The 57,671-nt window shown below is 38.1% G+C and carries 55 protein-coding genes and 2 riboswitches (1 of these 57 cut by a window edge); of the genes, 34 read left to right on the forward strand and 21 right to left on the reverse strand.

The genetic code is table 11. The features are described from left to right. The 5 genes in view from mdcA to AC1D0Y_RS06505 are tightly spaced (at most 23 nt apart) and all read left to right on the forward strand, a layout consistent with a single transcriptional unit that may run on beyond the window. Positions 1-873, forward strand: partial view of a malonate decarboxylase subunit alpha gene (gene mdcA, locus AC1D0Y_RS06485; RefSeq protein ID WP_050689313.1) — the 3' portion only. The gene continues 780 nt to the left of window position 1, outside the view; 873 of the gene's 1,653 nt are visible here — the last part of the coding sequence; the start codon falls outside the window, past its left edge; the stop codon is at positions 871-873. Between the two features lie 5 nt (positions 874-878). Further along, a complete protein-coding gene (locus tag AC1D0Y_RS06490; protein WP_060744852.1) occupies positions 879-1,745 on the forward strand; it encodes a triphosphoribosyl-dephospho-CoA synthase in 867 nt (288 codons plus the stop codon). 23 nt (positions 1,746-1,768) lie between these two features. Next, entirely contained in the window at positions 1,769-2,071 is a 303-nt protein-coding gene (locus tag AC1D0Y_RS06495) for a malonate decarboxylase subunit delta (protein WP_028407538.1), read from the forward strand. Beyond that, positions 2,058-3,758 carry a biotin-independent malonate decarboxylase subunit beta gene (gene mdcD, locus AC1D0Y_RS06500; protein ID WP_060744853.1) on the forward strand — a complete coding sequence of 567 codons (1,701 nt, stop codon included), beginning with the start codon at positions 2,058-2,060 and terminating at the stop codon, positions 3,756-3,758. Before AC1D0Y_RS06495 ends, mdcD begins: the two co-directional genes overlap by 14 nt. Then, complete coding sequence (locus AC1D0Y_RS06505; RefSeq protein WP_060744854.1) at positions 3,746-4,354, forward strand: malonate decarboxylase holo-ACP synthase; 609 nt, start codon at positions 3,746-3,748, stop codon at positions 4,352-4,354. The genes mdcD and AC1D0Y_RS06505 overlap by 13 nt, the downstream gene beginning before the upstream one ends. Before the next feature lie 39 nt (positions 4,355-4,393). Here the strand turns inward: AC1D0Y_RS06505 and AC1D0Y_RS06510 are convergent, their stop codons facing one another. Both AC1D0Y_RS06510 and AC1D0Y_RS06515 read right to left on the reverse strand, forming a co-directional pair. Next, positions 4,394-5,332, reverse strand: coding sequence for a response regulator (locus AC1D0Y_RS06510; RefSeq protein WP_028407541.1), 939 nt, complete (start codon positions 5,330-5,332; stop codon positions 4,394-4,396). Positions 5,333-5,336: 4 nt separating this feature from the next. Continuing rightward, positions 5,337-6,587, reverse strand: a complete 1,251-nt coding sequence (locus AC1D0Y_RS06515) for an ATP-binding protein (RefSeq protein ID WP_060744928.1) — start codon at positions 6,585-6,587, stop codon at positions 5,337-5,339. A 266-nt stretch (positions 6,588-6,853) separates the two neighbouring features. Here AC1D0Y_RS06515 and AC1D0Y_RS06520 point away from each other — a divergent pair, with 266 nt between their 5' ends. After that, positions 6,854-7,843 (forward strand): glutaminase, encoded by a 990-nt coding sequence (locus AC1D0Y_RS06520; protein ID WP_028407543.1) that lies wholly within the window; start codon positions 6,854-6,856, stop codon positions 7,841-7,843. A gap of 102 nt (positions 7,844-7,945) precedes the next feature. Further along, entirely contained in the window at positions 7,946-9,376 is a 1,431-nt protein-coding gene (locus AC1D0Y_RS06525; RefSeq protein WP_477707387.1) for an alanine/glycine:cation symporter family protein, read from the forward strand. 29 nt (positions 9,377-9,405) lie between these two features. On the opposite strand, the gene AC1D0Y_RS06530 is transcribed toward AC1D0Y_RS06525, so the two are convergent. The 3 genes from AC1D0Y_RS06530 to AC1D0Y_RS06540 form a co-directional block, all read right to left on the reverse strand. Then, the gene (locus AC1D0Y_RS06530) at positions 9,406-10,905 is read right to left on the reverse strand and encodes a sodium:solute symporter family protein (RefSeq protein WP_028407545.1); all 1,500 of its coding nucleotides are present in this window, start codon (positions 10,903-10,905) and stop codon (positions 9,406-9,408) included. Continuing rightward, the gene (locus AC1D0Y_RS06535) at positions 10,905-11,108 is read right to left on the reverse strand and encodes a DUF3311 domain-containing protein (RefSeq protein ID WP_028407546.1); all 204 of its coding nucleotides are present in this window, start codon (positions 11,106-11,108) and stop codon (positions 10,905-10,907) included. Before AC1D0Y_RS06535 ends, AC1D0Y_RS06530 begins: the two co-directional genes overlap by 1 nt. A 377-nt stretch (positions 11,109-11,485) precedes the next feature. Continuing rightward, positions 11,486-12,085 (reverse strand): cupin domain-containing protein, encoded by a 600-nt coding sequence (locus tag AC1D0Y_RS06540; protein ID WP_081085187.1) that lies wholly within the window; start codon positions 12,083-12,085, stop codon positions 11,486-11,488. Positions 12,086-12,470: 385 nt separating this feature from the next. Further along, positions 12,471-12,549: riboswitch (ZMP/ZTP riboswitch) on the forward strand. Positions 12,550-12,604: 55 nt separating this feature from the next. Here AC1D0Y_RS06540 and AC1D0Y_RS06545 point away from each other — a divergent pair. The 6 genes from AC1D0Y_RS06545 (at position 12,605) to AC1D0Y_RS06570 (ending at position 21,380) form a co-directional block, all read left to right on the forward strand. Continuing rightward, positions 12,605-14,200, forward strand: a complete 1,596-nt coding sequence (locus tag AC1D0Y_RS06545; RefSeq protein WP_060744855.1) for an APC family permease — start codon at positions 12,605-12,607, stop codon at positions 14,198-14,200. Between the two features lie 182 nt (positions 14,201-14,382). After that, positions 14,383-15,429, forward strand: a complete 1,047-nt coding sequence (locus AC1D0Y_RS06550) for a DUF5105 domain-containing protein (RefSeq protein WP_235593534.1) — start codon at positions 14,383-14,385, stop codon at positions 15,427-15,429. 151 nt (positions 15,430-15,580) lie between these two features. Beyond that, positions 15,581-16,090, forward strand: coding sequence for an acyl-CoA thioesterase (locus AC1D0Y_RS06555; protein ID WP_013055518.1), 510 nt, complete (start codon positions 15,581-15,583; stop codon positions 16,088-16,090). 460 nt (positions 16,091-16,550) lie between these two features. Next, complete coding sequence (gene ppc, locus AC1D0Y_RS06560; RefSeq protein WP_060744857.1) at positions 16,551-19,319, forward strand: phosphoenolpyruvate carboxylase; 2,769 nt, start codon at positions 16,551-16,553, stop codon at positions 19,317-19,319. Between the two features lie 217 nt (positions 19,320-19,536). Then, entirely contained in the window at positions 19,537-19,980 is a 444-nt protein-coding gene (locus AC1D0Y_RS06565; protein ID WP_050689301.1) for a hypothetical protein, read from the forward strand. Between the two features lie 392 nt (positions 19,981-20,372). Beyond that, positions 20,373-21,380 (forward strand): aromatic ring-hydroxylating dioxygenase subunit alpha, encoded by a 1,008-nt coding sequence (locus AC1D0Y_RS06570; protein ID WP_477707388.1) that lies wholly within the window; start codon positions 20,373-20,375, stop codon positions 21,378-21,380. A 31-nt stretch (positions 21,381-21,411) separates the two neighbouring features. On the opposite strand, the gene AC1D0Y_RS06575 is transcribed toward AC1D0Y_RS06570, so the two are convergent. From AC1D0Y_RS06575 to AC1D0Y_RS06585, 3 genes are all read right to left on the reverse strand, one after another. Continuing rightward, the gene (locus AC1D0Y_RS06575; RefSeq protein ID WP_028407552.1) at positions 21,412-22,167 is read right to left on the reverse strand and encodes an ABC transporter permease; all 756 of its coding nucleotides are present in this window, start codon (positions 22,165-22,167) and stop codon (positions 21,412-21,414) included. Beyond that, positions 22,164-22,901 carry an ABC transporter ATP-binding protein gene (locus AC1D0Y_RS06580; protein ID WP_028407553.1) on the reverse strand — a complete coding sequence of 246 codons (738 nt, stop codon included), beginning with the start codon at positions 22,899-22,901 and terminating at the stop codon, positions 22,164-22,166. Before AC1D0Y_RS06580 ends, AC1D0Y_RS06575 begins: the two co-directional genes overlap by 4 nt. A 97-nt stretch (positions 22,902-22,998) precedes the next feature. Continuing rightward, a complete protein-coding gene (locus AC1D0Y_RS06585; RefSeq protein WP_028407554.1) occupies positions 22,999-24,306 on the reverse strand; it encodes a homocysteine synthase in 1,308 nt (435 codons plus the stop codon). 337 nt (positions 24,307-24,643) lie between these two features. Here AC1D0Y_RS06585 and yknW point away from each other — a divergent pair, with 337 nt between their 5' ends. From yknW to AC1D0Y_RS06605, 4 genes are read left to right on the forward strand one after another with little or no spacing between them, the layout of a single operon-like run. Continuing rightward, positions 24,644-25,330: a YknW family membrane protein gene (gene yknW / locus AC1D0Y_RS06590; protein ID WP_060744859.1), complete on the forward strand. Its 687-nt coding sequence runs from the start codon at positions 24,644-24,646 to the stop codon at positions 25,328-25,330. After that, positions 25,331-26,461: an efflux RND transporter periplasmic adaptor subunit gene (locus AC1D0Y_RS06595; RefSeq protein ID WP_028407556.1), complete on the forward strand. Its 1,131-nt coding sequence runs from the start codon at positions 25,331-25,333 to the stop codon at positions 26,459-26,461. Further along, a complete protein-coding gene (locus AC1D0Y_RS06600) occupies positions 26,458-27,147 on the forward strand; it encodes an ABC transporter ATP-binding protein (RefSeq protein ID WP_028407557.1) in 690 nt (229 codons plus the stop codon). The genes AC1D0Y_RS06595 and AC1D0Y_RS06600 overlap by 4 nt, the downstream gene beginning before the upstream one ends. Continuing rightward, a complete protein-coding gene (locus AC1D0Y_RS06605) occupies positions 27,144-28,340 on the forward strand; it encodes an ABC transporter permease (protein ID WP_060744861.1) in 1,197 nt (398 codons plus the stop codon). The genes AC1D0Y_RS06600 and AC1D0Y_RS06605 overlap by 4 nt, the downstream gene beginning before the upstream one ends. 69 nt (positions 28,341-28,409) lie before the next feature. Here the strand turns inward: AC1D0Y_RS06605 and AC1D0Y_RS06610 are convergent, their stop codons facing one another. Further along, complete coding sequence (locus tag AC1D0Y_RS06610) at positions 28,410-29,396, reverse strand: S8 family peptidase (RefSeq protein WP_080754379.1); 987 nt, start codon at positions 29,394-29,396, stop codon at positions 28,410-28,412. A 353-nt stretch (positions 29,397-29,749) separates the two neighbouring features. On the opposite strand from AC1D0Y_RS06610, the gene folP reads away from it, so the two are divergent. The 3 genes from folP to AC1D0Y_RS06625 all read left to right on the forward strand — a co-directional run bounded on the left by folP (position 29,750) and on the right by AC1D0Y_RS06625 (position 32,286). After that, positions 29,750-30,598: a dihydropteroate synthase gene (folP, locus tag AC1D0Y_RS06615; protein ID WP_081085188.1), complete on the forward strand. Its 849-nt coding sequence runs from the start codon at positions 29,750-29,752 to the stop codon at positions 30,596-30,598. A 118-nt stretch (positions 30,599-30,716) separates the two neighbouring features. Then, on the forward strand, positions 30,717-31,850 hold the full coding sequence (locus AC1D0Y_RS06620) for a zinc-dependent alcohol dehydrogenase (protein WP_098333808.1): 1,134 nt from the start codon (positions 30,717-30,719) through the stop codon (positions 31,848-31,850). A 241-nt stretch (positions 31,851-32,091) separates the two neighbouring features. Further along, positions 32,092-32,286, forward strand: coding sequence for a hypothetical protein (locus AC1D0Y_RS06625; RefSeq protein WP_013055532.1), 195 nt, complete (start codon positions 32,092-32,094; stop codon positions 32,284-32,286). A 26-nt stretch (positions 32,287-32,312) separates the two neighbouring features. Here AC1D0Y_RS06625 and liaG read toward each other — a convergent pair whose 3' ends face one another. Beyond that, the gene (liaG, locus tag AC1D0Y_RS06630; protein WP_060744863.1) at positions 32,313-33,182 is read right to left on the reverse strand and encodes a LiaG family protein; all 870 of its coding nucleotides are present in this window, start codon (positions 33,180-33,182) and stop codon (positions 32,313-32,315) included. A 387-nt stretch (positions 33,183-33,569) separates the two neighbouring features. Continuing rightward, positions 33,570-33,671: riboswitch (purine riboswitch) on the forward strand. A 138-nt stretch (positions 33,672-33,809) separates the two neighbouring features. Here liaG and AC1D0Y_RS06635 point away from each other — a divergent pair. The 5 genes from AC1D0Y_RS06635 to bioA all read left to right on the forward strand — a co-directional run bounded on the left by AC1D0Y_RS06635 (position 33,810) and on the right by bioA (position 39,562). After that, positions 33,810-35,003, forward strand: coding sequence for a NupC/NupG family nucleoside CNT transporter (locus AC1D0Y_RS06635; protein WP_013055534.1), 1,194 nt, complete (start codon positions 33,810-33,812; stop codon positions 35,001-35,003). 317 nt (positions 35,004-35,320) lie between these two features. Beyond that, positions 35,321-36,757, forward strand: a complete 1,437-nt coding sequence (locus AC1D0Y_RS06640) for an amino acid permease (protein ID WP_060744864.1) — start codon at positions 35,321-35,323, stop codon at positions 36,755-36,757. A 132-nt stretch (positions 36,758-36,889) separates the two neighbouring features. Further along, a complete protein-coding gene (locus AC1D0Y_RS06645; RefSeq protein ID WP_060744865.1) occupies positions 36,890-37,453 on the forward strand; it encodes a biotin transporter BioY in 564 nt (187 codons plus the stop codon). A gap of 32 nt (positions 37,454-37,485) precedes the next feature. Next, the gene (gene bioD, locus AC1D0Y_RS06650) at positions 37,486-38,208 is read left to right on the forward strand and encodes a dethiobiotin synthase (RefSeq protein ID WP_060744866.1); all 723 of its coding nucleotides are present in this window, start codon (positions 37,486-37,488) and stop codon (positions 38,206-38,208) included. Continuing rightward, complete coding sequence (gene bioA / locus AC1D0Y_RS06655; protein ID WP_060744867.1) at positions 38,189-39,562, forward strand: adenosylmethionine--8-amino-7-oxononanoate transaminase; 1,374 nt, start codon at positions 38,189-38,191, stop codon at positions 39,560-39,562. Before bioD ends, bioA begins: the two co-directional genes overlap by 20 nt. 110 nt (positions 39,563-39,672) lie before the next feature. Here bioA and AC1D0Y_RS06660 read toward each other — a convergent pair whose 3' ends face one another. Next, positions 39,673-39,855, reverse strand: coding sequence for a YolD-like family protein (locus AC1D0Y_RS06660; RefSeq protein ID WP_013081858.1), 183 nt, complete (start codon positions 39,853-39,855; stop codon positions 39,673-39,675). Positions 39,856-40,232: 377 nt separating this feature from the next. Between AC1D0Y_RS06660 and AC1D0Y_RS06665 the strand changes: the two genes are divergently transcribed. Continuing rightward, on the forward strand, positions 40,233-40,898 hold the full coding sequence (locus tag AC1D0Y_RS06665; RefSeq protein WP_050689286.1) for a TerC family protein: 666 nt from the start codon (positions 40,233-40,235) through the stop codon (positions 40,896-40,898). Between the two features lie 37 nt (positions 40,899-40,935). Here AC1D0Y_RS06665 and AC1D0Y_RS06670 read toward each other — a convergent pair whose 3' ends face one another. Both AC1D0Y_RS06670 and AC1D0Y_RS06675 read right to left on the reverse strand, forming a co-directional pair. Continuing rightward, positions 40,936-42,204, reverse strand: a complete 1,269-nt coding sequence (locus tag AC1D0Y_RS06670) for a dicarboxylate/amino acid:cation symporter (protein ID WP_028407566.1) — start codon at positions 42,202-42,204, stop codon at positions 40,936-40,938. Positions 42,205-42,349: 145 nt separating this feature from the next. After that, positions 42,350-43,408, reverse strand: a complete 1,059-nt coding sequence (locus AC1D0Y_RS06675; RefSeq protein WP_028407567.1) for a DctP family TRAP transporter solute-binding subunit — start codon at positions 43,406-43,408, stop codon at positions 42,350-42,352. A gap of 108 nt (positions 43,409-43,516) precedes the next feature. On the opposite strand from AC1D0Y_RS06675, the gene AC1D0Y_RS06680 reads away from it, so the two are divergent. From AC1D0Y_RS06680 to gdh, 4 genes are all read left to right on the forward strand, one after another. After that, the gene (locus AC1D0Y_RS06680; protein ID WP_060744869.1) at positions 43,517-45,085 is read left to right on the forward strand and encodes an ATP-binding protein; all 1,569 of its coding nucleotides are present in this window, start codon (positions 43,517-43,519) and stop codon (positions 45,083-45,085) included. 12 nt (positions 45,086-45,097) lie between these two features. Continuing rightward, on the forward strand, positions 45,098-45,784 hold the full coding sequence (locus tag AC1D0Y_RS06685; protein WP_028407569.1) for a response regulator: 687 nt from the start codon (positions 45,098-45,100) through the stop codon (positions 45,782-45,784). 219 nt (positions 45,785-46,003) lie between these two features. Continuing rightward, on the forward strand, positions 46,004-46,864 hold the full coding sequence (locus AC1D0Y_RS06690) for a RhaT/GlcU family sugar-proton symporter (protein ID WP_060744870.1): 861 nt from the start codon (positions 46,004-46,006) through the stop codon (positions 46,862-46,864). A gap of 17 nt (positions 46,865-46,881) precedes the next feature. Then, entirely contained in the window at positions 46,882-47,667 is a 786-nt protein-coding gene (gene gdh, locus AC1D0Y_RS06695; protein ID WP_043980290.1) for a glucose 1-dehydrogenase, read from the forward strand. A 32-nt stretch (positions 47,668-47,699) separates the two neighbouring features. On the opposite strand, the gene AC1D0Y_RS06700 is transcribed toward gdh, so the two are convergent. From AC1D0Y_RS06700 to AC1D0Y_RS06725, 6 genes are all read right to left on the reverse strand, one after another. Beyond that, a complete protein-coding gene (locus AC1D0Y_RS06700) occupies positions 47,700-48,278 on the reverse strand; it encodes a ferric reductase-like transmembrane domain-containing protein (protein WP_060744872.1) in 579 nt (192 codons plus the stop codon). After that, positions 48,253-49,176 (reverse strand): FAD:protein FMN transferase, encoded by a 924-nt coding sequence (locus AC1D0Y_RS06705; RefSeq protein ID WP_060744873.1) that lies wholly within the window; start codon positions 49,174-49,176, stop codon positions 48,253-48,255. The genes AC1D0Y_RS06700 and AC1D0Y_RS06705 overlap by 26 nt, the downstream gene beginning before the upstream one ends. 12 nt (positions 49,177-49,188) lie before the next feature. Further along, the gene (locus AC1D0Y_RS06710; RefSeq protein WP_477707389.1) at positions 49,189-49,611 is read right to left on the reverse strand and encodes a hypothetical protein; all 423 of its coding nucleotides are present in this window, start codon (positions 49,609-49,611) and stop codon (positions 49,189-49,191) included. A 215-nt stretch (positions 49,612-49,826) separates the two neighbouring features. Next, positions 49,827-50,297, reverse strand: coding sequence for a DUF2178 domain-containing protein (locus AC1D0Y_RS06715; RefSeq protein WP_013081869.1), 471 nt, complete (start codon positions 50,295-50,297; stop codon positions 49,827-49,829). Beyond that, positions 50,287-50,505 (reverse strand): helix-turn-helix transcriptional regulator, encoded by a 219-nt coding sequence (locus AC1D0Y_RS06720; RefSeq protein WP_013081870.1) that lies wholly within the window; start codon positions 50,503-50,505, stop codon positions 50,287-50,289. The genes AC1D0Y_RS06715 and AC1D0Y_RS06720 overlap by 11 nt, the downstream gene beginning before the upstream one ends. Before the next feature lie 148 nt (positions 50,506-50,653). Beyond that, positions 50,654-50,836 carry a YolD-like family protein gene (locus AC1D0Y_RS06725; protein WP_013081871.1) on the reverse strand — a complete coding sequence of 61 codons (183 nt, stop codon included), beginning with the start codon at positions 50,834-50,836 and terminating at the stop codon, positions 50,654-50,656. 393 nt (positions 50,837-51,229) lie between these two features. Here AC1D0Y_RS06725 and ltaS point away from each other — a divergent pair, with 393 nt between their 5' ends. Continuing rightward, a complete protein-coding gene (gene ltaS / locus AC1D0Y_RS06730; protein ID WP_477707390.1) occupies positions 51,230-53,158 on the forward strand; it encodes a lipoteichoic acid synthase in 1,929 nt (642 codons plus the stop codon). A 76-nt stretch (positions 53,159-53,234) separates the two neighbouring features. Here the strand turns inward: ltaS and AC1D0Y_RS06735 are convergent, their stop codons facing one another. Next, positions 53,235-53,435, reverse strand: coding sequence for a YolD-like family protein (locus tag AC1D0Y_RS06735; protein ID WP_074893948.1), 201 nt, complete (start codon positions 53,433-53,435; stop codon positions 53,235-53,237). A 229-nt stretch (positions 53,436-53,664) separates the two neighbouring features. After that, positions 53,665-54,135: a GNAT family N-acetyltransferase gene (locus AC1D0Y_RS06740; protein ID WP_060744876.1), complete on the reverse strand. Its 471-nt coding sequence runs from the start codon at positions 54,133-54,135 to the stop codon at positions 53,665-53,667. Between the two features lie 111 nt (positions 54,136-54,246). Between AC1D0Y_RS06740 and pdxR the strand changes: the two genes are divergently transcribed. The 3 genes from pdxR (at position 54,247) to AC1D0Y_RS06755 (ending at position 57,643) form a co-directional block, all read left to right on the forward strand. Beyond that, the gene (gene pdxR, locus AC1D0Y_RS06745; RefSeq protein WP_477707391.1) at positions 54,247-55,647 is read left to right on the forward strand and encodes a MocR-like pyridoxine biosynthesis transcription factor PdxR; all 1,401 of its coding nucleotides are present in this window, start codon (positions 54,247-54,249) and stop codon (positions 55,645-55,647) included. A 134-nt stretch (positions 55,648-55,781) separates the two neighbouring features. Beyond that, positions 55,782-56,717 (forward strand): homocysteine S-methyltransferase, encoded by a 936-nt coding sequence (gene mmuM, locus AC1D0Y_RS06750; protein ID WP_028407579.1) that lies wholly within the window; start codon positions 55,782-55,784, stop codon positions 56,715-56,717. Between the two features lie 293 nt (positions 56,718-57,010). Then, a complete protein-coding gene (locus AC1D0Y_RS06755) occupies positions 57,011-57,643 on the forward strand; it encodes a fumarylacetoacetate hydrolase family protein (protein ID WP_028407580.1) in 633 nt (210 codons plus the stop codon). The last annotated feature ends 28 nt before the right edge of the window (positions 57,644-57,671 follow it).

Genomic DNA, 57,671 nt, shown 5'->3' on the forward strand with positions numbered 1-57,671 from the left:
AATACCGCTGCAATTGAGCTTTTGCTGCCTACTTATGGAGAAAAGTTAGGACTGAAAGGTAAAATATGCAAGCATTGGGCTCTGAATCCTCACCCTACGTTAATTCCGGCTATTGAAAGCGGATGGATCGAGAGCGTGCACTGCTTTGGCGGAGAAGTAGGGATGGAACAATACACAGCAGCGCGTCCAGATGTGTTTTTTACAGGACGCGACGGCAGCCTGCGCTCAAACCGTGCGATGTGTCAAGTGGCTGGTCAATATGCGGTAGATGCTTTTGTAGGATCAACTTTGCAAATAGATGGAGAAGGAAATTCTTCTACCGTCACATCTGGACGTTTGTCAGGGTTTGGCGGAGCGCCTAATATGGGACATGACCCTAGAGGCCGCCGACATTCTACCCCTGCTTGGCTAGATATGATAAACGAGCAGCACGAACTAGCAAGAGGCAAAAAGCTAGTTGTTCAAATGGTTGAAACCTTTCAATCAGGAAATGAGCCTGTTTTTGTGGAATCTTTGGATGCGATAAAGGTAGCGAAACAAGCGGGATTAGCTACTGCTCCTGTCATGATTTACGGAGATGATGTGACGCATGTTGTGACGGAAGAAGGAATTGCTTATCTATATAAAGCACAAAGCTTGGACGAAAGAAAAGCAGCGCTTGAAGCAGTAGCAGGGGTAACACCTATAGGCCTGCGACATAACCAAAATAAAGTGGAAAAGATGCGCAGAGATGGCCTAGTGGCTTTTCCCGAAGATTTACAGATTCGCCGTACAGAAGCAAAGCGTTCATTATTGGCAGCAAGAAGTGTCGAAGATTTAGTAGAATGGTCGGATGGCTTGTATAATCCGCCTGCTAAATTTAGGAGCTGGTAAGGAATATGCGTATTCAAAGTATTCAAGAAGAGCCAAGACCAGCTGTGTTTTACTCATGTCTAATAGCTAAAATGGCAGTTACCGCTCTGGTTGATGAAGCGGTGCTTACACCTAAGCCTGGGCTTGTAGATGCAGCAACAACTGGATCTCATCAAGATATGAATATTGAGACGCTGTTAACTTCTGCTTATGCTTTACAACCGACCTTTTTACAGATTGCATTATACAGTCAAGGAAAGCATCCAAGTCAGATGCTGAGGGAAGAAATTGCTCGAATTGGACGCGAGGGCGAACAAATTATGTACGCGGCTACGGATGGTGTTAATACACACAAAGGAGCCATTTGGGCATTAGGTCTACTTGCTTCTGCAATAGCAGTTTGCGGCATTCAAGCATCACCTGCATCCATCACAGAAGCTGCAGGACAAATTGCTCGTTATGCAGATCGTTTTTGTCCTCTGCATTCATCTAATGGACTTCGTGTGAAAAAACAGTATGGCGCAAAAGGAGCGGCTGGAGAGGCGAAGCAGGGGTTTCCCCACGTGATTCATATAGGCTTGCCTGCTTTACATAAAGCTCGCAAGCTAGGCATAGATGAAACATCAGCAAGGATTGATACTTTAGTAACATTAATTGCCAACCTTGATGATACGTGTATTTTGCATCGTGCTGGTCCGGTTGTGTTAGAGGAGGTTAAAATGGCGGCATCCAATGTGTTACAAGCTGGAGGGGTATCTACATCAATGGGAAAACAGCGGCTAGAAGCGTTAGATCATATGCTTCTATCATCTAACGCTTCTCCAGGCGGAAGTGCAGATTTGCTGGCTGCTGTATTATTTTTAGATCGAATATCTCTTTTTAAAGAATCGTAAACGTCTGCAGGGAGGAGTGGCTAATGGAAACGTTAGTGTTTAAATACAAAGCCGATCGAAAGTTAACTCAGCGCGCACATGTAGGCGTTGTTGGTTCAGGGGATTTAGAAATTTTATTGGTTCCTTCGGATGAAGAACATGCTCACGTATCAGTACGAACAGGAAGTGAAGGGTTTAGTGAAACCTGGAAAGCCGTATTAGACCGGTTCTTTAGCGTTCATACCATTCAAGCGAAAATTGTAATTAATGATTTCGGTGCTACGCCTGGTGTAGTCGCCTTGCGTCTTGCACAAGCTTTGGAGGTGAGTGAAAATGGGAGTGAATAGTCAAAGCTTTATTGAGTTAAATGGAAGAGAACGAGCGGAGGCAATCTTAGATCAAGGAACATTCTATGAGCTGCTTGGCCCTTTTGACGGAATCGAATCGCCTCATTTACCTAAGCAAAATATTGTTCCTCAAAGCGATGATGGTGTCATTATAGCAGGTGGGCTGATAGCAGGAGAGCCAGCCGTTGTCATTTCCATAGAAGGAGGATTTCAAGGGGGAGGCATTGGTGAAGTATCGGGAGCTAAAATTGCAGGAGCTTTAGAACTAGCCCTTAATAATCACAAAAAAGGTGTTCCTGTCAGACCTGTTTTTCTATTCGATACAGGAGGGGTAAGGCTCCAAGAAGCGAATTATGGACTTTTGTCGATATCTGAAATTGGCTCAGCTGTGGTTGCTTTGCGTGAGTATACACCTGTTGTTGGAGTTATCTCAGGAAATGTAGGCTGCTTTGGAGGAATGTCCATCACTGCTTCACTCTTTAGTTATCTCATTATGACAAAAGAAGCAAGGTTTGGCCTTAACGGCCCTGAAGTGATCGAGCAAGAAGCAGGGGTTGAAGAGTTTGATGCAAGAGACCGAAGTTTAATCTGGAAAACGATTGGCGGTATTCAACGCTATGAAACCGGGTTTGCAGATGCCTTAGCACAGAATGATGTCACTGCTATTCAACGAGCGGTTCAAGAGACGTTTCAGAAGAAAGAAAAAGCAACTAGTAAAACAGAACAAGTAGATTTTTACAGACATTTGCTTAGTAAGGTTGATCCTTCAGAAAAAATGGCTCCTGATCAGTTTCAACAATTGTATAAAGCAACAAAAAATGAACCTATCCCTTCAACAGTCTCTTACTCATTGAATGAAGTTCCAGGTCACATGCCCAACAGCCGCGGTCGCGTGTGGATCAACGCCTTAATAAATGATGAAGAAGCAGATTTTGAAATTCCTTCCGTTCTTTATAAAGACGCATTGCTAGGAAGAGAAAAGGTCCGATATATATCGGTTGTACCTAATCCTTATAATCGTTTCTTACGTGCACGAAAAGGGGAAGTAGGACTCGATGAAGGATGGGCAATTGCCAAGCACGTTCGTGAAGTAATAAAAGAAGATCGAAATCAATCTCCGCGCCCTATAATTGCCATTGTAGACGTACCGAGTCAAGCGTATGGCTATCATGAAGAACTTCTAGGTATTCACTATGCTTGCGGTGCTGCGGCTGATGCTTATGCAGCAGCGCGCTTAGCAGGTCATCCGGTTATTACGCTAATTGTCGGAAAAGCAATTTCAGGAGCATTTTTGGCTCATGGATACCAATCAAATCGAATTGTGGCTTTAAAAGACGAAGGAGTAAATGTTCACGCCATGTCCAAACAGTCGGCAGCGCGCATTACTAAAAGAAGTATAAAAGAACTTGAAGAAGCTTCAAAGAAAGTCCCGTCCATGGCTTATGATCTTGAATCATTTGCCTCACTTGGCGCTTTATATGAGCTGGTTAGCGGTATTCAAGCAGAGCAGCCCACAGAGCGCGACGTTCAAACGATTCAAGATATTTTGACTGGAGCAGTAGAAGATGTACGCCGTGAAGGTGTGTACGATTTAAGCACCCGGCTATACAGTGAGCAAGCAAGGAAGGAAGGGCGAAAAGCTTCTTTATTAGTAAGAGATGAGTTGGAAAAACAATGGAATATATAGCTCATGATTTACTTCAGTTAAAAGAGGAAGTAAAGCTTATCAGTTATACACCTATCCCCGATTGGGTGGAGCATTCTTTAGCGAAGGCTCCGCTTGTCGTTGTAAGGCGGGCTGTTCACCGAGATAGCCTGATACCTGTTGGAGTAAGGGGAGAAAGAAGGAATCAGCGTTTTGGAGCATTTGTATCTGAGCAGGCCGTTAAACAAAGAATTAGGCCGGAAGATCTCGTTTCTATTTTTCAAAACGGCCACTTTAGAAACATGCCAGCCATAGGTGCTTTAAAAGAAGTCGCAATTATTTTAAAAGATTTTGCGTGGGGACCAACCGGCAGTGTGGGATTCGAATTTGCAAGTGGTGCCGAAGTTGTTACAACAACTAGTGATTTGGATATACTTATTCGGCTTTCTTCTTATTTGTCGGTGGAACAAGCGCAACTGATAGTTAATCAGTTAAAAGAGTGTCCAGTTTCTGTAGATGTACAGGTAGAAACAGAAAAAGGAGCATTTTCTCTGATGGAATATGCAAGAGGAGAAAAGAAGCTGCTTCTGCGTACTGTATATGGACCTACCTTAGTAAAACTGAATCAATTAGTATAAAAGACGGAAGAGGTATTTGCACCTTTTCCGTCTTTTCTATCAATACCAGCTTTTTTCCTTGCTTAACAAGCGTTTTGCTTCAAAAAAGAATATTTGAATGAACTTTTTAGTGTTAATGCGAATCGGCAAAATTTTAGAATCTCCCTGCAATTCTTTCATTTTTTTACGAACGGCTGTAAAGTCAAAAAACTTAGAAGCATAATTTTCAAACTTTGGATTTGAAAAATCTGTTAACCCAATAGAAGCAAAGTGATTTAGTGAGTGAGTAACTGCTCGTCTTATACGCTGTTCACAAGCTTTGGTTTCACGGTTAATTTCAATAGAAGACGCGTGAGCTCCTAATTTTTTCTCCGCAACATTTACAAAAATATTTTTTAGAGAAGGAAAATGTTTTTCCACACTTTCTCTTTGGTCATAAGTGTACAGAAACTGTAAAATATCCAGTAAATCTTTTGCACCATTTTCTCCTACAATACCTAACTCGGCTAATAAGAATTTTCCTACATCGTATAGATGGGCTTGTTTCGTTATCGGCTGGCTTGAAGGGGGAGCGTGATGAGCTGTCGCTAAACTATTCAATGAGGTCTTAATATCGTCGATTGATTTCTCAAGGGAGATTCGTTCCATTACTTTTCGAATAACCGTTAAAATTTCAATTCGATTAATTGGTTTTGTAATATAGTATTCAATTCCTAATGAGTAAGCCTCTCCTATCAATTCTTTGGACTCTACCTGTGAAATCATAATCATTTTTCCGTTAAATGAATCTTTTAAATGACGGATTGTTTCGATTCCGTCCCGTCCTGGCATAAGTAAATCGATAAATAAAATATCAATTTGTTTTAAATTTAACGTAGAGGCATCTAAAAAGCTTCCGTCGACGACTTCTTCTACAACTTCTCCTAAATCCTCATCTTCAATCAGCTGACTGAGCGTTGAACGAATAGCTGAATCGTCATCTGTAATACAAAATCGCATAAACTCATCCTTTCTGAATTAGATTACGAAGGGGGATTTGAATGATAAAGGTCATTCCGCTGTCTTCTTGTGTAGCTTTAATCGTACCTTCAAGTTCTTGAACAATATCTTTTACATAAGAAAGACCAATGCCAGTAGAGGGGTTTCCAAATTGATCGTACTTTGAGGTGAAACCAGGTTCAAAAATAGCTTTTTCGTACTTTAAAGGTACTCCAGGACCGTTGTCTTGTACATGAAATTCTACATGTTCAGCTTGACTATGTACCGATAAAACAATCCTTCCCTCATCTTTAATCGCCTCCACTGCGTTTGCTACCAAGTTATTAATGATCGATAAAATGGTATAAACGTGGTAGCTGAAATGTTCCCCGTTTACAGAAGAAAAAAAGGTGATTTGTTTGTGAAGAGAATCGGCATATTTTTTGTTGATGCGTACGATCAGCTCGATTAATTCCTCTGCTTTCATATAATTTTGGAAACTTTCATTTGAAATTGTTTTAGATAAGCCCGCAAAAATACGCTGGTTGTCTTTTTTTACTTCGTGAATATCTCCGGCAATCCGAAGCGCTTTTTTACTGAGCGTTTGGTTTAGCACAGAATGATCTTTTTCCTGCTGATTTAATACACGGTATAAATCGTACGAAGCTTTTGTAATGGCTTCTGTATTATGAAGGGTCTTTTTTAAATGAACGGTTTCTTCATAAAGGCTTGTAATGAGCATTAGCATGTGCTCATTTTGTTTGCGAATTTGACGTTCCCGTGACTGTGATTCATAAATCGTCATCATATTAAAAAAGCTGAGTACAATGAAGCTGTGAGCAAAAGCAATAACGGCCATGTCAGATAATGAATCGACATGGATTGTTGTGTGCAAAACTATATACTGCGCAGTTAGTTCCACTACATCAGCAGCAATTTCAATGATGAGTCCAATCACTCCAATTACAATAGCACTATAGTTCATGCGGCTTACTTTAAAAATAAAAAATAAAAGTGCATACGTAAAGTAGAAGAAAAACGTAGGGTAATGCGTATGTGCAGAAGCCGCAAATTGAAAATGATCGAGCATGATATAATCGAGCATGATGCGAAAGAGAACGACGCTTAAAGCGGTTAACAAGCCCCCGGCTAAAACGGTTTTCCGTTTTAAAAGCAACAGGAAAAAGAAAAATGTAGGAGCTCCAAATGTAATTCGAAATGTTTCATTTAACGGATAAAATTTTAACTCTCCCGCCAGCGGGACAGTAATGAGCATGAGCAATAAAATGTACGGATCTTTTCGAATGAAAGATTTAAAATTCAGACAATTTCACCTCCTGAAGTGATTCGTGAATTAGTATACATTGTGACAGCGTCCAGCACAATGGAGAAGAGTGCCAAAGATAAAAATATAATTCCAAAAAGTTTTGTAGGTTTTTGTATGCTCTCGTAGGTTGCATTGTACATTAAAAACGAAAATGAAATCTCGCTTTATGAAAGCGCTTTAAAATAAAAAGTTAATTAAGTGATGAGGTGATTTTAATGAAAAGAGAAATTGAACAGGAAATGTCTTACTTACAGCTCACTGCAAAAGACCGGTTACATGAGTGGGTGCAACAAATAAAAGAATTTTCGTCAGAAGGAAAGACGGCTGATTACATTCCAGCGCTGAAAGATATGGACTCGTCTCAATTAGGTATTTGTTTGATTGGTGCTGACGGAACGGTTATCCAATCTGGAGATTATGAATCGGTATTTACTCTTCAAAGTATTTCCAAAGTCATTAGCTTTATAGCAGCTTGCTTATGCTGCGGCATTCCTTATGTGCTAGAGAGAGTGGATGTAGAGCCGACTGGAGATGCATTTAATTCTATTATAAGACTGGAAATGCATAAACCAGGAAAGCCGTTCAATCCTATGATTAACGCTGGTGCTTTAACGGTTTCATCTCTTTTATCTGGGGAGACGGCAAAAGAAAAATTAAGCTATTTGTTTGATGTGATAACGATGCTTACCGGGAAAACACCACTCATTAATGAAACGGTCTTTGAATCAGAATGGCAAACGTCTCATCGAAATCGTGCGCTTGCTTACTATTTAAAAGAAACGAACTACTTGCAAGGAGAAGTAGAAGAAGTTCTAGAGGTTTACTTAAAGCAGTGCTCAATTGAAGTAACGACTGAAGATATTGCACTGATTGGATTAATTCTGTCATTAGACGGATACCATCCAGTGTTTCATAAACAAGTAATTCCAAAAGAAGTAGCTAAATTAACAAAAGCGCTCATGCTTACATGCGGTATGTATAATGCTTCAGGAAAGTTTGCGGCATTTGTTGGTATGCCAGCTAAAAGCGGTGTATCGGGAGGAATCATGTCATTGGTGCCACCTAATACGAAAAAGCAGTCTCCATTTCCAGACGGATGCGGTATCGGAATATACAGTCCAGCTATTGATGAATACGGGAATAGCGTAAAAGGTGTTACGCTGCTAAAAAAAATCGCAAAAGAATGGGATTTGAGTATTTTTTAGTCTATTTACGTACTCTTCATTCGCTTCAATAATATAAACACCAAGAGAAAAAACTTTCATGTTTTGCATTTGTTCTACCAAATTTTTAATGAGGTGATAGGCATGCAACAAGCAATCGAAAGTGTGATTAGCGTCATCAATGATTTTTTTTGGTCGAATTTATTAATTATTTTACTTGTCTCAATTGGTATTTATTTTACGATTCGCTCTCGTTTTTTGCAGTTTCGCATGTTGAAAGAAATGGTACTTGTTTTGAAAGAAGGACGAGCGGTTAAAGGTGGAGGAGTCTCCCCGTTTCAAGCTTTTTGCATAAGCATGGCAGCTCGAGTAGGAACGGGAAATATTACAGGGATAGCGATTGCTATTGCACTTGGTGGCCCGGGTGCTGTATTTTGGATGTGGATTATTGCCATTATCGGTTCAGTATCAAGTTTTGTAGAAAGTACACTCGCTCAAATTTATAAAGTAAAAGGATCAAACGGGTTTCGAGGAGGACCCGCTTATTATATGGAAAAAGGGTTAAATAAAAGGTGGATGGGCGGGCTATTTGCTGTACTCATTACACTATCATTTGGCCTGGTGTTTAACGCTGTGCAGTCTAATACGATTACGCTGGCATTTGAGAACTCTTTTGGAACGAGCCGCTTGTTGGTTGGGATTATTATGACAGTTATATTTGCGGTAATTATTTTTGGCGGAATCAAACGCATCGCCAAGATATCGGAATACATCGTGGTCGTATTGGCCGTTTTATACATTGGAATGGCTCTGTTCATTATCTTTAAAAATATTGATCAAATGCCTGCGGTTCTATCTCTAATTGTGAAAAATGCATTTGGATTTGAACAAGCGCTTGGGGGGGCAATTGGTGCAACGTTAATCAATGGAGTAAAGCGCGGACTGTTTTCCAATGAAGCAGGAATGGGAAGTGCTCCCAACGCGGCGGCAACTGCAGTGACGAGTCATCCAGTTAAACAAGGTCTTATCCAAGCATTTGGTGTCTTGACGGATACACTCGTGATTTGTACAAGCACAGCATTTATCGTTCTCTTATCCCCCGCCTATAAGCAGGGACTAAGCGGCATTGAACTAACGCAGGCTTCTCTTAGTACCCATATCGGCTCTTGGGCATCAGGGTTTTTAGCTATCATGGTATTTCTATTTGCTTTTAGTACGTTAATTGGCAATTATTATTATGGAGAAACGAATATTGAGTTTTTAAATTCAAATAAGATGTGGCTTTGGTCTTATCGTGTAGGTGTTTTAGCGATGGTTATTTTTGGATCGATTGCTCAGCTTCAGCTTGTATGGAACTTGGCAGACTTATTTATGGGGATGATGGTAGTCGTGAACTTGATTGCTATTTTTCTATTATCGAAAGTGGCATTTTCCGCCTTGCATGACTATACTCAGCAGAAAAAGGAAGGGAAAAATCCAGTCTTTTATAGAGATGCGTTAGAAAACAATCAAAATATCGAATGCTGGGAAAGAGAATCTACTCCACCCCCTTCTGAAAAAGAGAATATTATCTAAAAAAAGTTCAGCCAATTGGCTGAACTTTTTTATGCGTTTTTCTTTAATTCAGTTTGCGGAGTGCCTTTAGAAAACAATGTTTCTTTCACACCGTTAGTTGCTGCTTTTGTTTTGGCCGAAAAGATTGGATTTAAAATAACAACTACGAGTAAGTTAGATAATAATCCCCAGAACCCTTCATAAAGACCAAATGAATTTCCTGTGGCATGGACGGTAAACGTTACAACCAGCCCTACTACTAATCCAGCAATCGTACTTTCTTTCGATTGATTTCTCCAGAACAGGCTGATAACGATAGCCGGGAAAATTTGTACCATACCAGATACCCCTAGTAACTGTAGGGAAACAAGTGCTTGAGGGAATAATAAACCGAATAAAAGTGCCAGTCCAATAACAACGAAAACCATAGAACGAGTAACCATTGTTAATGTTTTACCCTGTACATTTGGATTAATTAAATCTCTGAATATATTATTTGCAAATAAGTTAGACGCTCCGATAGCCATGATAGAACATGGAATTAATGAAGCAAGAGCAATCGTTGCATAAGCTAACCCTTGGCCAATGCCGCCATATGAATACTGAATTAAGGTTAATAATGCTAATCTAGGATCCGTTGTATCTTGAGGTAATACTTGATAAGCAATAAATCCTAAGAAGATGACTAGAATTAAAACAATATTGTAAAGCGGTAAGAAAATAGCATTTTTACGAAGCGAATCTGCACTTTTAGCAGTGAAAACACCTGTAGCAGCGTGGGCCCACATGAATAAAGCTAAAGCAGATACGAGTGATGCTGTAATAAACCATGGAATGCCTTTAGGTCCTTGTGTTGGGATCGTTAATAGCTGAGGTGCATCCTTTGCAACATTGTCGATCATGTTGCCCCAGCTTCCAAAATGCATAATTGGCAGAGAAACAACCATAAATAACATAATGGCCCATACTAAAATATCTTTAATAATTGCCGTATATGTGGGACCTTTAATTCCGCTGAAAAAGGTATAAAGAGCCACAAGAAAGAATGAAAGAATAACGACTGCTTTTACGTTAATGTAGCCAGTTCCTGCAACGCGAAGAGTATCTTGAATACCGCTAAGCTGAAGATCAATATATGGAATGAGCATCAATACACCTACTATAGCAATTAAAGAGGAGAGAAATTTACTGCTAAAACGTTCTCTGGCATAATCAGCAAGCGTAGTAAGTTTGTGCTTTTTAGCAACAGTCCAAAGCTTTGGAAGAAAAAAGTATGAAATTAAAAAGGCTAAAACAGAGTAAGGGATGGCAAAAAATGCGATGCTTCCTCCCTGATAAGCTGTACTTGTAAGTCCTAGGAATGTATAAGCAGTATATAAATCTGCTCCTACTAAAAGCCAGACGAGCAGGCTTCCAAAACGTCTTCCACCTACAGCCCACTCTTCAACTGAGCTTCTAGATGATTTGTCACGTCCCGCTATAAAGCCAATTGCGATAACAACAAGAACAATTGCTGATGTGATTAAAAGTGCTGTTAAATTTCCTTGCATTATTCAATGTCCCCCCAAGATTTTTGTAAACGATAAATAATAAATGTACATACAGGCGTTAAGAAGACCCATAAAAATAACCATAAATGCAAAAGAGGTAATCCAAAAATAATTGGATGAATGTTATTTACAAAAGGTAAAACAGCGAATTGAGCAATAAATGGAATGATGAATAAAATAAAAATTATGAATTTTCTATTCAATTTTACTCCTCCTACTAAAAATTTATCTAACAATGTTCACTATGATAGCAAGTCTGACATGGTAAAGCAATAAGTTTTTTGAAAATTTCGTTATAATCTATGAAAATTTTTTTAGAAAAACAAAAAAGAGCTTGTGATGAGAGTATATTTGAAATGATTATGAAAGAAAAAAAGGGGAATAATCTAAGCGAAGTTGCTCTTGAAGCAAAAAGAGAACGGAAAAGAAGAAATTTAGTTTTGACCGGGAAGTTTTTGTTATTTCGCTGAGATAAAGTATATTGCTATTGCATCATAAGAAAAGAATTTGTATGTTCAAATAGAGATTCATGGAAAGAATAAAACAGAGCAAATAAAAAAACTAGACAATAAGTGCTTGTCTAGTTCCACCACTCTGTCAATGGTCCTTTGTCGCCATAAACAGGATCTGTTGTAGGAATAGGTACTTGTGCAATTTCATCAAATACGTGAGGGCGGTCAGTTTGTTTTCCTGTTCGTAAATTGTAATCCATGCCCTCTGGATAAGCTCCAACCACTTTAAAATCAGCAGTTGACTGCAGACGCATATGCCCTGTTCCTGCAGGAAGTACGAGCACATCGCCAGCATGCACCACGATATTTTCTCCCATATGTCCACCTAGTTTTAAACGTGCAGATCCGCTAATTACACCTAGTGCTTCATGGGAATTGCTGTGGTAATGGTGAAAATCATGTATGCCACCTACCCAGCTGTTTTTCCAGTTGTGAGAATTAAAAATGCTCTCCACTTTCTCTTTCTTACTAATAAATACGTGTTCATACAATAAAACTGGAAGACGAGGGTGATTTGGAATGGTTCCGTCGTCATCAAAATAAAGAACTTTTACATTTGCATAATTCATAAGCATCCCTCTAACAATCTTTTTTCGTAATTTTCCCTGTTTTTTGCTTGCGTAAACAGAGAAGTTTGCTCGAAGTACTTCATTTGTTGCGAAGTGCATGATATGTAGGTTTTAACGTTTTCCTAAAAGAAGTCTCCCACTTCAAGCGTAGCTAAGTGGTGGACAGTTCACTTTAGTATCTTTTCTTCATATTGTATATAAGTAAAGGGTCTAGTGCAAGAATTCTATGGATATATAGCTGTTAATTCTTATTATGTAAATGAATACTATATATTAGTATAATCTTTAGAAGGTAATCTACTCGTGGAGTAAAAGAATCAAACAACAAGAAAAGTTAGGGTTTTAGTTATTTTTGTAATTAAAAAGAGGTTTATAGAAGTTTTATTCGAAATTTTACGAATAATTTATTATTTTTATAAAAGTAATGTAAACATTTTTGTGTATTGAGTAATAGAAATGAATGTTATATACTGATAAAAAATATATTCCTATATGTGACTGGCGCAACATGGATGACCATGGGGGAGCATATAGCGTATAAGCCGCGCGCCTGGGCAAACACTTGAGAAATTTTCGCAAGTGTTTTTTTATTTTCCTAGGGAAGAGGAGTAGATTTGGATGAGCAATATGCAAAGGAAGATGGGAACATTTGCTTTAACCATGACAGGCATAGGTTCGATTATCGGTTCAGGGTGGCTGTTTGGAGCATGGAAAGCAGCTCAAATTGCGGGACCCGCGGCTATTTTTTCATGGGGTATTGGAATGGTGGTTATTTTGACCATTGCTCTATCATATGCTGAACTGGGCGCGATGTTTCCACAAGCAGGGGGGATGGTTAAATATCCTCAGTATTCACACGGATCATTTATTGGTTTTTTGGCTGCTTGGGCTAACTGGATTTCAATCGCTTCAACGATAACAGTGGAGGCTATTGCATCTGTGCAATATATGAGTACGTGGCCGTGGAAATGGGCTCGCTGGACTCACGAATTAGTAGATAATGGAATTTTAACGTCCAAGGGGTTGGCAGTTGCGTCTTTGTTATTATTCGTTTACTTTTTTGTGAACTATTGGACGGTAAATCTCTTTGCTAAAGCAAACTCATTTATTACGATTGTTAAATTAATTATTCCTGGTTTAACAGCAGGGGCTTTATTTTTTGCTGGTTTTCATAGCGGAAACTTTTCAAGTGAGCATGGGGTTGCCCCTTATGGATGGGCCAGTGTTTTAACGGCAGTGGCAACATCAGGTATTGTGTTTGCATTTAATGGGTTTCAAAGTCCTGTAAATATGGCAGGAGAAGCAAAATCACCTAATAAATCGATTCCGGTAGCTGTAATTGGTTCAATTTTTATTGCAGGAATTGTATACATTATATTGCAAATTGTTTTTATCGGAGCAGTAAGTCCGTCATCAATTGCTGATGGATGGAATCATTTGAATTTTAATTCTCCTTTTGCTGATTTAGCGATTGCGCTTGGAATTAACTGGCTAACAATTGTGTTATACGCAGACGCATTTGTTTCTCCTTCCGGCACAGGTGCTACATATACGGCAACTACTTCTAGAATGTTATACGGGATGCAGCAAAATGGATATTTGCCAAAGATCTTTGGTACGCTTCATCCACTTTACAATGTCCCGCGCCCAGCTATGTGGCTAAATTTAGCAGCTTGCTTTTTGTTTCTCTTTTTATTTAGAGGATGGGGTGTCTTAGCAGAAGTGATCTCAGTAGCGACGCTTATCTCTTATATTATGGGTCCTGTAGCGCTTATAACATTAAGAAAAACGGCTTCACACTTTTACCGTCCATTTTATTTAAAAGGGGCATCAGTTATTGCGCCATGCGGCTTCGTTTTTGCTTCCTTGACGCTTTACTGGGCAAGGTGGCCACTTACAGGTGAAGTGATCTTTATTATGGCAATTGGCCTGCCTGTTTATTTTTATTACCAAGCGAAAAATAAATGGGTGGGCTTTAAAAAAGAATTTTTAACCGGGGCTTGGATGCTTATCTATTTAGCGTGCATGATTTTTATTTCCTACATAGGAAGCGAAAAATTCGGAGGCAAAAATATTTTGCCTTTCGGATGGGATATGCTAGTGATTGCTTGCGTATCATTAGCTTTTTATTACTGGGGAATTAAGAGTGGCAAATCTAACCGATATATGAAAGAAGCTGAACAAATCAATCAAGAAAATTTTAAATCTAAATAAAAAAACACGAGCCCGTGCTCGTGTTTTTTTATTTAGGTGAGTGGAGAGTTTAGACTTAGTTTTTATCAAAATATTGTAAAAAATATAGATTTTAAGGTTTAAGTATTTATACAGAGGGAACCTTTATTTGGGATAAAGTTGTAAAAAAACAAAATAAAGGGGATTAGGCAGCTGTGAAAAAAATGAATGTTTTGGCTTTAGCTTTTGTACTTATGCTAGTATTAGCGGCTTGCAACAGTTCTAAGGAAACGGGAGGGTCTACTTCGGCTAAAAATAAGGCGATTGAAGCATCTATTGACAGCGCTTCTTACATTTTAGTAGATAGTGATGAAGGAGCTACAAGTGAAGAAAAAGGGCTGTTGAAAGTTGATTTAAAAGTGAAAAATGTCTCCAAAAACAGTATATCTTTATCGGATTATGACGGTGTTTATTTATACGAAGGAGATGAACAGCTGTCTCCAAAAACGGGAGTGAACAGTCGTGAGCTCGGACTAGAAAGCAGTGCATCTGACAAAATTGGTGCTGGAAAGCAAAAAAATTTAACGTTTGTCTTTGAAGTCAAAAAAGATAAAAAGTATAAAATTGGGCTTCAGCCAAAATCATCTGATTATGATGAAGAAATTGACGAAGTGACATTAACACTGGATACAAAGAAATACGCGAAAAGCTATAATAAGCTGCAAGACCCAGAAAAAGCTCTGCAAGCTTATACAGAAGTCCTTTACTTAAATAAAGAAAACGTAGACTATGATAAATATGTAACAGCAGATAAAACAGCTGTTATAGAAGAACAGAAAAAAGCGTTTAACGAGGAATTAAAAGGTGCGTTTTCTAATAGTTTAACCGACAAAGCAAAAAAAGACTTTTTTAACATGTATAAAGATGTTTTAAAAGAAAAAGCAAGCGTGAAAACAAATGTGATTGCGAATGCAAATAATAAAGCAGTAGTAGAGGTGGAGTACACGACTCTTAATTTATCAGACTTGTATTCATACGTATCGCAGCTTAAACGAGCCTACACAGAGGAAACGAAGGATTATGATACAGAACACTCTGAAGAGTTTGCCGCTTCTCACTTCAAAGATATTGTAAATGAATTGGAAACAAAAGAAGGAAGTCGCCCCCTACGAATTTTTATGGTGAAAGAAGATGGGAAATGGACTGTGAAACCAAGTGACCTATACAGTGATTCTTTAGGTAAAACGTTTGGATCAAGCTATATTCGATAGACAAAAAAGAGAAGAATTTTTCTTCTCTTTTTTGTTTTCTGTAAATAAATCAACGAGTTTTTTGTAAAGCTAAATTTATCAAAATATGCTAGTATAGGTTCATTCATTCTTTTATTCTTATTATGATAGGCATCAATGGAGGTTCTTACTAATGAAAGCAAATTATTGTAAAGATACAAAGGCTGTTCGAACGAGCCGCATTTTTCCTAATGATATTAATAATCACAATACGTTATTTGGCGGAAAGTTAATGAGTGATATTGATATGATTGCGTCCATTTCAGCTTATCGTCACAGTCGTACAGAGTGTGTAACAGCTTCAGCAGACTCTATTCATTTTCTGCACCCTATTACGCCTCAGGATTCTGTATGTTTGGAGTCATACGTATCATGGACAGGTCGTTCATCCATGGAAGTGTTTGTGAAAGTGATTAAAGAAAATTTAAAAACCGGGGAGCGTCAAATTGCAGCCACATCATTTTTAACTTTTGTGGCAATGGATGATGATGGAAAGCCCCGTGCAGTACCGGAGCTTATTCCAGAAACAGAAGAAGAAAAATACCTGTTTCAAACGGGGGCAGATCGCGCTGCCACGCGTAAACAAGTGCGTAAAAAAAGCAATGAACTAGCATCGGTATTGGATTTAGGACAACCTTGGTAGCATAAAAGAGAGGCCGAGACAAAATTGTTTTAGCTCAAATGAAAAACGAACCAGTGATCAACGTGTTTGATTAGTGGTTCGTTTTTTTTGTTATGGTGAACGTAGGTTTCATCTGTTTCGTTCCTTCTAGCAGTTGATTGGAAAGCAAGACGAAGACTACGGGGGAAAAGCGAAAGAGACGAGGAGGCTCATCGACCGCCCGCAGAAAGCAAAGTCTTGCACAGTAATCAACTGCGGTGTCACAAGCGGTTCAGCTTATGTATCCCATTTGTTCGTCTTTAGATTGGATTCATTTAGTTATGTCTTAACCTCTTTCTATATTTGATGAATCTCCTCTCCTGAACGAGAGGAGGAAATAAAATTATATGAAATTTATTTTCGTTCATGGTAATATGGATTTAATATAATTTTCTAAAAAGTTTAAAAAGTACAACATTTATAAAGAAAGGTGTCGTGTCTAATGGTAACAGTAGAAGCAGCAGAAAGACAAAACAGCAGCACTGCCCTGCGCCGTGATGTAAAGTTTCTCGGTCAATTGTTAGGGAAAGTTCTGGTTCACCAAGGTGGAGAAGAACTGCTCAACAAAGTAGAAAAAATACGCGAAGTAGCAAAATCACTTAGAGAAAACAAAGATGAAGTTATCTATAAAGAAATAAAAAATGAAATCGTTACTCTTGAACAGCCGATGCGCGAGCAGGTTATTCGGGCGTTTGCAGTTTATTTTCATTTAGTTAATATTGCAGAGCAAAATCATCGAATTCGTCGCAGACGGGAATATCAGCAGCAAGAAGATTCTATTATGCAGCCGGGCTCATTGGAAAGTGCCGTTGTTTCGCTTAAAAATAATGGAGTGGCGCCAGACGTAATTGCTAACTTGCTTCAAACTTTATCTCTAGAGCTCATCATCACTGCTCATCCAACAGAAGCCACTAGACGAAGTGTTCTTGATATTCATAAACGAATGGCTGAGCTTCTCAAAAACTTGGATAATCCAACGTTAACAAAACGCGAACGTACGGAAATTGAAGAAAGACTGTTTAGCGAAGTGTTGATTTTATGGCAAACAAATGAACTGCGAGATCGCAAGCCAACCGTAATGGATGAAGTATCGAATGGATTATATTATTTTGATGAAACGTTATTTGAAGTGCTTCCTCAACTTCATCAGGAGTTGGAAAATTCATTGCAGGAGAATTACCCCCAAGAAAATTGGAAGGTGCCTAATATTCTTCGATTTGGTTCATGGATTGGCGGAGACCGGGATGGAAATCCAAACGTAACTCCCAAAGTAACGTGGCAAACGCTTGTCAAACAAAGAAAGTTAGCTATTCGTAAATATAAAGAGTCGCTTACTCAATTGAGACAAAGGTTAAGTCAGTCTACAAAAAGAGTCGCAGTTTCAGATAATCTGCTTGATTCTATTAATCAAGAAATATCGCTGCTGCCTGAGAAAAAGCGATGGAGAATCAAACACGAAGTGTATCGCTGCAAGCTTACGATTATGCTTCATAAATTAAATTTAGTTGGAGAGTCGGAAGCGGGTTATCAAAGGTCGGAAGAACTTCTACATGATTTATTTCTAATCAAAGACAGTTTGCAAAAGCACCAGCCTCAGGATTATCAGTTAAAAAGCTTATGTAAATTAATTCGCCAAGTTGAGCTGTTTGGTTTTCATTTAGCAACGCTTGATATCCGTAATCACAGCGGGGAACATGAAGCGGCAATCAAAGAAATTTTCCATGCGGTTTCTTTAGCTGAAGATTATTCAGCGTTAACAGAAGAGAAAAAAGTTGAGCTGTTAGGGAAAGTTCTTCAAGACCCAAGACCTGTGCTATCGTTTGTAGAGAATTACTCTAAAGAAACGCAGCAAGTAATTGAAGTATTTAATATGATACATCGAGCACATAAAGAATTTGGAGAAAGATCTATTGAAGTCTACTTAATCAGCATGACGCAGTCTGCAAGTGATTTGTTAGAAGTCATGGTACTTGCCAAAGAAGCAGGTATTTATCGCCTTCATGCAGATGGCCGCATTGAAAGTAAGTTAAATATAGCTCCGCTGCTTGAAACGATTGATGATCTGACAGCGGGTCCTAAAATTATGGAACAGCTATTTCAATTAGATTTTTATCGTGAGCACTTAAGGAAACAGCAGGATTTGCAAGAAATTATGCTTGGCTACTCAGATGGAAGTAAAGACGGAGGAACGCTTACTGCTAATTGGAAGCTCTATAAAGCGCAGCAGGAAATTCACGATATGGCGAGGAAGTATCAAGTTCGTCTGAAGTTTTTCCATGGCCGAGGCGGCTCACTAGGCCGAGGAGGTGGACCGTTAAACCGAAGCATTTTATCTCAGCCTGTTGAGACGCTAGGAGACGGTGTGAAAATTACAGAGCAAGGAGAAGTTCTTTCTTCTAGATACGCTTTATATGACATTGCCTACCGAAGCCTTGAACAAGCGGTCTCAGCTCTTCTTACAGCGGCAGCAAATGTTTCTCAAGAAGCTGAACAATGTGATATTCGTACACATGAATGGGAAGAAACAATGGACGAGATTTCAACTGCTTCTTTACGTAAGTATCAAGAGCTTGTTTTCAAAGATTCAGACTTTTTAACGTATTTTAAACAAGCTACACCTCTTCCTGAGCTGGGAGCTTTAAATATTGGGTCACGTCCAATGAGTCGAAAAGGAAGTGATCGCTTTGAAGACTTGCGAGCAATTCCGTGGGTATTTGCATGGACGCAAAGCAGACAGCTGCTTCCAGCCTGGTACGCTGCAGGTACGGGCTTACAGCATTTAGTAGAGAAGTCGAGAGATATACAGCTTCTTCAGCAAATGTATAAAGAATGGCCATTTTTCCGCTCGACCGTCGATAATCTGCAAATGGCCTTAACAAAAGCAGATTTAATGGCAGCAAAAGAATACACGGAAATGGTACAAGACCCGGCTATTTCAGAGCGGATTTTTACCGCCATTAAAAAAGAGTATAATCTCACAAAAGAAATGATTCTTCAAATCACAGGTCAAAAAGAACTAATGGATCATCTTCCTACGATTAAAGAATCTATTAAATTACGAAATCCGTATGTGGACCCTCTAACATTCTTACAAGTTAAAGTCATTTCCAAGCTGCGTGAAGATGAGGCTGGAACGTTAAATGAAGCACTTTTAAAAGAAGCGTTATTAACGATTAACGGCATTGCAGCAGGGTTGCGTAATACAGGCTGACGCTACCAAAAGACACCTCAAGAAAATAAAAGAGGTGTCTTTTGCCTATTCTTCTCACATAAAGAACTGCCTGTCAGTTCCCTCTCTTTTAAAGAGAACTTCCTTCTATTAAATAGGCACTGAGAAAAATCAATGATAGAATAGAAAAAAGATGGAAATATTCTACAACTGAATGCGAGTGATGGGGGAACTAGATTGAATATGGAGGACGAGGACAATGGTAAAAAATTCGCAAATCTTCATTGAAGCTGACTCCGAGAATTCTGTATTTATTGGACTGGAATTTTGTGAGTATACACAAAAAATGAATCCTACTTGTTTGTCCAAACAGCATATAAATGTATTTATTCATCCGGAAGAACTCACCGTGGAATTTAAGAAAACAAAAAGTGATAGAACTATCGATGATTTTCATCTCATGCATATCGTTCCGGTTCATTGCTTTAATTATTTATTATGTTCGATTTCGCAAGGTATTGTTACAGATGTTCAGCTGAAAGCGGTTGGTCATCAAGGAGAAACGTTGTTTGAAGAAAGTCTTACATTGAAGTTTCATGAAAAAGCGACGGATTATGAAGAAACCCTCTCATTTTTCAAACATTTAAATCAAGAAATACAAAAGCAGACGAAAAAATATACAGCCAGTTATATGAGCTCATAATAAAGCAAGCTGCGGTTTTAAAAACCGCAGCTTTTATTCGTTTAACCGAAAAAATCATGTTAGAGGTGCTTACAAATCAAGAGATTTTTCAGTGGGAAATTGATAAAGTAAAACTAAGAGAAATCAGTGGACAGAAAAGCTTTTAGCGGCTGGCCGCTCTTTATTCAATATATAAGGGTTTAAGTATTAAGTTTAAAAAATAGCGATGAACACGTATTGTCATTGTAGATGAAGTGCTAAGGTCGCTCTATCTGCAATCATGTAGAATCTTCGCGCGCTTATAGTCTGTTTTACGGAACGAAAAAGCTGCGGAAGTAGAAGCACTCCTTCTATTTCTGCGGTTTTTTTTATAAACAAGAAATAAATTTACTTATTGTACGGAGGCGATGCAGATGATTAAAGATTTAGTATTGGCTAAGGAATGGCTGCCTGCAGCTTATTCACATGATTTAACAGATCAGCCTTTGCAAGTAACGATTTTAGAAGAGCGAGTTGTGCTTTTTCGCACAACTAATGCCATTAAAGCATTTAAAGATTTGTGCATCCATCGCGGTGCAGCGTTATCTCTTGGAAAGGTGGTAGATGATTGCATTGTATGCCCTTACCACGGATGGAAATACGATGATGCCGGGGCTTGTGTAAAAATTCCTCAACAGCCGCCGGGAAGAGCTATTCCTTCAAAAGCAAAAGCACAGGTGTATGACTGCGTTGAAAAGTACGGAATTATATGGGTGAAGATGAATAGAGACGCGGGCGATACTCCTCTTCCCCAGTATGACGAACATCTTAACTCCGGATTCAAAACGGTTTGCGCCAACTCTCATACTCTGCAGGCAGCAGCTCCTCGTGTCGTAGAAAACTTTCTAGATGTAAGCCATTTGGCTTTTGTTCACGAAGGAAGCCTTGGACACTCTGACTACGCCGAAATTCCTGATTATAAGGTGCATTGGAAAGATAACCGATACGTTTCTGATGAAATCGCTGTGTACGCAGATGCAGATGGTACGGGTAACTTTGCGACTATTTATTATACCTTTGAAATTCTTCGTCCTACTGTTGCAAGATTGAAAAAAGTGAACTATGAAACGGGTGAAATCTTTTCAATGCTGTTTGCGGTTTTACCTGAAGAGGAAAGAAAGTCCACGGTGTTTGCGCTGGTTTCTAGAAACTATTCGTTTGATGCACCTGATCAATATTTCCGCGATTTTCAGCAGCTTATTATTGAACAAGATACCAGTATTGTGGAAAGTCAAAAACCAGAAGAGCTGCCGCTTGACTTACAAGCAGAGCTTCATTTGAATCCGGACCGATTGAGTATTGCCTATAGAAGATGGCTCGGTGATTTAGGAGTGACCTTTGGAAGTGACGTAGGATCAAGATTAAAAAAAGCTGCTCAATAAAAAAAGAAGAAAGGAGTCTCCTTTCTTCTTTTTATGTATGCTCACGGATAAGCTGCTGATAGCTATTAAAGAGGGTAGGGTATGTTAATCGGCTTAAGATGACGCAGGAAAGCGTAGCAGACGCTAGAATAGTAAAAACGATAAGCAGCTGGAATTTGACAGCTTGTATCGGATCTGCCCCTCCAATAATCTGGCCTGTCATCATACCCGGAAGCTGAACAAGTCCAATTGTTTTTTGGCTTTCTACCGTAGGAATCATGCTAGCTTTGATTGCGGCGTTTAAAATACTATGAATAGCTTGTTTAGGAGTACCCCCAAGCGCCAGAATTAATTGAATTTCCTCTCTTCTTCGACTTACTTCAGCATCTAACCGATTTAAAAATAAATTAGCCAAAATCATCGAATTTCCAATAATCATACCGCTGACAGGAATGACGTAGCGCGGAGTAGCAGGGATAATATGTAGACCGAGCATAACGCTTTGGGTCAGGATTTCTACAATAAAAAGAGTGACAAATACACGAAAAAAAGCTTTAAATTCCTGCTTTTTTTTCTTTACAACGTTTTGAGAAGCGACTGTGAGCATAACGAATAAAATGAGAATCATAAAAACAGGATGATTCGCGTCAAAAATAAACGATAAAACATATCCGATCACTAACAGCTGAACGGCTGCTCGAATACTGGCAATGATAATATCTTTTTCGAGTCCTATACGAAAAGATTTTGATAAAAAAAGAGCAATAAAAACAAAAACAATTGTAAAAATCAGTGAAAGTGAACTCATAGAAAGGCTCCTTCAATAAATTGTTTTGTTTCAGCTTTTACAGGAGCATGAAAAAAGGTCTCCGTCTTCGCTTTTTCTACAATCACTCCGTTCATTAAAAGCCAGACTTCCTCTCCTAAACGTTTCGCTTGATCTAAATTATGGGTAACCCAAATAATCGTTTTATTCTGCTCTTTATGTAAATGAGAAATAAGCTGCTCAATTTCATGAGCAGAAGTGGCATCCAAAGCAGAAGTGATTTCGTCTAAAAGTAAAAGGTCAGATCCGTTGGACAGCGTGCGGGCTAATGATAACCTTTGTCTTTGACCACCGGATAAATCTCTGGCATCCTGGTCTAACAAGTCAGGGGAAAGACCGGTCAAGGCACAGAGTTCTTCAGGCATAATATCTTGTTTGCCGTGCAGTTTTTGAACAAGCATCATATTATCTCGCACTGTTCCATCAATAACAGGAGCAGATTGAAAAGCAATGCCCACTTTTTTTCGCAAATCAGAAATAGTCCATTTGCTAATGTCTTTTCCATATACTTCAATACTTCCTTCATCAGGTGCAGAGAGTAAATTGCACATGGAAAGAAGGGTGCTTTTTCCGGATCCTGATGGTCCTACCATCATGACGAGTGAGCCTTGCATCACTGTACCCGATATGCCTTTTAAAACACTATGTTCTTTATCCTTAAATGTTTTATGAACGTCTGTAAATGTGATAGCAGGTATTGAATTGAACGTGTTCATAGTAACTCCTTTTTCATTCGTTTTGTTTATTGTAGCATAAGCGAAAGTATAAAAAGTTATTGGATGATATAAAAAAAGCTGTGAAAAATCACAGCTTTTAAACAGTTGTATTCACTTTTTGGCTGGCTTTTAAGGCATAATCCAAATCTTCAAGAAGGTCGTCGATTGCTTCTGTTCCAACCGATAAACGAATGAGTTCTGGCGTCACACCCGAAGCTTTTTGTTCGTCTTTAGATAGCTGTTGATGAGTGGTGCTTGCCGGGTGAATAATGAGTGATTTAGAGTCGCCGATATTGGCTAAATGAGAAAATAACTGAACCGAATCAATTAACTTAGCCGCAGCGTTTTTTCCTCCCCTTACACCAAAGGTTAAAATTGCTCCTTGCCCTTTAGGCAAGTATTTTTGTGCCAAAGAATAGGAAGGGTGGGAAGGAAGCCCCGCATAATTTACCCATTCTACTAATTCATGCTGCTCTAAAAATTTCGCTACCTTTAATGCGTTTTCGCTGTGACGCTCTAATCGCAGATGGAGTGTTTCTACCCCTTGAAGGAGTAAAAAGGAATTAAAAGGTGATAAAGCAGCTCCAATATCTCGTAAAAGCTGAACGCGCGCTTTTGTAATATAAGCAGCTTCACCGGCAGCTTCTGTGTATACGAGGCCATGGTAACTTGGATCTGGAGTTGTTAAGTCTGGAAATTTCCCGCTCGCTTCCCAATCAAATTTTCCACTGTCTACGATAACACCCCCAATTGCTGTTCCATGCCCTCCAAGAAACTTAGTAGCAGAATGAACGACAATATCTGCTCCGAAATCGATGGGACGAAGAAGGTAAGGGCTTGGAACCGTATTATCAATAATAAGAGGAACTCCATGTTCATGAGCAATGTCTGCAACTGCTTCGATGTCTAGCACATTTCCCTGTGGGTTTCCAACGGATTCAGCATAAATTGCCTTTGTTTTGGAAGTGATTGCACTTCTAAAGTTTTCTGGATTATCGGCGTTTACAAATTTGACGGTAATGCCCAGTTTAGGAAGCGTAGACGAAAAGAGGTTATATGTTCCCCCATATAAACTGCTTGCTGATACAATTTCATCTCCTGCCGAAGCGATATTCAAAATGGAAAAGGTAGTAGCTGACTGACCCGAAGCTACTCCTAGAGCACCTACTCCGCCTTCTAACTCAGCAATTCGCTGTTCAAAAACGTCCGTAGTAGGGTTTACAATTCGAGTGTAGATGTAGCCTTGTTCACTTAAATTAAATAAAGATGCAGCATGCTCCGTATCTTTAAATCCAAATGAGCTTGTTTGATAAATAGGTACCGCACGCGAAAAAGTAGCCGGGTCAAGCTGTTGGCCAGAATGGATGGCTTGTGTTTCAGGACGAAATGGTTTCTTAGCAGACATTGAAACTCCTCCTTAGATATAAAACTTATAAAAAACATAGGAATAATAAACTTTAATCATAATATACGGATTCTATTGAATGATGTCAAATAATAATTAGAATATTTAGAAATTATAAGTAAGATTAATACTTTCATTCAGACATCTCTTTAATTTCTAAAAATACCATAAAAAATATAAAATGTAAGAAAAATGTCAATCAATTTGTATAATTATGTTAGAATATTAGGTGTTTGAGAGTTTCTTAGAAAGAGTCGATTTTGCTAGAAAACTTTAAAAAACAGCAAAAGACGGGTCTTAAGAGCTAATAACGAAACAAAATAAAAGGAGTTTGATTATGAGCACAGAAGTTAACGTATCTTCGGAAGTCCAAGAGAAAGGAAAGCCTTCTATTTTTGGTTTTATTATGAGTCCAGTTGTACAGTTTGAGAAAATGAAAAGCAACCCGGTCATTTGGGGCCCTCTTTTACTTATCCTCATCTTAACAGCTGCAACAACGATTCTAGCCGTCTATACCCCTCAGGCAAAAGAAGCATTACAGCAGCAAAAAGAAGCTGGCATTGAAGTGAATTCAACATTTAGTATGATCGGCGGAACGGTTGGAGGAGTGATTGCAATAGTTGCTACACTGGCATTCACGAGTTTAATTTTGTTTTTAATTGCAAAGTTAGGGACTGGAAAAACAACTTACCGCCAAATGTTTAGCTTAAATTTGTTTGTTACGTTCATCACAGCAATCGGTCAGCTAATTAATACGGGAGTAGCTGCACTAGCACATACTTCAGCTAATGTGACTTCGTTAAATGGAATGGTTGGTGCGAAAGGTGCTATGGGAGGAGTATTTACTTCCATTGAAATCTTTTCTATCTGGGGACTTATTCTGACAGCAGTAGGACTACAAAAAGTGGCAAATGTATCAAAAGCTGCTTCTATTATTACAGTGATTATTTTATTCATCTTAGGAGCCGCTATTTCAGGAGTTGGAGGAGCTGCTTCAGAAGCGCTTAAAGGAGCAGGATTGTAAATGAAAAAAGGAATAATTATTACAGCTGTAGCAGTTGTTATTGTTGCGGTTATTGGAATTAACGTATATCGTGCACAAAGTGTAAGTGGGAAAGCAATCAATGTTCACGTAGCAAATATAAAGGAAAAAAAGTTAAGAAATACAGTTATGGTTCCCGGTACGTTAAAGCTTGCTGATGAACAATATGTCTATTTTGATGCTGAAAAAGGCGAGGTTGAACGATTTCACGTAACAGAAGGATCTCGTGTACAGCAGGGAACCTCTCTTGTAACATACGAAAGCGATACGCTTGATTTAGAGCAAGAACAAAATAAGCTAGAAAAAAAATCCAGTCAGCTGCAAATTGACTCAGTAAGCAAACAGCTTTCTAATTTAAATAAAAAACAAAAAGAATTGGAAAAAGAAATGAGTAAGCAAGAAGCGAGAGATCAAATCGATACAGAACGTACGCAGCTCAATCTCGATTTAGAAACGGCTAAAATTGATTTAGAACGAAACAAACTAGAAGCCAAATCAATTGCTAAAAAAGAACGTAATTTAGACGTAGCGAGTGATATTAATGGGACGGTGCTAGAAGTAGATAAAGAAGCGGTTAATAACACAAGTGACGTTCAAAAACCGCTTATACATATTGGTAATACCGATGAATACTTAGCTACTGGTGTGCTGTCTGAGTACGATGCATTAAAAATTAAAACCGGTCAAGCTGTCAAAATTACATCAGATGTGCTGCCTGATAAAGAATGGGCAGGGAGCGTTAAACAAATTGACTATCTACCTCAGCAGCAGGCATCAGCAGAAGCGGGCAATGATGGGGCTAATCAATATCCAGTTGAAGTAAAAGTAGATGACCAAGATATCACGATGATTAAGCCGGGATTTAAGCTGCTGCTTGAAATTGAAACAAGCAGTAAAAAAGCTTCATCTTTGCCGATAAAAGCAGTTGTAAATGAAGATGGGGAAAAATATGTATATGTGGTGAAAGATAAAAAGGCGGTTCGTAAGGAAGTAAAGATTGGAGAAACAACAAATAAATTTATTGAAATCAAAAGCGGCGTATCTTCTAAAGACAAAGTCATTACAAATCCTACAAAGAACTTAACTGATGGTGCGGAAGTGACTGTTCAATGATTGAGCTTGTGAATATTCATAAAAGTTATCATCTTGGCAAAGAGGAAGTGCCAATTTTAAAAGATATTAATTTGAAGATTTATGACGGTGAATTTGTTGCGATTATGGGACCTTCTGGCTCAGGTAAATCAACGCTAATGAACATTATCGGATGTTTAGACCGTTCGTCGTCAGGGTCCTATTTATTAAATGAACAAGAAATCTCCACTTATAGTGATGAGCAGCTTGCAAAAGTAAGAAATATTCATATCGGTTTTGTTTTTCAGCAATTTCAGCTGTTGCCGCGTTTAACAGCGGTAGAAAACGTAGAGCTTCCAATGGTATATGCAGGTGTAACGCGTAAGGAAAGACGAGCCAGAGCAGAAGCTGCGCTTGAAAAAGTAGGGCTGAGTGAGCGGATGAAACATTTACCGAGCGAGCTATCAGGAGGGCAAAAGCAGCGCGTTGCTATTGCTCGTTCTATTGTTAACAATCCGACGCTTATTTTAGCAGATGAACCAACAGGAGCTCTAGATACAAACACAAGTGCTGACATTATGGAGCAATTTTCTCAGCTTAATGCAGATGGCACAACGGTTGTAGTCATTACCCATGAACCTGAAGTGGCAGAATACACATCGCGTACAGTTATCGTTCGTGACGGTAAAGTGCTAAGTCATAGCGATAAGGAGAACGATAGCCTATGAGTTTGATAGAAAATATTCGCATGGCGCTCTCTTCGGTTCTTGCTCATAAAATGCGCTCTATTTTGACGATGCTTGGTATTATCATTGGCGTAGCGGCTGTTATTATCGTTGTAGCCATTGGTCAGGGCGGAGAACAGATGATTAAGTCGGAAATAACAGGAGCAAGCAATACAGTTGATGTATACTATCAGCCTCCTGAAGACGAGATGCAAGCTGATGACCTTTCAATGACGGGTGAGCCTATCTTTACAGAGGATGATATCAAAGCTCTTTCGACTATTCCCGGAGTGAAGAATGTGGTGGCCTCTAGTTCAATGGGAATGGGGATAAGATATAGAGACAAGGAATCTGATACGACTGTTAATGCTATTAACGAAGGCTATATTGAAGTTAATCAGCTGGAAGTTTCAAAAGGAAGAATGTTAAACAGCTCTGACTTTTTATCAGGTAATCGAGTAGGTGTTATCACAAGCGATATGAAAAAAGAGCTATTTGATAAAAAAGAAGCCCTTGGACAAGTAGTATGGGTGCAAGGTCAGCCTATCAAAATTATTGGTGTCACAAAAAAGGCAACGGGCTTTTTAGCATTTGAAATACCAACCATTTATATTCCGAATAATACGTATAAATCAAGCTTCGGTAAGCTCGATTACACAAACCTTAGTGTTCAAGCAAAAAGCTCTGATCAACTAAAAAAAGTAGGCAATGACGCAACGGATTTGTTAAATAATTTGCATGATGCGGAAGATGCTTACCAAGTGCAGAACTTAGAAGAAATAGCAGATAGCATTGGAAATGTAACGCGGATTATGACAACGATTATTGGATCGATTGCAGGCATTTCCCTGCTTGTTGGCGGGATTGGCGTTATGAACATTATGCTGGTTTCTGTAACGGAACGTACAAGAGAAATTGGTATTCGTAAAGCGTTGGGAGCATCTAAAAGACAAATTCTAACTCAGTTTTTGATTGAATCCATTACCCTCACGTTAATTGGTGGTTTGCTTGGAATTGGTCTCGGCGCGGGCGGGGCAGCTCTTGTTTCATTATTTGCTGGCTGGCCGTCGTTAATTTCGTGGCAAGTGGTACTTGGAGGAGTGTTGTTTTCCATGACGATTGGCATTGTATTCGGCATGCTTCCTGCAAACAAAGCGGCGAAGCTAGATCCAATCGAAGCATTAAGATATGAATAAAGACATGCGTTCGCATGTCCTTATTTCAATTTAACGAGAACCAAGAAGATTTCTCGTTTTTCTTATTTATTACTTACTAGGGTTGATACGGGCTACGTTAATAATATCATGTATTTTCTCTACCAAATCGAGCATGAGAAACCCGTTTCCTTCAGAGCTTTTTCGATATCCAAGAGGAAGCGTCCTTCTTACAAGTTGAGCATAGATTTCGGCTTCGATTAAAGAGCGGCCAAATTCCTTCTCACATAAGTTAATTAATAGAGCTAAAGCTCCTGCTACGTGGGGAGTTGCCATTGAAGTTCCTGAAAGAGTCGCATATTTACCTTCTAAAAAAGTAGAGATGATGTTAACTCCCGGTGCCACTAAATCCACTTCTTCATTGACGTTGGTAAAAGGAGCCAAGCTTAAGCTGTTGTCCACTGCTCCTACTTGAATGACTTCGTTGTAACTTCCTGGATATGAATATTCAAAGGTTTCTTCGCGGTCGTCACCTTCGTTTCCAGCTGCAACAACGACAGAAACATCTTTATTCACAGCATTCTGAACAGCTTCGTGCAGTTCTGGAACGTCTTGTGGTCCCCCCAGTGACATGGAAATAACTCGTGCTCGCTCATTGTTAGGACCGCGCCATTCGACGGCGTAGTTAATAGCGTCAATAATCCATTCGTAATTTCCCGATCCTTCACCGGTAAGTACTTTTAAGCTTAGAATTTTTGCTTTTGGTGCCACTCCTACTACCCCTTCATTATTAAGCGCAGCAGCAATGGTACCAGACACGTGAGTGCCGTGCCCATTATTATCTTCAAATACAGAAGAATCTCCGTCATAATCCGAAGTGAAGTTTCTTCCTCCGATAATACAATCTTTTAAGTCAGGATGATTTGTGTCAACACCAGTGTCGATAACTGCAATTACAATGCCTTCTCCTTGATTGCTTTGTTCCCAAATAGCAGGCGCTTGAATTAAGCTTACTCCTTTAGGCGTTTCGTTTGTTGAGTCGATAATCGACTCAATTGTATAAGGAATTAATTTGACTTGTAACGGTTGTTGAGTCATAGTCATCCTCCTTAAAATGAATTCCATAAAAATGGAAGTTACTTAATTATAAATTCCCAACTATTGCTATAAATTAAACACTTTTCATGCGAATCCTTTCTTTTTGAATAAAAAGACTCACAAAAGATGTGAGAAAAGGAAAAAAGACCCTGAAGACAAGCCCGATAGAGATTTTTAATGTTATCTATGTATTCACTTTTAATGTTTATCTCACACTATAGAAGAAAGAAACTCTAAGAAAAATCACATAGGACCGGCGACTTTTGATATAATTACGAACGGTATGACATTCTCAAAATACATGATATTTATAAATATACATCAATTTGCAAATTACGAAGGGGCTGAGGATAGTGTCAACTTTAACGTCTCAATCCGTCATCAAATGCGGAAAATATGAACTGAATTATGCGGACCGTACGCTTATTATGGGGATTTTAAACGTAAACCCGGATTCATTTTCAGATGGCGGAAAATACTACGATGTAGATAAAGCGGTGGCTCATGCTGAGGAAATGGTGAAGCAAGGAGCAGACATCATTGATATCGGAGGAGAATCAACTCGTCCTGGGTATACAAGAATTAGTGATGAAGAAGAGATTAAACGGATTGTGCCCGTTATTTCTGAAGTGGCTAAGCGCGTAGAGGTGCCGATTTCTGTAGATACATACAAGTCGGAAGTGGCCAAACATGCGCTGGAAGCAGGAGCACATATTATTAACGATATATGGGGCGCAAAGGCTGATCCCAAAATGGCCCAAGTTGCAGCTGACTATAATGTTCCTATTATTTTAATGCATAATCGCCATGAGCCCAATTATACAAATCTGATTACAGATATGATAAGTGATTTGGAAGAAAGCATATCAATTGCAAAAGCTGCAGGAGTTCGAGATGATCAGATTATCTTAGATCCAGGCGTTGGCTTTGGAAAAACGGCTGCACATAATGTAGAAGCGATTCAGCATCTAGATCAGCTGACAAAGATGGGCTATCCTGTGCTGCTTGCTACTTCTCGTAAAGGATTTATTGGACAAATAGTCGATGCTCCTCCAACGGAAAGAATGGAAGGAACTGCAGCTACTGTATATGCAGGGATTGCACAAGGCGTTCAAATGGTTCGAGTTCATGACGTATTAGAAATCAAGCGCTTTGTAAAGATGGCAGATGTACTGGTAGGAAAACATATATTTCAGTTTTAATAATCATTTAAGCAGACGCGTAAGCGCTGCTTTTTTATTTTCCTTGATTTCTCCGGATAGAATACATGCCTTTAGATAAATTTAAGTAATATGAAGGTTGTAAAAATGCAGGGTGAAAATGAGAGCAGTAACGTATCAAGGACCTAATCAGGTAAAAGTAGCAGAAGTAGAAGATGCGAAGTTAGAGAAGAAAGATGACATTGTCATTAAAATAACGTCAACGGCTATTTGTGGTTCTGATCTGCATTTATATCAAGGAAGCATGCCATTGCCTCACGGTTATATTATTGGTCATGAACCAATGGGGGTTGTGGAAGAAGTAGGGCCGGAGGTTACAAAAGTAAAAAAAGGAGATCGCGTTATTATTCCGTTTAACGTAGCGTGCGGACAGTGTGCATACTGTAAGGATGATTTAACGAGCCAATGTGATAATTCTAATCCACATTACGATTCTGGCGGCTATTTCGGTTATACTGAAAAATTTGGAAATCATCCGGGAGGTCAAGCTGAATATTTAAAAGTGCCGTTTGGGAATTTTACACCATTTGTCATTCCGGAATCGTGCGAATTAGAAGATGAATCGCTTCTTTTTTTATCAGATGTGCTTCCAACTGCTTATTGGAGTGTAGAGCATGCGGATGTTAAAAAAGGAGATACCGTTATCGTACTCGGCTGCGGACCAGTGGGATTAATGGCTCAAAAGTTTGCTTGGATGAAAGGTGCCAAACGGGTTATTGCCATAGATCATGTTCCATACCGAATTCAGCATGCAAAGAAAATGAATGCCGTAGAAACCTTTGACTTTACAGAATACCCAGATATGGGGGAGCATTTAAAAGAAATCACAAAAGGCGGAGCTGATGTGGTGATTGACTGTGTAGGTATGGATGGCAAAAAGTCGCCTCTTGAATACATTGAGCAAAAATTAAAACTTCAAGGTGGAACGCTCGGACCCATTCAAATTGCGACAAAAGCCGTTCGTAAATGTGGAACCGTCCAAATCACCGGGGTATACGGAAGCAACTATAACAGTTTTCCTTTAGGAGCTTTTTTTGCTCGAAATGTAACTCTCAAAATGGGGCAAGCTCCTGTCATTCCGGTTATGCCGAAATTGTATGATCAAATTGTACAAGGAGAATTCGATCCAAAAGAAATTATTACTCATAAAGTCGCTTTAGAAGACGCAGCTAATGCCTACAAAATCTTTAATGATCATCAAGATAACTGCATTAAAGTTATTTTAAAACCTTAAAAGGCCAGTTCTATTAGGTGAAGATTCCCGAGCAGTGAAGCTCGGGAATTTTTTATGTATGTAAAGTGGGGGAGGAAAATAATGCACGATTGGATGGTTGATTTTACATAATTTAGCTTTATGATAGAAAGAGAAGATATAACGCTTTCATATTCTGATTAAATCGTGCTGCTTAAAATGAAATAAATAACATCTTGGTATTCAGTCTTATTCAATCACCGAAATATGGAGGAGAGAATGAATGAAATTAGCATTGCTTCTTGTCATTATTATCGGCGTTGCTGCCCTTGCAGGTACGATCAGTGCTGCAAAGAAAGTAGATGAAGATTACGGAAAATCTAAAAAGAAAAGTATAGTGAATTTATCTATTATTTACGGAGTCGTATTCATAGGATCAATCGTAGGAGTAGCGTGGTATATTGCAGTGAGACCATAAATAAAACGAACACTTCCGTGTTCGTTTTATTTTGATTTTAACGTTAATTCTCCGCTTGAAACAGCTGCATCAATAGGATATTTTCCATTTCCATGCTTTCCTTTTAATACATCTTCTGTTGCGGTTGCATTGCTTAACTTAAAGTCATTGTTTATATCACCGCTGCTTACTTTTCCATTCACTTTAAAACCAGCGCTTTTCGGAAGAACCAGCACGGCATCTCCAGATCCTACATCTACAGAAACGGCCTCTTCTAGCTTTTTAAAATCCATATAGAGATCACCAGATCCAATGCGCGCCTGAAGTTTTCCTTTATAGTTTGTTCCTTTAATTTCCCCAGATCCTACAGCAAATTTAGCTGTTTGGCTTTCAACATTACTCAGCTGTAAATCTCCAGAATTGACATCCGTACGAAGAGAGGTGCTCCTCAAGTTTGAAATACTTGCATTTCCAGAACCTACTTTAATCGAAACATCTTTCAGCTGAAGCGCTTGCTCAGGCTGTGTAGCAACTTGAAGGTCCCCAGAACCTACCGTAAGCGCAAGGTTGTGGTGATAATCTCTAGGAATGTAGATTGTCACTTTTGTGTTTGAAAAAATAGAAAGCCATTGAAAAGGACTTTTTTGATAAGTGACGACTAGGGTATCTCCATTTTGCTTTACATCTACTTTTCCTTTACCTTCTACTTTTGTTTTAATATCTTGACGATCTTGCGGCACGAGAGTTGTACTAATGCTTGGAGAGTCAATTTGAATATGCTGAATATCACGTGATAACGCCGCTTCAGACTTGGACGTCTTGAACGAATTTAACGACCAAGAGGAAGGTGCAAACGCAGTAGAAAAGAGGACTGCCGTACCACCTATCACTAAAATAAAAGCCAATATTTTTTTCACGTTATAACCCGCTTTCTACCTAAATTAAATTTGTTTTCTTCTACCATAAAGTGTAAATTGAAAAGCGGTTAATTTCAACGAACAGCAGGATTATTTTTTTCTACGTCTCAAGTCGTAAAAATGAAATATTTTTTTGAGGAATTAAATGAAAAGCGAAGTAGATATTTAAACATACTTATCAAAGAATCAAATTCTTCGTTTCAAAAATAGGAAAATAATTGAGTTAAAAGAACGGTTAAATTCACTTTTTTTGTGTAATTTTCTGATGAGTAGTTCAAAAGAAGTAATAAATAAATAGAATTTTCATACCAATTTTATTATTCCGAAAAACTTTTAAAGTGTTGATTATTAAAAAAATAAAGGGTAGAATTTGTTCATATCAATTGAATACAGCTAAGATTACGATCTTGTATATTATCAGTAATATGGTCTGATAGTCTCTACCTAGTAACCGTAAAAAACTAGACTACAAGAAAGTTTGGATATAAGCAGCAAAAAGAAGGGCGTATTCTCATGAGTACAGTCTTCTTTCAAAGCTCTTACTTTTCATACTTTCTGTTATTGTCAGAATTTATGAAAAGTAAGAGCTTTTTTTGTTTTTCAAATACACACCTGGGAGTGGCTTGCATGTACTTTTTATTAAATTTATTAGGCGTTTTTGTCGTAATGGGTGTCGTCTTTTTATGTTCTCCTAAAAAGAAAGAAATAAAGTGGCGTCCTATTGCTTCACTGCTAGTCGTTGAAGTCCTCATTACTTGGTTTATGTTAGGCACTTCAATCGGAACATGGATTATTAATAAGATTGCTTCGTTCTTTACTTGGCTAATTTCCTGTGCTAACGATGGAATTGCTTTTGCGTTCCCATCCGTGATGGGAAATGAAACGGTTGACTTTTTCTTCAGTGCATTACTGCCTATCATCTTTGTCGTGACATTTTTTGATATTTTATCTTACTTTGGTATTTTAACGTGGATTATTGATAAAGTAGGCTGGGTCATTTCGAAAGTTTCTCGTTTGCCTAAATTAGAAAGCTTTTTCGCTATTCAAATGATGTTTTTAGGAAATACGGAAGCATTAGCGGTTATTCGTAATCAGCTTTCTGTGTTAAAAGACAACCGTTTGCTTACGTTTGGAATTATGAGTATGAGCAGTATTAGCGGATCTATTATCGGTGCTTATTTAACGATGGTTCCCGCTACGTATGTGTTTACAGCAATTCCACTGAACTGTTTAAACGCGCTTATTTTAGTGAGCTTATTGAATCCAGTTCATGTTACAAAAGAAGAAGATATGATTTACGTACCGCCAAAGTCGGAGAAAAAAGACTTTTTCTCTACCATTTCAAACAGTATGTTAGTCGGAATGAACATGGTTATTGTTATTTTAGCGATGGTTATTGGATATGTAGCTCTTACATCTGCGCTTAACGGTATTTTAGGCGTTATCGTAGACGGCTTGACTGTACAAAAGATTTTCTCTTATATCTTTAGTCCATTCGCATTCTTACTAGGGCTAACGGGACATGATGCAATGTACGTAGCTCAGCTGATGGGTATCAAGCTAGCAACAAATGAATTCGTGGCAATGATGGATTTGAAGAAAAATCTAGATACACTTCCACCGCATACGATTGCAGTTGCTACAACATTCTTAACATCTTTTGCTAACTTCAGTACGGTGGGTATGATTTATGGGACGTATAATTCTACGTTATCAGAAGGTAAATCAACGATTATTGGAAAAAACGTATGGAAACTGCTTGTGAGCGGTATCGCTGTTTCGTTATTAAGTGCTATGATTGTTGGATTGTTTGTTTGGTAAAAAGTTAAAAAAAGCTGTGCTTTCTAAGACGAAAGCACAGCTTTTTTTCTTGTTGCATCACCTATTCATTTGCAGAAAAATGGTTATGAATATCCACAGTAAAAGAAAATCACACTATTCAAGAAAAATTCATTTTACTTTTGCAGAAAAACATTTTAAATCTAGTGAGCATTATGTTAAGATTACAAAAGGCTGTTTCATTTAAATTGAGAACACCGCATAAATATGTAAGTAAATATGCATAGAAAACAAAGGTTTATTAATTTTTTTCTAGGTAATATCTCGTAATAAATAGGTTGAAAGGAAATGTCGTTAATATGATAGAAGGACAACAGCAAACAAATGAATTAAAAAAGACGATGAAAAGCAGACATTTGTTTATGATTTCGCTCGGCGGGGTTATCGGTACAGGTTTCTTTTTAGGAACAGGATACACGATTAGCCAAGCAGGAGCGATTGGAGCTATCCTTTCGTTTATCGTAGGTGGCTTCATTATGTATTTAACAATGCTTTGCTTAGGGGAACTTGCAGTAGCAATGCCAGTTTCCGGTTCGTTTCAGACATATACAACAAAATTTATTGGCCCTGGTGTTGGTTTCGCTTTTGGATGGTTATATTGGTTGGGGTGGGCTGTAACGGTTGCATTAGAATTTTTGTCAGCAGGTCAGCTTATGCAAAGATGGTTTCCTGATTCTCCTGTATGGATCTGGTGTGCTATATTTGCCCTTTTATTATTCTCATTAAATGCACTGTCAGCTAAAGCGTTTGGTGAAGCGGAGTTTTGGTTTGCCAGCATTAAAGTGTTAGCTATTATTTTATTTATCGTGCTTGGTGGAGCTGCTATGTTTGGTTTTCTTCCATTAAGTAATGGAGACAGCGCACCGCTTTTCTCTAACTATACGGCTCACGGTGTGTTTCCTCACGGAATTAGTGCCGTGTTGATTACCATGATTACAGTTAACTTTTCATTCCAAGGCACGGAGCTTATTGGTGTAGCGGCTGGGGAAAGTGAAAACCCAGACAAGACTGTACCAAGAGCAATTAAACAAACGGTATGGAGAACGCTTGTATTTTTTGTACTAGCTGTAGCTGTCTTAGCGGGTATGATTCCGCTTGAAAAAGCAGGCGTAGTTGAGAGTCCATTTGTTGTTGTATTTGACCAAATTGGTATTCCATATGCAGCAGATATTATGAACTTTGTTATCCTAACGGCACTGTTATCTGTAGCTAACTCAGGTCTTTATGCAGCAACGCGTATGCTGTATTCATTGTCAAAAGATAACATGGCAAGTTCGGCTTTCATGAAAGTAAATAAACGCGGTGTGCCGATGAATGCTCTGCTTTTAACATTAGGCATTGCGCTTTTATCTTTACTTTCAGGATTCTTTGCTCAAGAAACAGTATTTGTATGGCTCATTTCTGCAGCGGGTTTAGGTGCACAAATCGGCTGGATTACGATTGCTGCATCACTGCTTGCATTTAGAAAAAGATATATAAATCAAGGAGGGCAAATCGAGGATTTAAAATTTAAAGTCCCTCTTTACCCGGTATTACCTTTAATCGCATTAGTATTAAATACAATTGTATTGGGAAGCATGGCATTTGATGCAGAACAGCGAATGGCACTGTATGTCGGTATTCCACTAGCGCTGCTGTTTTATGCTTATTATCACGCACGTGTAAAAAAGAAAGTTGATTTATCTATCAGCCGTCAAGAAGTGCAGCTTAAAGACGACAAAAACGTAATTTTATAAAAAAAGACGCAAAAGCCCAGGCTTTTGCGTCTTTTTTTATTGTTTATTTGTCAACTTAAAATAAAATTAAGTTGACAAATAAAAAGGAATTATTGCAAACTTAAAGCAGCGAAAAGAGAAAGGAGGGTGAATATGAAACCGAAAACAATGGCGTATGTTTCCTTATTTGCAGCTTTAACGGCGATTGGTGCATTTATAAAAATTCCTATTCCCTACATACCGTTTACTCTTCAAATTGTTCCTGTTTATTTAGCCGGTGCGCTGTTAGGTCCGCGTTTAGGTTTGTATAGTCAGCTATGCTACATAGGTATTGGGTTAATCGGTGTTCCGGTTTTTGCAGAAGGAGGAGGTTTAGGGTATATTTTCAAACCAACGTTTGGCTATTTAATTGGCTATGCTATGGGTGCATTTATGAACGGCTACCTTATTCAAAAATATGACTTAAAGAAACCTTTTTCTATCTTTTCAGCTAATTTATCTACGTTAGCTATTGTGTACGCAGTCGGCTGCTTTTGGCTTTACGGAGCAATGAAATGGATAATTGAAAAGCCTCTTTCACTGAGCGATACACTTCTTTTTGGAGCTGTTCTGCCAATGCCTGGAGATCTTTTGTTGTGTATTTTATGTTCAGTGCTGATTCACCGAATGCAGCCTCGATTTAGTCGTTTGTCATCAAAGCGGGTTAAAGCGGGGTAACTAAGACATAGAAAAAAAGGAGAGAAAAGAAAATGGGCAAAGCGTATTTTATTACGGGAACTGGAACAGATATTGGAAAAACCCTGGTTACAAGTATTTTGTATAAAGTACTTGGTCGTCTAGGAATAAAAACGACAATTTGCAAACCATTTCAAACCGGCTACCAAGACAAAATTGGAGGTTATCCGGATATTCACTGGTTTGAAACAAGGCTCGGAGTAGCAGATACGGGTATTTATCAGTTAAAGCCGGAGACGTCTCCTCATTTGGCTATTGCACTGAGCAGCAAGCAAGTAGAGCCTTCAATCGTCTTAAAACGCATTAATGAATTAAAAAAGAAATTTGATGTAGTGCTCGTAGAAGGAGCGGGAGGTCTTGCCGTACCTTTAATTGAGAAGGAAACAACGTTCTATATGACAAAAGATTTGATCATAGATGCACAGATGCGGGTTATTGCTGTTGGAACAACAGGGTTAGGAGCTATTCACGATGCGCTTTCTACCTTTTCATATGCAAGTGAGCATCACCTTAAAATCAACGGACTCATTTTTAATCGTTTTAATCACAGCAGTATCATTCATAACGATAATATTCGAACGATTGAAAAGCTGCTTCAAATATCATCTTTAATGACCGTTCCAGTATTCACACATATCGATGAAGAGTTAGATGCATATATTGAGAAAATGATGAGGCAAAAAAGTGTTATTCAACATATTCAGGAGGTGTTTGACTGTGCCGTATCAAAAAGCTGAGCTGGAGAAATGGGATAAAGAATATGTATGGCATCCCTTTACGCAAATGAAAGCTTACCGTCAATCCAACCCTCTTATTATTGAAAGAGGAGAAGGAAGCTATTTATATGATGTAGAGGGAAACAAATATTTAGATGGATACGCTTCTCTATGGGTGAACGTGCATGGACATAATGATCCGGAATTAAATACAGCTTTACATATACAAGTGGAAAAATTAGCGCATTCTACGCTGCTTGGATCCGCAAACGTTCCATCTATTTTGTTAGCCAAAAAGCTAGCGGAAATTACCCCTGGCAGCTTATCGAAAGTCTTCTACTCTGATACAGGCTCCGCCGCTGTCGAAATTGCGTTGAAAATTGCCTATCAATATTGGCAAAATCTCGACTCTGTAAAGTACAAAAACAAAAATAAATTTATCTCATTGAATGAGGCATATCATGGAGATACAATTGGGGCAGTCAGTGTGGGAGGCATGGATTTATTTCATCGCATCTTTAAGCCTTTGCTGTTTGAACGAATTCCCGCACCTTCTCCTTATACTTACCGTATGGACGGGGTAGAAACGGAAGAGCAAGCTTCAGCTTACTGTATTCAACAGCTAGAGAAGCTCTTGCAGAACAAAGGAGAAGAAGTAGCCGGTTTGATTATTGAACCGCTTGTTCAAGGAGCCGCGGGTATTATTACACATCCTCCAGGTTTTTTAAAACAAGTAGAGCGTCTGTGCAAAGCGTACGGGGTATTGCTGATTTGTGATGAAGTAGCCGTTGGATTTGGACGAACCGGAACGCTGTTTGCATGTGAACAAGAAGATGTTGTACCGGATATTATGTGTGTAGGAAAAGGGATAACAGGAGGGTATATGCCGCTTGCGGCTACGTTAACAAGCGAACAGATATTTAATGCTTTTTTAGCTCATCCAGATGAAAATAAAACGTTCTTTCATGGACATACGTATACCGGAAATCAATTAGCCTGTACAGTAGCGCTTAGAAATATTGAACTGATAGAAGAAAGGGAGTTAATCCGTAGTATAAAAGAAAAGGAAAAAGTTTTTAAACGTTATCTATTAAAGCTTTATGAACTGCCCAACGTGGGAGACATTAGACAAAGAGGATTAATGGCAGGAATCGAAGTTGTGAAAGACCGCCAAACAAAGTCTATTTTTGAAGATAAAAAAGTGATGGGAGACATCATTTTAGCGGCTCGTCAAAAAGGTTTAATTATTAGAGAGCTAGGTCCTGTGATTACGATGATGCCTATTCTTTCAATGACAGACGAAGAATTAAAAACAATGGTTGAAATTGTATATGAATCAATTAAAGAAGTAATTGCACGTCATACAGTGAGTTAAATAAAAAGAGGATAGGACAAAAGTTTTTTATTTAGTTTAAAAAAGATCCGAACGATTCATCGTTCGGATCTTTTTATGGTTATGGGAACGTGAATTTCTCCTTTTTTTTATCAATAAATATTTTTAATGCTTGATAGGCGAAGTGATCGTACATGCTGATTTTCATCTTTTAATAGAAGCGTTTGTTCGAGTAAGTTTAAGTTTTGAATATAACCTTTTACCGTTTGAACAAAACCGTTGTTTTGATAGTTAATAGTTAATAATTTATTTGTTTTTAATGCTTTTAAAATCATACCTATTTTCTCCCTTCTTATATCGTAGCTGCCGAAAAACTACAAAATAATGAAGAAGCAATTGGAGGCTTGTATTATTTATAAAAATTACTCTGTTTTTTATAAATGCTCTCCTGCTACTAATAGTAGAGGGTGATGGTGAAAAACAGATGAAAGATAAAGGGTAAGGTTTGATTTATTGTAATGAACTGACTTTTCCTTTACAAATACCTATTTCAAATTTCTTTTTAGTGATAAAATACTGTTAGTGAAATAACTACTTCTCTTCATTAAAGGGTAAGAACGGGTTATATTGATAGAGTTTTAGTTCTCTATTTCTAGTAATGAAATAAGAGATAGAGAAATAGACTAATAAAAATCAATCAAGGAGTTTTTTTATGGATCAGAGTTTTATTTTAAATCTTTTAGAAATTTTACTGATTAACATTGTACTGAGTGGCGATAACGCAGTCGTGATTGCTTTAGCTTGTCGGAATCTTCCGGACCAGCATCGAAACAAAGCGGTTGTTTTCGGTACATTAGGAGCGGTTGTATTACGTGTAGGGCTAACGTTTGTCGCTGTATATTTATTAACAATCCCATTTTTAAATTTCATCGGAGGCCTGCTTCTTCTATGGATTGCGATTAGTCTTTTAAAAGGTGAAGATGACGGAGATATTAAAGCGAATTCAACTCTAGCAGGTGCTATTAAAACAATTATTATAGCGGATCTTGTTATGAGTTTAGATAACGTAGTAGCGGTTGCGGGTGCGGCTAACGGCAATATTCTACTCATTATCCTTGGTCTTGTTATCAGCATTCCGTTAATCATTTGGGGAAGTCAGCTTTTAATGAAAATTATGGAAAAATTCCCGATTATCATCATTGCCGGAGCAGCGCTTCTTGGCTATACTGCTGGTGAAATGATCTTTAAAGACAAAGCGGTGGGACATGTATTAGAAGGATTAAATCCGTATTTGCATACGATTGTTCCTATTTTGTTAGCTATTTTAGTTGTTGTTGTTGGGAAACTTAGCGGACGTTCTAAAAAAGAAACGCATTAATAATAAAAAAAGACCCCTGTGAGGGGGTCTTTTTTTATTATTTAGCTAATGGAGGTGCGGAATTAACATCTTGTACTGTTTCTACAGGAGGATGAAATTCATTTTCCATTTTCGATACAACTACAGTTGCTACACCATTTCCAATTAAGTTCGTAATAGCACGAGCTTCCGACATGAAGCGGTCTACCCCGATTAACAGCGCGATTCCTTCAACTGGAATCATTGGGAATGCAGCAAGCGTAGCGGCTAGTGTAATAAATCCAGAGCCAGTAACTCCGGCAGCTCCTTTAGACGTTAACATTAAAATACCAAGCAGCGTAATCTCTTGCATTAACGACAGGTCGACTCCATACGCTTGAGCGATAAAGATAGCAGCCATGGATAAGTAGATGGCTGTTCCATCTAGGTTAAATGAGTAACCAGTCGGAATGACAAGTCCTACCACCGATTTTGAACATCCGTACTTCTCCATTTTGTCCATCATTTTTGGCAGTGCAGATTCCGAAGAAGACGTACCTAATACAAGTAGAATTTCTTCTTTAATAAAAGCAATGAATTTAAAAATATTAAATCCATAAATCTTAGCAATGGTTCCAAGTACAAATACAATAAATAAGAACATAGTAATGTAAACAGATCCCATTAAGAAACCGAGTTTTTGAAGAGAGCCTATTCCAAAGTTACCGATCGTATAAGCCATCGCTCCAAACGCCGCAATAGGTGAAAGTTTCATAATCATATTAACAATGCCAAAGAAAATATCTGTACAGCGTTCAAAGAATGTAATGACAGGAGCCGCTTTTTCGCCGAGTGTAGCTGTAGCCATTCCAAATAGTACGGCAAAGAATAAGATTGGCAATAATTCACCATTTGCCATTGCGCCAAATACGCTGTCTGGAATAATTCCCATGATAAACTCCATAAAGCCATGCTCTGCTTCAGCTGCTTGCTGCGTATATTGAGTAACATCAGCTCCGTTTGCGCCATTGATATTAAAGCCAGCCCCAGGTTTAATAAAGTTTACAACGATAATTCCAATTGCTAAGGCAAAAGTAGTGACAATCTCAAAGTATAAAAGAGCTTTACCTCCAATTCGTCCCACTTTCTTTAAGTCTCCCATGCTTCCGATACCGATGACCACTGTTAAGAAAATAATTGGGGCAATCACCATCTTAATTAGTTTAATGAAGATATCAGCCAATACTTTTAATTTAGCTCCAAATTCAGGAAACATGAAGCCAATTGCAATACCAAGAAGGATACCGATAACAACTTGAACAGTTAGATTTTTAAAACTTAATTTCATACGTAATGCTCCTTTCGAGAATATTTTTGTTAACGCTTACATTATTCTTATCCTTATATTAACTGATAATTTTAACTATTTATATTTCTGGTGATAATGTTCTTTTTGGTCATTTTGGTCAAAAAAAGTGATGAACATATAGTCATCACTTTTTGCTTTCGATATTTTTTATTTGCTGAATGATATCAAGCGTTTGTTTTGTTGCATTGTTTTCAAACGATTGATAAAGAGAGTTAAACTGTTTTTTCCATTCGGCTTTTTGTAAATCATTTAAGTAATAAACGCGCATGCCAGATTTATTTTTTATTTGCTGCAGCTGTTCATCGTTCATCATTTTTGATTGAGTCCAAATCCAGTTAGTTGTTTCTACCATTGCATCACTTAATAGTTGTTTTACATCTTCAGGGAGGTTGTCCCAATACTTTTCATCCATTAAAACAGCATAGCCCAAGTATCCATGGTTGCTGATGGTCATATATTTTTGCAGCTCGTACAAACGTTTTGAATAAATATTAGAAATGGTATTTTCCTGTCCATCAAATTCCTGTCGTTCGAGGGATTGATATACTTTATTAAACGAGACAGCCTGAGGCTTGGCGCCAAGAAGTTCGAATTGTTTTTTGATTACTTCACTTGGCATAATGCGAAACGTTTGACCTTGAAAATCTGCTGGATGGAGCAAAGGTTTCGTATTGCTAGTCATTTGTTTAAAGCCGTTGCTCCATAACGCAAGCCCTTTAATGTTTTTCTCTTGCAGCGTACTCAACAAATCCTGTCCGATTTTACCGGTAAACACTTGTTTTGCCTCGCTGTAATCATCGAAAATGAAGGGAAGATCAAAAAGTTGCCACGTAGGGGAGAGGTCGCTTAGCTTTGAAATGGAAGGTGCAATCATTTGTACATCATTTCGGCGAAGGGCGGCAAGTTCTTCGTCGTCTGAATACAATACACCGTTTGAATATACTTCAATTTTAACTTTGCCATCCGATTTTTGATTAACGATTTCAGCAAATTTTTGAGCGGCTAAGCCTTTTGGAGTGTTTTCGGCTACAACGTGGCTAAAATTAATCACAATTTGCTTATTTAATCCTTTTTGCTCATCGTCATGATACACATTATCTTGATTTATAACCGTATACTGCAAAAAAACATAGATCATCAAGAAAACGCTGACAATGATACTTGCCCCTATAAACATCTTCAAAATGTCCAACCCCGCGATTCAATAATTTTTCTCTACAAATATTCTAACACGCAATTTCTCAACGTGGTAAAATTAAAATAAACTTCAATCAGCAGTAGGTGTTCCGCTATGACGCGCTTATCCATGCAAACGAAAATGACGGGGTTAATCTTTTTTATCGTGGTCTTTTCGTTGTTTTTAGCAAGTATCGTGGTGATTAATAATTTTGTACAGTCAAAAGAAAACGATTTAGAGCAAAGGGCTTTAATCACTTCGAGAACAGTTGCTGAAATGCCTGAAATTCGAGAAAAAATTGAAAAAGATAGCAAGAACATTAATCAAATTGTAGAGCCGATTCGCATTATTCACGGTGCTTATTATGTAGTGGTTATGAATATGAATCATGAACGTTTGTCTCACCCTTTGCAAAGCATGATTGGAAAAATCTCTAAAGGAGATGATGAGGGACAGGCGTTTGCAGAACATACCTATACCGATAAAGCAAAAGGAGAAGGCGGAATGGTCATTCGCTCTTTTGTGCCCGTTGTGAACGATCAGCATGAACAAGTAGGCGTAGTCGTCTCAGGCTATCTTCTTCCGAAATTTACAGAGGTCATTTTAAGTTTAAAAAAAGAAATTTTTCTTATCTCAGGTCTTGCTCTTTTTTTTGGAGGATGGGGAGCGTGGGCGCTTGCATCTCGTATCAAAAAAGAGATGTTTGAGCTTGAACCTCATGAAATTGCTCGTTTGTTCGTAGAACGAACGGAGACCTTTAATGCCATGCATGAAGGAGTCATTGCCATTGATAAAGAGGAGAACATCACTATTTTTAATCATAAAGCGAAAATTATGATGGATGTACCCGATGAGGTAATTGGAAAAAAGATCTATGATGTGATTCCAGATACAAGACTTCCAGAAATTCTGCAGCTTAATCAGCCTGTTTATAATCGAGAGCTTCAAGTTCGGAATTTGAATATTTTAAGCAATCGTGTGCCGATTAAGGTTAATAATCACACAGTCGGTGCGGTCGCTATTTTTCAAGACCGAACGGAAGTTAAAAAATTAGCTGAAGAGTTAACAGGAGTTAAATCATTTGTAAGCGCTCTTAGAGTTCAAAACCATGAATACATGAATAAACTTCATACGATTGCAGGGCTTATCCAACTTGGAAATAAAGACAAGGCTCTTCAGTATGTTTTTCAAGTGTCTGAACAGCAAGAAGAGCTCACCCAGTTTCTTCATAAGCATATTAAAGATGAAAGTATATCGGGATTGCTGTTGAGCAAAGTCAGCCGTGCCAAAGAACTTGGAATTGAGTTAGCTATCGATCGCCACAGTGAGCTTCACTCATTTCCTCCTTACCTAGATCATCATGATTTTGTGATTATTATTGGTAACTTAATTGAGAACGCTTTTGATTCATATCAACATTTGGAGCGTCGTGAACGGAAGATCTATATAAGTATGGAACAAAATGACGGGATTCTTTCTATATTAGTTGAAGATAACGGGTGTGGCATGAATGAGGATCAAGTAGAGAGAATCTTTGATGAAGGTTTTTCAACCAAGGCAAAGGAAAATAGAGGAATTGGTTTGCATTTAGTGAAACAAATTGTTGAAAAAGGAAACGGTCAGATCGAAGTAGAGTCAGAAGTAGATGTTGGAACGACTTTCATCATTACATTCTTTTTATAGGGGGAGTGGGAAATGAATAAAAAAGAATGGACGGTGCTTCTCATAGAAGACGATCCTATGGTACAAGAAGTGAATCGCCAATTTATTGAACAAGTTGAAGGGTTCATCGTTATCGCTGCAGCTTCGAATGGTTTAGAGGGTATGCAGCTCATTAAACAGCATCAGCCTGATTTAACGATTATTGATATGTACATGCCTAGTCAAGATGGCTTAACTACCTTACAGCAAATTCGAGCAAATGGCTATAAAACAGACGTGATAGCAGTTACGGCTGCAAGTGATATTGAAACCGTACGGAAAGTTCTTCAATACGGGGCGGTGGATTATATTATGAAACCGTTCAAGTTTGAACGAATGAAGCAAGCGCTTGAGCAGTATCGTTCGTTTCAAGTTAAAATAAGTCAAAAAGAACATATTACTCAGTCTGAATTAGATTCTATGCTGTTTCAGCAATTCGAAGAAAAAGCCGATTTGCTTCCAAAAGGGCTAAATGCGGTTACGCTAAGGAGGATACAACAATATCTTTCCGAACAAAATCATCCAATTTCCGCTGAAGAAGTAGCGGACGGCGTAGGAATTGCGCGTGTGACGGCAAGAAGATATTTAGAGTTTTTAGAACAGGAAAACGAGCTGAAATTATCAGTTGAATACGGCAGAGTGGGGAGACCTATTAATCGCTATATGTTAAAAATAAATTAAATGATACAGAACAGCTTTTATTTGGAAAAGCTGTTTTTTTGCGTTAGAAAGTATATCTTTTTCTCTCCTAGAACAAATTAAGGTATACAGTTTTCGCTATCCAAAGAATATTTCGTGCGGTCATTAATTCATAAAATGTCCCTGAAAAAGGATTAATGGCGGAAAAATTGGGGAATATGCACTTTGACATTTAATTTTAGCACAGGAAGGTTTTGAAACATGGACATATTTTTAGCCGTCTTACCAGCCATATTTTGGGGAAGCATTGTGCTTTTCAATGTGAAACTAGGCGGAGGACCTTATAGTCAAACGCTTGGAACTACATTGGGAGCTTTGATTTTCTCCATAGGTATTTATATTTTTGTACACCCTACGCTTACACCTTTAATCTTTGGCGTTGGAGTTGTATCGGGGCTATTTTGGGCAGTTGGACAAAGTAATCAGCTGAAAAGTATTGATTTAATTGGAGTTTCTAAAACGATGCCTATTTCAACTGGGCTTCAATTAGTTTCCACTTCATTATTTGGAGTAATTGTGTTTCACGAGTGGTCTACAAAAACTTCAATCATTCTTGGTGTGCTCGCTCTTATCTTTATTATTGTAGGGATTGTTTTAGCATCACTTCAAAGCAAAGAAGAGAAAGAGGCTGAAGAAGGAAAAGGAAACTTCAAAAAAGGAATTCTTATTTTATTAATTTCAACCGTTGGTTATTTAGTTTATGTTGTAGTAGCCCGTCTATTTAATGTAGACGGATGGTCGGCTTTATTACCTCAAGCGATTGGTATGGTTATTGGAGGAGTATTGCTGACGTTTAAGCATAAGCCATTTAATAAATATGCAATTCGCAACATTATCCCAGGTCTTATTTGGGCCGCTGGTAATATGTTTTTATTCATCTCACAACCTAAAGTAGGCGTAGCGACAAGCTTTTCGCTTTCCCAAATGGGAATCGTCATTTCAACATTAGGCGGGATCATTATTTTAGGTGAGAAGAAAACGAAGCGTCAGCTAGTTGGGATTATTATTGGAATTATACTGATCATCATAGCAGGAGTCATGTTAGGGCTCGCCAAAAGCTAACTAGGAGGGTATTAACAATGTATAAAGATTTAGAAGGAAAAGTAGTTGTCATAACAGGTTCATCTACCGGTTTGGGAAAATCAATGGCGATTCGTTTTGCGACAGAAAAAGCCAAGGTAGTTGTGAATTATCGTTCGAAAGAAGAAGAAGCTAACAGCGTTTTAGAAGAAATTAAAAAAGTCGGCGGAGAGGCAATTGCCGTTAAAGGTGACGTAACAGTTGAGTCTGACGTGATCAATCTAGTTCAATCTGCTATTAAAGAATTTGGAAAGTTAGATGTTATGATTAATAACGCAGGAATGGAAAATCCGGTTTCATCTCATGAAATGTCTTTAAGCGATTGGAATAAAGTCATTGATACGAACTTAACGGGAGCATTTTTAGGCAGCCGTGAAGCGATTAAATATTTTGTGGAAAATGATATTAAGGGAACAGTTATTAACATGTCGAGTGTTCACGAGAAAATTCCTTGGCCGTTATTTGTTCATTACGCAGCAAGTAAAGGCGGAATGAAGCTCATGACTGAAACACTTGCATTAGAATACGCTCCAAAAGGTATTCGTGTAAATAACATTGGACCGGGAGCGATTAATACACCGATTAACGCTGAAAAATTTGCTGATCCTGAGCAGCGTGCAGATGTAGAAAGCATGATTCCAATGGGATACATCGGAGAGCCGGAAGAAATTGCAGCGGTTGCTGCATGGTTAGCTTCTTCAGAGGCAAGTTATGTAACAGGGATTACGCTCTTTGCTGACGGCGGTATGACACAGTACCCATCATTCCAAGCAGGACGCGGATGAGAAAAAACGCACTCTATGATAGAGTGCGTTTTTTAGTTTTCCTGAGCTTTTTTTTGGTTCTTAGGAGCTGACTGGTGTTGAATTCGTAAAAAAAGCAAAATCAAAACGGTGCAGCCAGTGATGCTGTACATCCCAAGAACAAGCGGCTGCTGTGTATCTGTTCCAGAAGTAATGCCGTGATACAGTGCAAGCAAATAGCCTGGAAAAGCAAGAAAATGAATAGCTTTCCATGTTTTTCTCCCCAGCTGTTTTATAAAATCGGATGTGATGATCAGTACGAATAAAATGTAGAGTGAAATAGTACCAAGACCTGTGCTAATTGGTTTGTAATCGGAAGTGAACGGAATTAAAATGTCAGAAAGTGAAAAATGAATAGATTGATCAAATGATAAAACAAGTCCGTGAATCATACCAAATAATAACCCGAACCACCCTGATGATTGATGAACCAGCAAAAGCTGTTTTTTTCGTTTTGGTTTAAAAAATGAAAAGCTGTGAGAAATGCCAGCGGCAACCGATACAAACATGAGTAAATAAGAAGTTAAGCCGGCTGCCCGAATGGTATTCCAAACGGGAAAGTAGGCACTAAATTGCGCGAGGAGAGTAGCCATAATGGTATACCTGACCTTTCACATTTTTTTCGATTAACACTTCGCCTTCTTTTGTAACCGCAATGACCTCTAAAGAAGGGTGATGCATTTTAGCTAATCTTAATCCGGCGTCCCATCCGAGAATAAGCATGCATTTTGCATAGACTTCAGAAACGGTCAAGTCTTCTGAAACAACCGTTGCTTGCAGAAGCTCTGATGAACTAGGCTTGCTGATTCTGCCATCAATAATATGATGGTGAGTGTGTCCGTTTACTTTCCACAAACGCTTGCCCACACTGCTTGTGGCAATGCCGCTGTTGCTCTTTACTTTAATACTCATGAGATTTTTTGATAAATCAAATGGATGAGAGAGCGCAATAGACCAGTGCTTGCTAGCAGGCCCCCATGTTACAATATCACCGCCTCCATCGATTGCCCCAAGTGAAGTTCCTTTTTTCTTTAATTGATTCGCCATTTGCTGAATGCTCCAACCTTTTGCGATTCCGCCTAAATCCAGGCCGACATTAGAAGCAAGGTGAATACTTCTCATTCCTTTATGAATCATAAGAGGGTTAACAGCATCAAAAGCTGCTACTTCTTGAGGAAGCTGATTGTTAGGCAGTTGTTCAAAACTTTGGTCATATCCTAGAGTTTGAATAGAATGATACAGAAATGGGTTGAAAATTCCGTTTGTCTCATTGTAATAGTAAGAGGCTGTTTTTACAGCTTCATACAACATTTTTGACGGTAAAAATAATCTTCCGTTCAGCGAATTAAGCTGTGAAAGTTCGCTTGTTGGAAGAAAGCGGCTTAGGGTTTCTTCTACAAGATAACACCAGCTCTCCACTTTTTGGCTGACATGTGTTTCAAGCTGATATACGTTAAATTCGGTATTCATTGCTTTAAATGAGTAGCTCATTACATCACATCCTTAAGAAGGTCTTGATTGCATAGAAAAATCATCGTTATTGCCCCAATTATCCTGACTATTTCCGGAATAATCATCAGACCACTGATCTTGCTGATTACTTGAATCATCGTCTGACCACTGATCTTGCTGATTACTTGAATCATCGTCTGACCACTGATCACTTTGCTCACTAGAACTGTCATTTGACCATTGATCTTGCCCGTTAGTTCCATTGTCCGTATTGGAGTCAGATCCTGAATCTGGAAATAGGTCCGTCTCATCTTCCGTTTGAGTTTGAGATGAATTATCAGCTGATGCATCGTTATTTAGTGCTGTAGTTGTTGAATTTGTTTGATCATATTTTTGAGAAAGTCCTATAAAAGTGGTAAATGCAGCAACGCTCGATAAACCAACCATCCATTTTGTCCATTTATTAGCTGCCATTGATATGCTCCTTTTATCTTTCATATTTTGCAACTGAACACTGAAGAAAAACTGCAGTGGAAGGTAACATACAACGTTCAATTGTTATAGTTCAATATAGACAGAGAAAATGAAAAAATAGTGAAATAGATGTAGGTCGGATTATTTTTGTGGGGGAATTCAGTGAATTATTAGATTAAAAAAGGGTTGTTCTTTTTAGAACAACCCTTTTTTAATCACCGATAAATCTTACTAATTGACACGTAATAAACCGTTAACTGTACAAGAGAAAGAAGCAAAAGAACGGCAATGGGATAGAAGCTAAAAGAATTAGGTAACAGCGGATAAAAAGCTATTAATATAGCACCTATAGGAATAGAAAATAGGAGGAAAACAAAGGCTTTTTTACAAGCTTCTGCTGTTATCATCTTTTCACGTTCATCTTCTTCTGCAAATTCAAACGGAAATAATAAAGGCGAAACGTTCTTCGTCTTTTTACGGGCGCGGTAGTAAAAAAATGAGACAATTAAAAGAACAATTAAAGAAGCAAAAGAGCCTATAGACATAGTAATTTCCCACGGAGGTTCAGGGTCGGTCATAACTTCACTAAATTGAATATTTAGGCTTAAAAAATCATATAAAAACCAACCTACGCACAACAGGGACACTACATTCAACAAATAAGATTTAATAACATTACTCAACATTTTTCTCCTCCTTTTGAAGTGTAAAAACATCTTCCATTTTTAATTGAAAGACATCACAAATTGTTAAACCAAGTAGTAGGGAAGGAACGTAATTTCCCTTTTCAATAGCTGCAATGGTTTGGCGAGTGGCTCCAACTTTTTCAGCTAAATCTCCTTGCGTATATCCATGTTTAGCTCTAAGCTCTTTTACGTGATTAATAAGAGTCAATATGATCACCCGCTGACTTTTTAATAAATTTGTTAAGTTGATTTAACATTATGTAAAGTTAATTTAACATAAATTGGATGATTTTTCAATAACTAATGGATAAAAAATACAAAAAAGATCCTGGAAGAATTCTCCAGGACCTTTTTTGTTAATAAATTTCTTTAATGCCAGACAAACGAATGGAAAAAATGTTTTGTTTTTCATCTCTTAGGGAGAGGGTTTGGTCGGTTAGGTTTAAATTTTGGATTTTTCCTTTGAAGGTTTGAAGCAGGCCATTTTCGTAATAATTCACGGTTACATGTTTGTTTTTCTTTAACGCTTTTAAAATCATTTATTCATCTCCTTTCATGTGTGCATCTGTTATGAAAAGAAAGCTGTGGTTTAAGCATAAGAATTTGAAGAATGCTCAAGGCAGAATTATTATTATACAGCAAGATGAGAATAGTTTGTAGATAAATTGTGAAAAAATGCACAAGTTTGCAGTACGGGTGTTGCAACAGAATACAGTATATGAGGGGATAAGGGGTTTTATGATAAAAAAGGTGATTTTAGTTTATTTATTTATGGGTATTAGGTAAACTAGTAGATGAATTTAAAGAATCTATCTATAGTTGTGAAGGCTAGGATTTCATTTAATTTTCATTTTCTATGAGTATAATGATAAAGGTTTTCTATATGTTCTTTGTGAATCTACTCATAAACTAATCGAGAAAGGAAAATCAAAATGAAGCGAATCGTTTCTAAGCCGCTGCACTATTTCATATTAGCCGCTGTTTTAATGTGGATAAAGTCGTATGTGGCTTATAAAACTGAATTTAATTTAGGCGTAAGCGGCGTAATGCAGCAAATGCTGCTGTTCATAAACCCTGTGAGTTCAGTGCTGATTTTTTTAGGAATCGGCTTATTTTTAAAAGGAAAGAAAGCAGGAGCTTGGATTCTTGCAGGCAGTTTCATTATGACGCTGCTGTTATACAGCAACGTTCTCTATTATCGTTTTTTTAACGATTTTGTAACGCTTCCTACACTGTTGCAGACAAGTAATGCTGGAAGTATGGGCGGAAGCATTATGGATTTATTAAAAGCACATGATGTTTTTTATTTTGTTGATTTTATTATTTATTTTTTCCTCTTTTTTAGTAAAAAAATTGACTGGCATAATGAAAAAGTATCGGTTAAGAATGCTGTAACTATTCTTTCTTTAGGATTCATGGTTTTTTCTGTCAATTTAACATTAGCAGAAATTGATCGCCCGCAGCTTCTATCTCGAACTTTTGACCGCAATTATCTAGTAAAGTATTTAGGTGCCTATAATTATACGATGTATGACGGTGTTCAGACTGCTCAAAACTCTAAACAGCGAGCTTTTGCAAGCAGCAATGATTTAACAAACGTCGTTAATTTTAAAAACAGTCACTATGCGGAGCCTAATTCCGTTTATTTTGGAAAAGCTAAAGGGAAAAATATTATTAAAATTCATTTGGAATCATTTCAGTCTTTTTTAATTGATTACAAATTAAATGGCCAGGAAGTGACACCTTTCTTAAATTCATTGGCCCATGGAAATGACTTTACGTATTTTGATAACTTCTTTCATCAAACAGGACAAGGAAAAACATCAGATGCTGAGCTGATGATGGACAACTCTCTATACGGCCTTCCTCAAGGTTCTGCCTTTGTACTGAAAGGAAGCAATACGTATCAGGCAGCACCAGCTATTTTAGATCAAAAAGCTGGCTATACGAGCGCTGTGCTTCACGGAGACTATAAGACGTTTTGGAACCGTAACGAAATTTACAAGCAGTTCGGTGTGGATAAGTTCTTTGATGCAAGTTATTACAATATGACGGGTGAAAATAAAATTAATTATGGCTTAAAAGACAAACCGTTCTTTAAAGAGTCTGTTCCAATGCTGCAGTCTTTACCACAGCCGTTCTATGCGCATTTAATTACGTTAACAAATCATTTTCCATTTTTACTTGGAAACAATGAGGCAAGCATCCAGCCGGCTAACACGGGCGATGCAACAGTTGACCGTTATTTCCAAACGGCTCGTTATTTAGACGAATCATTGCAATCTTTCTTCCAAGAACTGAAAGCTTCTGGGCTTTATGATAATTCTGTGATTATGATTTATGGAGATCACTACGGTATTTCTGAAAATCATAATGCGGCAATGGAAAAAGTAATAGGAAAAGAAATTACGCCTTATGAAAATGCTCAGCTGCAGCGTGTACCTCTATTTATTCACGTTCCTGGAGTGAAAGGCGGAGTTAATCATACGTACGGTGGAGAAATTGACGTTGTGCCAACTCTTCTTCATTTAGTAGGAATTGACAGCAAAGAATTTATCCAATTTGGTACAGATTTATTTTCTAAAAATCATGATGATGTAGTGGCATTCCGTAATGGCAACTACGTATCTCCGAAGTATACATTAGTGGATGGAACGTATTATGATTCTAAGACGGGCCAAGCGCTTAACGAAAATAATCAAATGAAAGCTTATAAACAGAAGGTAGCGAAAGAACTGGAGTTATCTGATCAGGTTCTTTATGGAGACTTACTTCGTTTCCACAAGCTGAAGGATTTCCAAACAGTCGACCCTTCCAAATATATGTACGGGAAAGAAGAAACAGAAACACCAGCTAAATAAAGCTAAAATCAAAAGAACATGATGACTTCTGCAAAGCAGAATGAACATCATGTTCTTTTTTACTGTAAACTATTCATCAATAAATTTCTTTAATTCCCGATAAGCGAATAGAGAAAGTATTTTGCTGTTCATCTTTTAATGAAAGCGTTTGGTCTGTTAAATCTAGGCGCTGTACTTTTCCTTTAAACGTTTGAAGCAAACCGTTTTTATAATAGTTAATTGTAACGGCCCCGTTTTTTCTTAATGCTTTTAAAATCATTTTCAAAACTCCTTCCATATTTAAAATGTGTATGATTAACGAGCTGTAACATTCATTTTCATTTGCATATTTTTATTATACACAAAAATAGAAAGCGTTTTCACTTAAAGTTTGAACACTTTGTGAAAACTTTAACAGAGAATGTGACAAATACATACAGAAACTGATTTATTTGTCGTATTCATCATAAAACACATTTATGAAAGGAGTGTTAAGAACGTGTTAAAACTTTATGGATGGAAGAATATTATAAAATATTGTTTGAAATGTCGTAGTGAATCCATTCATCGTTCGTTACATTTCCGCCCATTTTTCTGTAAAGCGTTTGGGCTCTTGTATTATCACGAGCCGTTTCCCAAGACATAGTTGCATACTGCTGTTCTTTTGTATACTGGTGACTAGTAGAAAATAATTTTTCGCCAATTTTTTGTCCTCTTGCTTTTTCTATAACGTACAAGTCATTTAAAATCGCTACAGGCTTTACACGCGTGGTGCTAAATGTAAAATAAAGCGTTGAAAAACCTACTGCCTCGTCATTTTGAGTCGCGATAAACTGAACGCCAGCATCCGGATGGTGAAACAAGTGATTAATCAAATTTCTCAGCTGCTTTTTGGTAGGCTGAGGGCGCTTGTAAAAATCAACAATGTATTCGTTCATTAATGAAATAAGTGCTTCCATGTCAGCAGCATTAGCTTGACGAATTGTAATAGTAGTCATTAAATCTTCTCCTTTTTAATCAGATGATCTACACTTATAGTAAAAGAAATGCATCTCCTCTAAAAGAGCCAGATTTGAAAAATAAAATAGGGACAGATGAAAGGAGTTAGCGTGAAGTTCACACCTTTATTAAACCGCAAGGATGATATACCTTTGTATCACCAGCTATATGAATATATAAAAAAAGAAATTGTGTCCAGCAGGGTAGAAGTGAATGACAAACTGCCTTCTATCCGGTCTCTTGCTGATTACTTAAACGTAAGTCGAAATACTGTAGATATGGCCTATCAGCAGCTTTTAGCTGAAGGGTATGTAGAAAGCAGGCCCAAAAGTGGACTGTACGTAACGAATACACAGTTTGATTTACTGCAAACAGATAGAAAGCCGACTGTATTTTTACACCCTCACTCAGAAACAAAGTCGTGTACCTATGATTTTCGGTATGGAAAAGTTGATAGCGGTTTGTTTCCCTTGAATGAGTGGAAAAAACGATACAATGAAAGTCTTCAAACTTATAGAGAAGCTTTGTTCACGTACCAAGAAAGTCAAGGAGAAGAATCACTGCGTGAAGAAATTGCGACGTACCTTTATCAGTCAAGAGGAGTGGTTTGTTCAAAACATCAAATTGTTATTGGAGCAGGTACGCAGCAATCACTTAGTTTATTAGCGCAGATGTTAAAGCAAAGCATCAGAGATATTGCCTTTGAGAATCCTTGTTATGACGGGGCTAGCTTTGTATTTAAGCAGCATGGATTTTCCTTAAAACCCGTGTCGCTTAACAGCAAAGGCATAAACATTCAAGAGCTTTATGATAGCCAAACACGAGCTGTTTATGTTACACCATCTCATCAGTTTCCATATGGAATGATCATGCCTGTTTCAAGAAGAATAGAGCTTCTTGAATGGGCGAATGACTGCAATGGGTTTATTATCGAGGACGATTATGACGGAGAGTTTCGTTATAAAGGAAGTCCTATTCCTTCATTGCAAAGCTTGGATTCGAATGGTCGCGTCATTTATACAGGTACATTTTCAAAATCTTTTATGCCTTCTTTAAGAATCAGCTACCTTGTGTTACCTGAAGTTCTTCTAAAAACATATCATGAACAACGTTTCTCTTTATATGAGCAAGCTGTTCCAACTCTCCATCAACAGACGCTCGGGCTGATAATGAAAAATGGAGAGTGGAATAAGCATTTAAGAAGAGTGAGAACTGCTTATCAACTGAAACACAGTACTCTTTTAGCAGCTTTACAGAAAGAGTTTAACGAAAACATTACGATATCAGGTGAATCTGCAGGTTTACATATACTTGTACGCGTGCACAACGATATGAACGAACAGCAATTAATTAACGCAGCTCGAAAGCAAGATGTCTCCGTCTACGGTACCTCTCGTTATTGGCTTACGGAAGTACCTAAACAAAAGCCTCATATTTTGTTAGGCTTCGGAAGTTTGAGGAGAGAAGAAATAGAAGAAGGAATAAGGCGGTTAAAAAAAGCTTGGTTATAAATCCATGCTTGTTTTTTCGGTTTCTTGACAAAAGTTGCCTAGTCCTTTAGACTTTTTTGCATATATTTTAAATTATCTGAAAGGAGGATAGGGTAATCGAAGCTAACTGCTAGTGGACAACCCTAGATTAAACAATGAATCCTATCCAACAAATTTTACATACATTCCCTGTGATTGTACTAGATGGTGCAATGGCAACTGAACTTGAAAGATATGGCTGTGATTTAAACGACAGCTTATGGTCTGCAAAAGTGCTGATGGAGCAGCCGGAATTGATTAAGAGAGTGCATCAAGATTACTTTGAAGCAGGAGCTGACTGTGCGATTACAGCAAGCTATCAAAGCACATTTGAAGGTTTTGCTAAACGTGGACTGAGTGAAGCAGAGGCTCGCGAGTTAATTCAAGCATCTGTAAAAATTGCGGCTGAAGCAAGAGATGAATTTTGGCACCAAGAAGAGAATCGTCTTAATCGTCCCAAACCAATTGTCGCCGCTTCGGTAGGGCCTTACGGAGCATTTTTAGCAAACGGATCGGAATATACTGGACAGTATGACGTAACAGAAGAAGAGTTAATGGAATTTCATCGTCCTCGTATGAAAGCATTAGTTGAGGCAGGAGCGGACGTATTAGCTTGTGAAACTATTCCTAATGTAATGGAAGCAAGAGCTATTGCGAGGCTGCTACAAGAGTTTGAAGGAGCGTACGCATGGATTACGTTCAGCGCAAAAGATGACCTGCACATTAGCAGCGGAACATTAATCTCGGAGTGTGCACGCTATCTGGATTCTTATGAGCAAGTAGCGGCTCTTGGAGTTAACTGTACGCCGCCTCAATATATTTCTTCACTTATTAAAGAAATTAAATCTCAAACGGATAAGCCAGTCATTGTGTATCCAAATTCAGGGGAGCATTATGATGCTGAATCTAAAACATGGAACGGGACATCTGCTGGCGAAACGTATGGCTGCAGCGCTCACAGCTGGTATGAAGCAGGTGCTCAGTTAATCGGAGGGTGCTGCCGTACAACTCCAGATGATATCAAAGGCATTACAAAATGGGCTAGAAAATAACAGATTGAAAGAAAGAGAATGTGAGAAAAGTTGTTTCGCTAACGTTAAACACGAACGATCTATCTTTGATAGATCGTTCGTGTTTTTTATGGTCATGATGAACGTAGGCTTCGTGTGGGCAGGTCCTTCTAGCTGTTGCACGGAAATCAACAGAGGTGTCACAAGCAGTTCAGCTCATTTATCCCCATCTTCCGTCTTTAGAGTAGATTCATTTTATTATGTCCCAGTCTTTTTTTCTTGTAAAATAAAAGAATATAAGTTAAAAAATCTTTATTTGAACGAAAGAAGGGATGATGAAAGTGAAAGATATTAAAAATATTTATTGTGTAGGCCGAAACTACGCACTGCATGCAAAAGAATTACATAATGATATTCCAACATCACCTTTTTTATTTTCCAAACCTACTCACGCTCTCGTTGAAGCAGCTGGACAATCAATCACTCTTCCTAGCGACCAAGGAGAGGTGCACTTTGAAACTGAACTGATTCTTCATATTGGACAATCTTACAAAGAAGGCATAACAGTGGATGAACTCGTTGACGAGATGACGATTGGATTAGACTTGACTCTTCGAGACGTGCAGAGCGAATTAAAACAAAAAAAGCACCCTTGGCTGCTTGCAAAAGGATTCAAACATTCAGCGGTTGTGGGAAACTTTATTCCATTTGAAGGAGTAGAAGCATCTAAGAAGAAAAACTTTTCGCTAGTGAAAAACAATGAACGCGTGCAGCTGGGGAATATTAAAGATTTGATTTTTGACTTACAAACGATTATTGATTTTACAGGAAAACATTTTGGTCTTGATAAAGGAGACCTTATTTTTACAGGTACACCTGAGGGAGTAGGTCCGCTTACTCATCATGATGAGCTTTCACTTAAATGGGGACAGCAAGAGCTTGGTTCTTGCATCATTTCCTTTCGTTAACAAAAAGAAGCTGAAACAAAAGTAGTTC

Source organism: Priestia sp. P1_B12_1 (assembly GCF_056406695.1).

What these genes read in the sequence shown, in the direction of transcription:
- AC1D0Y_RS06605 (WP_060744861.1), top strand. Translation starts at nt 27,144, where the DNA reads ATGAGTTTGATAGAAAATATTCGCATGGCGCTCTCTTCGGTTCTTGCT.
- AC1D0Y_RS06595 (WP_028407556.1), top strand. Translation starts at nt 25,331, where the DNA reads ATGAAAAAAGGAATAATTATTACAGCTGTAGCAGTTGTTATTGTTGCG.
- AC1D0Y_RS06700 (WP_060744872.1), bottom strand. Translation starts at nt 48,278, where the DNA reads ATGGCTACTCTCCTCGCGCAATTTAGTGCCTACTTTCCCGTTTGGAAT.
- mmuM (WP_028407579.1), top strand. Translation starts at nt 55,782, where the DNA reads ATGAATCCTATCCAACAAATTTTACATACATTCCCTGTGATTGTACTA.
- AC1D0Y_RS06625 (WP_013055532.1), top strand. Translation starts at nt 32,092, where the DNA reads ATGAAATTAGCATTGCTTCTTGTCATTATTATCGGCGTTGCTGCCCTT.
- AC1D0Y_RS06530 (WP_028407545.1), bottom strand. Translation starts at nt 10,905, where the DNA reads ATGCAAGGAAATTTAACAGCACTTTTAATCACATCAGCAATTGTTCTT.
- ltaS (WP_477707390.1), top strand. Translation starts at nt 51,230, where the DNA reads ATGAAGCGAATCGTTTCTAAGCCGCTGCACTATTTCATATTAGCCGCT.
- AC1D0Y_RS06580 (WP_028407553.1), bottom strand. Translation starts at nt 22,901, where the DNA reads ATGAACACGTTCAATTCAATACCTGCTATCACATTTACAGACGTTCAT.
- AC1D0Y_RS06575 (WP_028407552.1), bottom strand. Translation starts at nt 22,167, where the DNA reads ATGAGTTCACTTTCACTGATTTTTACAATTGTTTTTGTTTTTATTGCT.
- AC1D0Y_RS06685 (WP_028407569.1), top strand. Translation starts at nt 45,098, where the DNA reads ATGAATAAAAAAGAATGGACGGTGCTTCTCATAGAAGACGATCCTATG.
- AC1D0Y_RS06690 (WP_060744870.1), top strand. Translation starts at nt 46,004, where the DNA reads ATGGACATATTTTTAGCCGTCTTACCAGCCATATTTTGGGGAAGCATT.
- mdcD (WP_060744853.1), top strand. Translation starts at nt 2,058, where the DNA reads ATGGGAGTGAATAGTCAAAGCTTTATTGAGTTAAATGGAAGAGAACGA.
- AC1D0Y_RS06705 (WP_060744873.1), bottom strand. Translation starts at nt 49,176, where the DNA reads ATGAGCTACTCATTTAAAGCAATGAATACCGAATTTAACGTATATCAG.
- AC1D0Y_RS06540 (WP_081085187.1), bottom strand. Translation starts at nt 12,085, where the DNA reads ATGCACTTCGCAACAAATGAAGTACTTCGAGCAAACTTCTCTGTTTAC.
- AC1D0Y_RS06725 (WP_013081871.1), bottom strand. Translation starts at nt 50,836, where the DNA reads ATGATTTTAAAAGCGTTAAAGAAAAACAAACATGTAACCGTGAATTAT.
- AC1D0Y_RS06505 (WP_060744854.1), top strand. Translation starts at nt 3,746, where the DNA reads ATGGAATATATAGCTCATGATTTACTTCAGTTAAAAGAGGAAGTAAAG.
- AC1D0Y_RS06640 (WP_060744864.1), top strand. Translation starts at nt 35,321, where the DNA reads ATGATAGAAGGACAACAGCAAACAAATGAATTAAAAAAGACGATGAAA.
- AC1D0Y_RS06715 (WP_013081869.1), bottom strand. Translation starts at nt 50,297, where the DNA reads ATGTTGAGTAATGTTATTAAATCTTATTTGTTGAATGTAGTGTCCCTG.
- AC1D0Y_RS06525 (WP_477707387.1), top strand. Translation starts at nt 7,946, where the DNA reads ATGCAACAAGCAATCGAAAGTGTGATTAGCGTCATCAATGATTTTTTT.
- AC1D0Y_RS06735 (WP_074893948.1), bottom strand. Translation starts at nt 53,435, where the DNA reads ATGGAAGGAGTTTTGAAAATGATTTTAAAAGCATTAAGAAAAAACGGG.
- AC1D0Y_RS06680 (WP_060744869.1), top strand. Translation starts at nt 43,517, where the DNA reads ATGACGCGCTTATCCATGCAAACGAAAATGACGGGGTTAATCTTTTTT.
- gdh (WP_043980290.1), top strand. Translation starts at nt 46,882, where the DNA reads ATGTATAAAGATTTAGAAGGAAAAGTAGTTGTCATAACAGGTTCATCT.
- AC1D0Y_RS06670 (WP_028407566.1), bottom strand. Translation starts at nt 42,204, where the DNA reads ATGAAATTAAGTTTTAAAAATCTAACTGTTCAAGTTGTTATCGGTATC.
- bioD (WP_060744866.1), top strand. Translation starts at nt 37,486, where the DNA reads ATGGGCAAAGCGTATTTTATTACGGGAACTGGAACAGATATTGGAAAA.
- AC1D0Y_RS06585 (WP_028407554.1), bottom strand. Translation starts at nt 24,306, where the DNA reads ATGTCTGCTAAGAAACCATTTCGTCCTGAAACACAAGCCATCCATTCT.
- AC1D0Y_RS06510 (WP_028407541.1), bottom strand. Translation starts at nt 5,332, where the DNA reads ATGCGATTTTGTATTACAGATGACGATTCAGCTATTCGTTCAACGCTC.
- AC1D0Y_RS06645 (WP_060744865.1), top strand. Translation starts at nt 36,890, where the DNA reads ATGAAACCGAAAACAATGGCGTATGTTTCCTTATTTGCAGCTTTAACG.
- AC1D0Y_RS06545 (WP_060744855.1), top strand. Translation starts at nt 12,605, where the DNA reads ATGAGCAATATGCAAAGGAAGATGGGAACATTTGCTTTAACCATGACA.
- AC1D0Y_RS06635 (WP_013055534.1), top strand. Translation starts at nt 33,810, where the DNA reads ATGTACTTTTTATTAAATTTATTAGGCGTTTTTGTCGTAATGGGTGTC.
- AC1D0Y_RS06550 (WP_235593534.1), top strand. Translation starts at nt 14,383, where the DNA reads ATGAATGTTTTGGCTTTAGCTTTTGTACTTATGCTAGTATTAGCGGCT.
- AC1D0Y_RS06555 (WP_013055518.1), top strand. Translation starts at nt 15,581, where the DNA reads ATGAAAGCAAATTATTGTAAAGATACAAAGGCTGTTCGAACGAGCCGC.
- AC1D0Y_RS06495 (WP_028407538.1), top strand. Translation starts at nt 1,769, where the DNA reads ATGGAAACGTTAGTGTTTAAATACAAAGCCGATCGAAAGTTAACTCAG.
- AC1D0Y_RS06520 (WP_028407543.1), top strand. Translation starts at nt 6,854, where the DNA reads ATGAAAAGAGAAATTGAACAGGAAATGTCTTACTTACAGCTCACTGCA.
- AC1D0Y_RS06755 (WP_028407580.1), top strand. Translation starts at nt 57,011, where the DNA reads ATGAAAGTGAAAGATATTAAAAATATTTATTGTGTAGGCCGAAACTAC.
- AC1D0Y_RS06620 (WP_098333808.1), top strand. Translation starts at nt 30,717, where the DNA reads ATGAGAGCAGTAACGTATCAAGGACCTAATCAGGTAAAAGTAGCAGAA.
- AC1D0Y_RS06570 (WP_477707388.1), top strand. Translation starts at nt 20,373, where the DNA reads ATGATTAAAGATTTAGTATTGGCTAAGGAATGGCTGCCTGCAGCTTAT.
- yknW (WP_060744859.1), top strand. Translation starts at nt 24,644, where the DNA reads ATGAGCACAGAAGTTAACGTATCTTCGGAAGTCCAAGAGAAAGGAAAG.
- AC1D0Y_RS06490 (WP_060744852.1), top strand. Translation starts at nt 879, where the DNA reads ATGCGTATTCAAAGTATTCAAGAAGAGCCAAGACCAGCTGTGTTTTAC.
- AC1D0Y_RS06610 (WP_080754379.1), bottom strand. Translation starts at nt 29,396, where the DNA reads ATGACTCAACAACCGTTACAAGTCAAATTAATTCCTTATACAATTGAG.
- AC1D0Y_RS06710 (WP_477707389.1), bottom strand. Translation starts at nt 49,611, where the DNA reads ATGGCAGCTAATAAATGGACAAAATGGATGGTTGGTTTATCGAGCGTT.
- AC1D0Y_RS06565 (WP_050689301.1), top strand. Translation starts at nt 19,537, where the DNA reads ATGGTAAAAAATTCGCAAATCTTCATTGAAGCTGACTCCGAGAATTCT.
- AC1D0Y_RS06515 (WP_060744928.1), bottom strand. Translation starts at nt 6,587, where the DNA reads ATGCTCATTACTGTCCCGCTGGCGGGAGAGTTAAAATTTTATCCGTTA.
- AC1D0Y_RS06665 (WP_050689286.1), top strand. Translation starts at nt 40,233, where the DNA reads ATGGATCAGAGTTTTATTTTAAATCTTTTAGAAATTTTACTGATTAAC.
- AC1D0Y_RS06600 (WP_028407557.1), top strand. Translation starts at nt 26,458, where the DNA reads ATGATTGAGCTTGTGAATATTCATAAAAGTTATCATCTTGGCAAAGAG.
- ppc (WP_060744857.1), top strand. Translation starts at nt 16,551, where the DNA reads ATGGTAACAGTAGAAGCAGCAGAAAGACAAAACAGCAGCACTGCCCTG.
- AC1D0Y_RS06660 (WP_013081858.1), bottom strand. Translation starts at nt 39,855, where the DNA reads ATGATTTTAAAAGCATTAAAAACAAATAAATTATTAACTATTAACTAT.
- AC1D0Y_RS06740 (WP_060744876.1), bottom strand. Translation starts at nt 54,135, where the DNA reads ATGACTACTATTACAATTCGTCAAGCTAATGCTGCTGACATGGAAGCA.